54 protein-coding genes (1 of these 54 running past the window's edge) are annotated in these 56366 nt (G+C 65.9%); 34 read left to right on the top strand and 20 right to left on the bottom strand.

Annotated features, from left to right (window positions below):
• Positions 1–253: 253 nt before the first annotated feature.
• A complete protein-coding gene (locus ASD86_RS22060) occupies positions 254–910 on the bottom strand; it encodes an arylesterase (RefSeq protein WP_082578652.1) in 657 nt (218 codons plus the stop codon).
• Between the two features lie 395 nt (positions 911–1305).
• Between ASD86_RS22060 and ASD86_RS22065 the strand changes: the two genes are divergently transcribed.
• Both ASD86_RS22065 and ASD86_RS22070 read left to right on the top strand, forming a co-directional pair.
• On the top strand, positions 1306–1968 hold the full coding sequence (locus ASD86_RS22065; RefSeq protein WP_056116531.1) for an ABC transporter ATP-binding protein: 663 nt from the start codon (positions 1306–1308) through the stop codon (positions 1966–1968).
• 3 nt (positions 1969–1971) lie between these two features.
• Positions 1972–4476 (top strand): FtsX-like permease family protein, encoded by a 2505-nt coding sequence (locus ASD86_RS22070; RefSeq protein ID WP_056115901.1) that lies wholly within the window; start codon positions 1972–1974, stop codon positions 4474–4476.
• Between the two features lie 176 nt (positions 4477–4652).
• Here ASD86_RS22070 and ASD86_RS22075 read toward each other — a convergent pair whose 3' ends face one another.
• Positions 4653–4910 (bottom strand): hypothetical protein, encoded by a 258-nt coding sequence (locus ASD86_RS22075; protein WP_056115904.1) that lies wholly within the window; start codon positions 4908–4910, stop codon positions 4653–4655.
• Positions 4911–5052: 142 nt separating this feature from the next.
• A complete protein-coding gene (locus ASD86_RS22080; protein ID WP_056116533.1) occupies positions 5053–5829 on the bottom strand; it encodes a hypothetical protein in 777 nt (258 codons plus the stop codon).
• 87 nt (positions 5830–5916) lie between these two features.
• Between ASD86_RS22080 and ASD86_RS22085 the strand changes: the two genes are divergently transcribed.
• Genes ASD86_RS22085 through ASD86_RS22095 form a run of 3 tightly spaced genes read left to right on the top strand, consistent with a single transcriptional unit; the run spans position 5917 to position 8493 of the window.
• A complete protein-coding gene (locus ASD86_RS22085) occupies positions 5917–7074 on the top strand; it encodes a class I SAM-dependent methyltransferase (RefSeq protein WP_056115907.1) in 1158 nt (385 codons plus the stop codon).
• Positions 7071–7772 (top strand): pseudouridine synthase, encoded by a 702-nt coding sequence (locus ASD86_RS22090; RefSeq protein WP_056115910.1) that lies wholly within the window; start codon positions 7071–7073, stop codon positions 7770–7772. The genes ASD86_RS22085 and ASD86_RS22090 overlap by 4 nt, the downstream gene beginning before the upstream one ends.
• A 19-nt stretch (positions 7773–7791) precedes the next feature.
• Complete coding sequence (locus ASD86_RS22095; protein WP_255357313.1) at positions 7792–8493, top strand: HAD family phosphatase; 702 nt, start codon at positions 7792–7794, stop codon at positions 8491–8493.
• A gap of 207 nt (positions 8494–8700) precedes the next feature.
• Here the strand turns inward: ASD86_RS22095 and ASD86_RS22100 are convergent, their stop codons facing one another.
• A complete protein-coding gene (locus ASD86_RS22100; RefSeq protein WP_056115915.1) occupies positions 8701–9285 on the bottom strand; it encodes a DUF1415 domain-containing protein in 585 nt (194 codons plus the stop codon).
• Between the two features lie 63 nt (positions 9286–9348).
• Positions 9349–9831, bottom strand: coding sequence for a YajQ family cyclic di-GMP-binding protein (locus ASD86_RS22105; RefSeq protein WP_056115918.1), 483 nt, complete (start codon positions 9829–9831; stop codon positions 9349–9351).
• Between the two features lie 160 nt (positions 9832–9991).
• Here ASD86_RS22105 and ASD86_RS22110 point away from each other — a divergent pair, with 160 nt between their 5' ends.
• The 4 genes from ASD86_RS22110 to ASD86_RS22125 all read left to right on the top strand — a co-directional run bounded on the left by ASD86_RS22110 (position 9992) and on the right by ASD86_RS22125 (position 14308).
• The gene (locus ASD86_RS22110) at positions 9992–11047 is read left to right on the top strand and encodes an NAD(P)-dependent alcohol dehydrogenase (RefSeq protein WP_056115921.1); all 1056 of its coding nucleotides are present in this window, start codon (positions 9992–9994) and stop codon (positions 11045–11047) included.
• Between the two features lie 609 nt (positions 11048–11656).
• The gene (locus ASD86_RS22115) at positions 11657–12193 is read left to right on the top strand and encodes a hypothetical protein (RefSeq protein ID WP_056115925.1); all 537 of its coding nucleotides are present in this window, start codon (positions 11657–11659) and stop codon (positions 12191–12193) included.
• 144 nt (positions 12194–12337) lie between these two features.
• Entirely contained in the window at positions 12338–13222 is an 885-nt protein-coding gene (locus tag ASD86_RS22120) for a DMT family transporter (RefSeq protein ID WP_235567863.1), read from the top strand.
• Between the two features lie 300 nt (positions 13223–13522).
• Positions 13523–14308 (top strand): VOC family protein, encoded by a 786-nt coding sequence (locus tag ASD86_RS22125; RefSeq protein WP_056115932.1) that lies wholly within the window; start codon positions 13523–13525, stop codon positions 14306–14308.
• An 87-nt stretch (positions 14309–14395) separates the two neighbouring features.
• On the opposite strand, the gene ASD86_RS22130 is transcribed toward ASD86_RS22125, so the two are convergent.
• Entirely contained in the window at positions 14396–15025 is a 630-nt protein-coding gene (locus tag ASD86_RS22130; protein WP_056115936.1) for an OmpW family outer membrane protein, read from the bottom strand.
• A gap of 362 nt (positions 15026–15387) precedes the next feature.
• Here ASD86_RS22130 and ASD86_RS27030 point away from each other — a divergent pair, with 362 nt between their 5' ends.
• The 6 genes from ASD86_RS27030 (at position 15388) to ASD86_RS22155 (ending at position 21892) form a co-directional block, all read left to right on the top strand.
• Positions 15388–15711: a hypothetical protein gene (locus tag ASD86_RS27030; protein ID WP_157477011.1), complete on the top strand. Its 324-nt coding sequence runs from the start codon at positions 15388–15390 to the stop codon at positions 15709–15711.
• A complete protein-coding gene (locus ASD86_RS22135) occupies positions 15687–16469 on the top strand; it encodes a DUF2884 family protein (protein WP_056115939.1) in 783 nt (260 codons plus the stop codon). The genes ASD86_RS27030 and ASD86_RS22135 overlap by 25 nt, the downstream gene beginning before the upstream one ends.
• Positions 16470–16715: 246 nt before the next feature.
• Positions 16716–18137 carry a dihydrolipoyllysine-residue acetyltransferase gene (locus ASD86_RS22140; protein WP_056115943.1) on the top strand — a complete coding sequence of 474 codons (1422 nt, stop codon included), beginning with the start codon at positions 16716–16718 and terminating at the stop codon, positions 18135–18137.
• Positions 18138–18314: 177 nt separating this feature from the next.
• Entirely contained in the window at positions 18315–19013 is a 699-nt protein-coding gene (locus ASD86_RS22145; RefSeq protein ID WP_056115948.1) for a hypothetical protein, read from the top strand.
• A 160-nt stretch (positions 19014–19173) separates the two neighbouring features.
• Positions 19174–21039, top strand: a complete 1866-nt coding sequence (gene lpdA / locus ASD86_RS22150) for a dihydrolipoyl dehydrogenase (RefSeq protein ID WP_056115952.1) — start codon at positions 19174–19176, stop codon at positions 21037–21039.
• Positions 20996–21892, top strand: coding sequence for a hypothetical protein (locus tag ASD86_RS22155; protein ID WP_157477012.1), 897 nt, complete (start codon positions 20996–20998; stop codon positions 21890–21892). The genes lpdA and ASD86_RS22155 overlap by 44 nt, the downstream gene beginning before the upstream one ends.
• 112 nt (positions 21893–22004) lie before the next feature.
• On the opposite strand, the gene ASD86_RS22160 is transcribed toward ASD86_RS22155, so the two are convergent.
• Both ASD86_RS22160 and ASD86_RS22165 read right to left on the bottom strand, forming a co-directional pair.
• Positions 22005–22808 (bottom strand): hypothetical protein, encoded by an 804-nt coding sequence (locus tag ASD86_RS22160; protein WP_056116541.1) that lies wholly within the window; start codon positions 22806–22808, stop codon positions 22005–22007.
• 302 nt (positions 22809–23110) lie between these two features.
• Positions 23111–23323: a DUF2061 domain-containing protein gene (locus ASD86_RS22165; RefSeq protein ID WP_056115959.1), complete on the bottom strand. Its 213-nt coding sequence runs from the start codon at positions 23321–23323 to the stop codon at positions 23111–23113.
• Between the two features lie 322 nt (positions 23324–23645).
• Here ASD86_RS22165 and ASD86_RS22170 point away from each other — a divergent pair, with 322 nt between their 5' ends.
• The 9 genes from ASD86_RS22170 to ASD86_RS22210 all read left to right on the top strand — a co-directional run bounded on the left by ASD86_RS22170 (position 23646) and on the right by ASD86_RS22210 (position 31081).
• Entirely contained in the window at positions 23646–24017 is a 372-nt protein-coding gene (locus tag ASD86_RS22170; RefSeq protein ID WP_036109156.1) for a hypothetical protein, read from the top strand.
• Positions 24014–24865 (top strand): F0F1 ATP synthase subunit A, encoded by an 852-nt coding sequence (gene atpB / locus ASD86_RS22175; RefSeq protein ID WP_056115961.1) that lies wholly within the window; start codon positions 24014–24016, stop codon positions 24863–24865. The genes ASD86_RS22170 and atpB overlap by 4 nt, the downstream gene beginning before the upstream one ends.
• Before the next feature lie 84 nt (positions 24866–24949).
• On the top strand, positions 24950–25222 hold the full coding sequence (atpE, locus tag ASD86_RS22180; RefSeq protein ID WP_036108959.1) for a F0F1 ATP synthase subunit C: 273 nt from the start codon (positions 24950–24952) through the stop codon (positions 25220–25222).
• Positions 25223–25308: 86 nt separating this feature from the next.
• Positions 25309–25779: a F0F1 ATP synthase subunit B gene (locus ASD86_RS22185; RefSeq protein ID WP_056115963.1), complete on the top strand. Its 471-nt coding sequence runs from the start codon at positions 25309–25311 to the stop codon at positions 25777–25779.
• A 17-nt stretch (positions 25780–25796) separates the two neighbouring features.
• A complete protein-coding gene (locus ASD86_RS22190; RefSeq protein ID WP_056115965.1) occupies positions 25797–26324 on the top strand; it encodes a F0F1 ATP synthase subunit delta in 528 nt (175 codons plus the stop codon).
• A gap of 138 nt (positions 26325–26462) precedes the next feature.
• Positions 26463–28013, top strand: a complete 1551-nt coding sequence (gene atpA / locus ASD86_RS22195) for a F0F1 ATP synthase subunit alpha (protein WP_036108950.1) — start codon at positions 26463–26465, stop codon at positions 28011–28013.
• 110 nt (positions 28014–28123) lie between these two features.
• Entirely contained in the window at positions 28124–28987 is an 864-nt protein-coding gene (gene atpG, locus ASD86_RS22200) for a F0F1 ATP synthase subunit gamma (protein WP_056115969.1), read from the top strand.
• Between the two features lie 69 nt (positions 28988–29056).
• Entirely contained in the window at positions 29057–30484 is a 1428-nt protein-coding gene (gene atpD, locus ASD86_RS22205) for a F0F1 ATP synthase subunit beta (protein ID WP_036108946.1), read from the top strand.
• A gap of 171 nt (positions 30485–30655) precedes the next feature.
• Positions 30656–31081: a F0F1 ATP synthase subunit epsilon gene (locus ASD86_RS22210; RefSeq protein WP_056115972.1), complete on the top strand. Its 426-nt coding sequence runs from the start codon at positions 30656–30658 to the stop codon at positions 31079–31081.
• Between the two features lie 344 nt (positions 31082–31425).
• Here the strand turns inward: ASD86_RS22210 and ASD86_RS22215 are convergent, their stop codons facing one another.
• On the bottom strand, positions 31426–31809 hold the full coding sequence (locus ASD86_RS22215; protein ID WP_056115977.1) for a GtrA family protein: 384 nt from the start codon (positions 31807–31809) through the stop codon (positions 31426–31428).
• Positions 31810–31939: 130 nt separating this feature from the next.
• Between ASD86_RS22215 and ASD86_RS22220 the strand changes: the two genes are divergently transcribed.
• Entirely contained in the window at positions 31940–32863 is a 924-nt protein-coding gene (locus tag ASD86_RS22220) for a glycosyltransferase (RefSeq protein WP_082578621.1), read from the top strand.
• An 85-nt stretch (positions 32864–32948) separates the two neighbouring features.
• Here ASD86_RS22220 and ASD86_RS22225 read toward each other — a convergent pair whose 3' ends face one another.
• Positions 32949–34562, bottom strand: a complete 1614-nt coding sequence (locus ASD86_RS22225; protein ID WP_082578622.1) for a glycosyltransferase 87 family protein — start codon at positions 34560–34562, stop codon at positions 32949–32951.
• 101 nt (positions 34563–34663) lie between these two features.
• Between ASD86_RS22225 and glmU the strand changes: the two genes are divergently transcribed.
• Positions 34664–36037: a bifunctional UDP-N-acetylglucosamine diphosphorylase/glucosamine-1-phosphate N-acetyltransferase GlmU gene (gene glmU, locus ASD86_RS22230; protein ID WP_056115983.1), complete on the top strand. Its 1374-nt coding sequence runs from the start codon at positions 34664–34666 to the stop codon at positions 36035–36037.
• A 180-nt stretch (positions 36038–36217) separates the two neighbouring features.
• Here the strand turns inward: glmU and ASD86_RS22235 are convergent, their stop codons facing one another.
• Complete coding sequence (locus tag ASD86_RS22235) at positions 36218–37087, bottom strand: hypothetical protein (protein ID WP_157477014.1); 870 nt, start codon at positions 37085–37087, stop codon at positions 36218–36220.
• A gap of 533 nt (positions 37088–37620) precedes the next feature.
• On the opposite strand from ASD86_RS22235, the gene ASD86_RS22240 reads away from it, so the two are divergent.
• Positions 37621–38409 carry a hypothetical protein gene (locus tag ASD86_RS22240; RefSeq protein WP_056115989.1) on the top strand — a complete coding sequence of 263 codons (789 nt, stop codon included), beginning with the start codon at positions 37621–37623 and terminating at the stop codon, positions 38407–38409.
• Between the two features lie 121 nt (positions 38410–38530).
• On the opposite strand, the gene ASD86_RS22245 is transcribed toward ASD86_RS22240, so the two are convergent.
• Positions 38531–39280, bottom strand: a complete 750-nt coding sequence (locus ASD86_RS22245; protein WP_056115993.1) for a glucose 1-dehydrogenase — start codon at positions 39278–39280, stop codon at positions 38531–38533.
• Between the two features lie 102 nt (positions 39281–39382).
• On the opposite strand from ASD86_RS22245, the gene ASD86_RS22250 reads away from it, so the two are divergent.
• Positions 39383–39766 (top strand): helix-turn-helix domain-containing protein, encoded by a 384-nt coding sequence (locus tag ASD86_RS22250; protein ID WP_056115996.1) that lies wholly within the window; start codon positions 39383–39385, stop codon positions 39764–39766.
• Between the two features lie 156 nt (positions 39767–39922).
• On the opposite strand, the gene ASD86_RS22255 is transcribed toward ASD86_RS22250, so the two are convergent.
• From ASD86_RS22255 to ASD86_RS22290, 8 genes are all read right to left on the bottom strand, one after another.
• Complete coding sequence (locus tag ASD86_RS22255) at positions 39923–41227, bottom strand: ATP-binding protein (protein ID WP_157477016.1); 1305 nt, start codon at positions 41225–41227, stop codon at positions 39923–39925.
• Between the two features lie 10 nt (positions 41228–41237).
• Entirely contained in the window at positions 41238–42596 is a 1359-nt protein-coding gene (locus ASD86_RS22260) for a sigma-54 dependent transcriptional regulator (protein ID WP_056116001.1), read from the bottom strand.
• 183 nt (positions 42597–42779) lie between these two features.
• A complete protein-coding gene (locus tag ASD86_RS22265; RefSeq protein ID WP_082578623.1) occupies positions 42780–44666 on the bottom strand; it encodes a DUF885 family protein in 1887 nt (628 codons plus the stop codon).
• 202 nt (positions 44667–44868) lie between these two features.
• The gene (locus tag ASD86_RS22270; RefSeq protein WP_056116006.1) at positions 44869–46098 is read right to left on the bottom strand and encodes an FtsX-like permease family protein; all 1230 of its coding nucleotides are present in this window, start codon (positions 46096–46098) and stop codon (positions 44869–44871) included.
• An 8-nt stretch (positions 46099–46106) separates the two neighbouring features.
• On the bottom strand, positions 46107–47438 hold the full coding sequence (locus tag ASD86_RS22275) for an ABC transporter permease (protein WP_056116547.1): 1332 nt from the start codon (positions 47436–47438) through the stop codon (positions 46107–46109).
• A 10-nt stretch (positions 47439–47448) separates the two neighbouring features.
• Entirely contained in the window at positions 47449–48219 is a 771-nt protein-coding gene (locus ASD86_RS22280) for an ABC transporter ATP-binding protein (RefSeq protein WP_056116009.1), read from the bottom strand.
• 228 nt (positions 48220–48447) lie between these two features.
• Positions 48448–48690 carry a hypothetical protein gene (locus ASD86_RS22285; RefSeq protein WP_157477018.1) on the bottom strand — a complete coding sequence of 81 codons (243 nt, stop codon included), beginning with the start codon at positions 48688–48690 and terminating at the stop codon, positions 48448–48450.
• Between the two features lie 2 nt (positions 48691–48692).
• Complete coding sequence (locus ASD86_RS22290) at positions 48693–49976, bottom strand: efflux RND transporter periplasmic adaptor subunit (protein WP_056116013.1); 1284 nt, start codon at positions 49974–49976, stop codon at positions 48693–48695.
• Between the two features lie 188 nt (positions 49977–50164).
• On the opposite strand from ASD86_RS22290, the gene glmS reads away from it, so the two are divergent.
• From glmS to ASD86_RS22315, 6 genes are all read left to right on the top strand, one after another.
• Positions 50165–51997, top strand: a complete 1833-nt coding sequence (gene glmS / locus ASD86_RS22295) for a glutamine--fructose-6-phosphate transaminase (isomerizing) (protein ID WP_056116016.1) — start codon at positions 50165–50167, stop codon at positions 51995–51997.
• Positions 51998–52211: 214 nt separating this feature from the next.
• Positions 52212–52379 (top strand): hypothetical protein, encoded by a 168-nt coding sequence (locus ASD86_RS27035; RefSeq protein WP_157477020.1) that lies wholly within the window; start codon positions 52212–52214, stop codon positions 52377–52379.
• 128 nt (positions 52380–52507) lie between these two features.
• Complete coding sequence (locus ASD86_RS22300) at positions 52508–53683, top strand: radical SAM protein (RefSeq protein WP_082578624.1); 1176 nt, start codon at positions 52508–52510, stop codon at positions 53681–53683.
• A gap of 12 nt (positions 53684–53695) precedes the next feature.
• Positions 53696–54865 (top strand): HEXXH motif-containing putative peptide modification protein, encoded by a 1170-nt coding sequence (locus tag ASD86_RS22305; RefSeq protein ID WP_056116021.1) that lies wholly within the window; start codon positions 53696–53698, stop codon positions 54863–54865.
• Entirely contained in the window at positions 54862–55044 is a 183-nt protein-coding gene (locus ASD86_RS22310; RefSeq protein ID WP_056116023.1) for a hypothetical protein, read from the top strand. Before ASD86_RS22305 ends, ASD86_RS22310 begins: the two co-directional genes overlap by 4 nt.
• A gap of 27 nt (positions 55045–55071) precedes the next feature.
• Positions 55072–56366, top strand: the 5' portion of a protein-coding gene (locus tag ASD86_RS22315; protein WP_255357310.1) for a peptidase domain-containing ABC transporter. It continues 793 nt past the right edge of the window; the window shows 1295 of its 2088 coding nt (coding positions 1–1295); its start codon is at positions 55072–55074; the stop codon falls past the right edge of the window.

Consider the following 56366-nt stretch of genomic DNA (forward strand, 5'->3'; position numbering starts at 1 on the left):
CGGCGCGCAGCTCGCAGCGCCATCGCATTCGCCTTTGCTGTTCCCCCCTTTGTAAAAGGGGGGCAGGGGGGATTCGCTTTTGCTCTCAATGAAGCAACAGCAAAAGCAAATCCCCCACGTCCGCTTCGCGGCCGTTCGCCCCCTTTGTCAAAAGGGGCAACAGCAACGGCGGCAGCTCGTGCAGTTGCACCGTCCGCGCTGAGCGCGGCGCTCGCTCACCAACCCGCGACTCACCCCGGCAACCGATCCAGCCTCACTTCAACATCGGCCCAAGCTTCGTCCAGACGTGATCGCGCAACTTCGGCTGCGCACTCGCGATCGGATGCAGGTTGTCGGCCTGGAACGCGGCACGGTCCATCGCCACCGGTTCGAGCAGGAACGGCAGCAGTTCAGTCGCGTATTTCTGCGACAGCTCGCGGTAGTTGCGTTCGAAGCCCTGGGTGTACTCCTTGCCCAGGTTGGGCGGCATGCGCATGCCGACCAGCAGCACCTGCGCCTTCGCCGCCTGCGCGGCCTGGATCATGCGTTCCAGGTTGGCCCGGCTCTGCGCCAGCTGCAGACCGCGCAGGCCGTCGTTGGCGCCCAGTTCGATCACCACCACCGCGGGCCGGTTGCGCTGCAGTTCGCCGGCGATGCGCGTGGCGCCGCCGGCGGTGGTTTCGCCGCTGATGCTGGCATTGACCACGCGCCAGCCCGGCTTGGTCTTGGCGATGCGCTGCGCGGTCAGCGAGACCCAGCCCTCGGATGCGGCCAGGCCGTAACCGGCCGAAAGCGAATCGCCCATGAACAACACCGTGCGCGCGGCCTTGGTCGCCGGCGCGGCAGCGGGCTGGGCGACGGCCTTCGAAGCCGCGGCGGGCTGCGCCTGCAACGGTGCCCAGGCGCTCAATAGCAGGGCCGAAGCGAGCATCGCCACGCGCAAGCCAGGACCGATGGCCCATTGAACCGGGCCGCGCGATGCCGCATATCCTTGCTTCGTGGCCAAGATTTCGCGGCCGCGGGCATGAGCAGGCGAACCTGCGTGGAGCGCCAATGCGGATGCCTGGCCTGCGCCGGCGCGCTGCGCGGCGGCGCCATCGCGACGTTCGCTGCCGTGGCAGGCGGCGTCCGGATCCGCAGAATTCCAGCGCTTAAAATTCCAGTTCTTAAAATTCATTTAATAACGTCTCCCGACACTACGGCGAGGCAAGCAGAAGGACGATCATGGCAGCTTCCAACCTGGCTGATTCGATCATGGCCGACGGCATCGTGAAAGACCACGATGAACCGCAGGCTGAAGCGCTGCGCACGAAATCGCGCGCGGCGATGCTCGAAGTCGAGGGCCTGGGCAAGCACGTGCCCCTGCCATCGGGCGAACTCGTCATTCTCGATGGGGTCGGTTTCTCGATCGCCAAGGGCGACACCGTCGCCATCGTCGGCGCCTCGGGCTCGGGCAAAAGCACCCTGCTGTCGCTGATGGCGGGCCTGGATTCGCCGAGCACCGGCACGGTCAAGCTCGACGGCGACACCATCTCCGCGCTCGACGAAGACGGCCGCGCGCGCGTGCGCAGCGAGAAAGTCGGCTTCGTGTTCCAGAGCTTTCAACTGCTGCCTTCGCTGACCGCGCTGGAAAACGTGATGCTGCCGCTGGAACTGCGCGGCGACCGCGACGCGCAGGCGCCGGCGAAAGCGATCCTGGGCAAGGTCGGCCTGGGCCAACGATTGGATCACTACCCGCGTCAGCTGTCGGGCGGCGAACAACAACGCGTCGCGCTGGCGCGCGCGTTCGTGACCCGACCGTCGCTGCTGTTCGCCGACGAGCCCACCGGCAACCTCGACACCCACACCGGTCAGGCGATCATCGAATTGCTGTTCGAACTCAACGCCGACGCCGGCACGACGCTGGTGCTGGTGACCCACGACGAACACCTCGCCGAACGTTGCCACCGCCGCATCCGCCTCGACAGCGGCCGCCTGGTGCAGGGCTGAGGCATGGGCCGCACTCTCTCGATGGCATGGCGGCAATTGCGCCGCGATCTCAAGGCCGGCGACGTCCGCATCCTGCTCGCCGCGCTGATCCTGGCGGTGCTCGCGGTGACCGCGGTCGGTTTCGTCACCGATCGCGCCGAGCGCGCGCTGGCGATCGAAGCCAACCGTCTGCTCGGCGGCGATGCGGTGATCCGCGCCGATCAACCGATCCAGGGCAAGCTGCGCGCGGCCGCGTCGGTGCCGCAACTGCGCCACGCCGAAGCGACCGAACTGCAGACCATGATCCGGGTCGGCGAGCGTTTGCAGCTCGGCGATCTGCGCGCGCTTGGCGCGGGGTTTCCGCTGCGCGGCAGCTTCCGCATCATCGATCGCGCAGGCGCGACCGAGCGCGATGCGCCCGGCGTGCCCGCACCGGGCACGGTGTGGATGAGCCAGGCCGGCGCCGACACGCTCGGCGCGCAGGCCGGGCAGGAGATCGCGCTCGGCGATGCGCGCCTGCGCCTGGCCGCGCTGGTGACCCAGGAACCTGATGCGTCGCTGGATTACTTCAACATCGCGCCGAAGGTATTCCTCAATCTGTCGGATCTGCCGGCGACCGGTTTGATCCAGCCCGGTAGCCGTATTCGCTATCGCATGGTCGTCGCCGGCCCGGCCAACGCGGTCGAACGTTTCGTCGCCGACGCCAAGCCCGCGCTCGGCCGCGGTCAGCGCTTGGAAACCATCTCCGACGCGCGCCCGGAAGTGCGCTCGGCGCTCGATCGCGCCGGCCGTTTCCTCGGTCTGGCCGCGCTGGTGTCGGTGGTGCTCGCCGCGGTCGCGGTGGCGATGGCCGCGCGCCGTCACAGCGAGCGGCATCTATCCGGCACCGCGGTCATGCGTTGCCTCGGCGCGAGCCAGCGCACCCTGGTCGGCATCCATGTCGGTGAACTGGTATTGCTCGGACTGATCGCCAGCGCGATCGGCGTCGCGCTCGCGTTCGGCCTGCAATGGGCGATCGGCGGCTGGCTGGAACAATCTCTGAAGATGTCGATTCCGGCCGCGGGTTTCATGCCGGCGGTGCAGGGCTTCGGCGTCGGTCTGGTCGTGCTGCTCGCGTTCGGCGCGCCGCCGGTGCTCGCATTGCGACGGGTGCCGGCGCTGCGCGTATTGCGTCGCGACCTCGATCCGACCGAACCGAGCGCGTGGCTTGTCGCGGTGGCTGGATTGGTCGGCCTGGGCGCGTTGCTGTGGTGGAAGGCCGGCTCGGTCACGCTTGGCCTGACCATGCTGGCCGGCATCACTGCGACCTTGGCCGTGCTCGCATTGCTGGCCTTGCTGATGATCGTGCTGGTGCGGCGCCTGCGTTCGCGCCTGCGCGGCAGCCTGCGTTACGGCCTGGCCAACGTCAGCCGTCGCGCCGGCACCAGCATCGCCCAGGTCTCGGCACTGGGCCTGGGTTTGATGGCGTTGTTGCTGTTGACCTTCGTGCGCACCGATCTGCTCGATCGCTGGCAATTGGCGCTGGCCGCCGATGCGCCGAACCGTTTCATCATCAACGTGCAGCCCGACCAGCTCAAGGACGTGCGTGGTTTCATCGCCGAGCAGAAGCTGCCCGCGCCGACCTTGTTCCCGATGATCCGCGCGCGCCTGGTGTCGTACAACGGCAAGCCGGTGACCGGCGACAGCTATATCGAACGCGGCGATCGCGCCAAGCAACTGGCCGAGCGCGAGTTCAATCTGTCGGTGGCCGACACGCTGCGTTCGGACAACAAGCTGGTCGACGGAAAATTCTGGGCGTCGCGAAAACTTGCTCAGCCGGAAGTCTCGGTCGAGGAAGGATTCGCCGAGACGCTCGGCTGGAAGCTCGGCGACACCATCGGTTTCGATATCGCCGGACAAAGTTTCAAGGCCAGGATCACCAGCCTGCGCAAGGTCGATTGGGAAAGCTTCAAGCCCAATTTCTTCGTGATCGCTTCCCCCGGGTCGATGGACGGCTATCCGGCCAGTTACATCACCGCGATCAGCGTGCCGCCGCAGCAGACCCGCTTCACCTCACAACTGGTCGAGCGTTTCCCGAATCTGTCGGTGATCGATGTCGAAGCGGTGCTCAAGCAGGTGCGCAGCACCGCCGATCAGGTCTCGACCGTGGTCGAGGTGGTGTTCTATTTCTCGCTGGTGGCCGGCGTTCTGGTGTTGATGGCGGCGGTGAGCGCGAGCCAGGACGAACGGCTGCTCGAAGGCGGAGTGATGCGCGTGCTCGGCGGCAGCCGTCGACAGTTGCGTCTGGCACAGGCGTCGGAATTCGCCGCGATCGGTTTGTTGTCCGGACTCACCGCGGCGATCGCCGCGTCGGTGTTGGCCGGCGTGGTCGCGGTGCAGGTGTTCGACTTGCCGTGGGAGTTCGACTGGCGCATGGCCGCGGCCGGCGGTGGCGCGGGTGTGCTGGCGGCATTGGCGGCGGGCATGTTCGCCACGCGCAAGGTTTTGGATGCGCCGCCTTCGGTGACGTTGCGTGAGTTGCAGGGATGAGTGGGTTGCGGATGTTGCGCTGAAGTCCGCGGCCCTCATCCGGCCCTGCGGGCCACCTTCTCCCGCTCTGCGGGAGAAGGGAATAAGACGCCGATTACTTCGAAATTTCGCTACTTAAAGCCCCTCTCCCGCGTGCGGGAGAGGGGTTGGGGTGAGGGCCGCGCCCCGACTGACGATCAAACCCCCAACTGCGGCTCAGCCTGAAACCTGCGCGCATACCCGCGCTCCTCGGCCACCCGTTCGACCTCGCCGTCGGCCAGTTCCGGCGCGGCATACACCGCATACGCCGTAGCACCGTCGCGCAGACCGACATGATGCAGGCGATAACGCGGCTGACCGCTGCCGGTGTTGGGCGGGTAATGGCGCGGCGGCTCGCCGCCTTCGAGATCGAGTTCGCTGTTGTCGACGGTGCCGCCGATGAAAAGGGCTCGCATCGTGATTCGCTCCTTGGGCTGGACCAGACTCGATCGTCGCCGTTACGACGTTGCGTGGCGATGAAGTCGATGTTCGTGGAGCGGCAAGCGGCCTCGATCGTCTGCGTACGTATGGACATCGCGGATGAAACCGCGCATGCCATCACTCACCCGGCGACAGATGCCCGGAAAACACCCGATGACGCGGATGCAGCCGCAACCACAAGGTCTGCACCAGCACCAACGCGGCGATCGCTACAGCGCACCAGGCCGCGACCTGCGCGCCGTTCAAAGCCGATTCGGATTGCTTGAGATACACCCCGATCAATCCCCACAGCGCGGCCGCTGCATAACCCAGGTTGCCGCGCATGCGTCCGTTCAACAGCAACACCAGCAACGCCGCAGCGGCGAACAGCGCCAGGCTCCAGCCGAGCATGTCGTCGACCGGCAGCAATCGATACGCGACCACGACTTGCGCGGTGTTCAAGAACGCCGCCAACGACAGCCAGCCGGCATGCAGCGAAATCGCGAACTTGGCCCACAACGCTTGACCGGGGGCCGGGGTCGGATCGCGCGACAGCAGCACCGCGCTCCAGGCCATGCAGGCCAGGGCCAGCCAGATCACCGCCAGCGCCAGCCAGAACCATTGCTGGGAGAAGATCGGCATCCACAGCGCGGTCAGGGTGAAACCGGCCGCCGCGGCCGGCCGCAACCGCTGCAGAGTGTCGTCCTCGCGCAATCGCGCGCGCAGCTGCCACAGCGCGAACGCCAGATCGAGCAGGAAGATCACGCCCCAGATCGCGAACGCATAGCCGGCCGCGACCAGCAAGGTGGGATAACGATCGGAAATCGCGCCGTTGTCGGGGCCGAAGTAGCCCTGTTGGGAAAACCAGGCCACCACCGGCATCAACACGGCGGCGAACAGCACGGACAGGCGCACGATGAACACTCCCGGCATTGCGATGCCCACACCCTAACGCGCAGCCGCGTAAAATCGGCGCGATGATCTCCTTCGAGCCCTTCCGCCATGCCCTCTCCCATGCGCGTTGACGCCTCCGACGACGCGCTCGACACCCTGTTCCAACCCTTCGCCGACGGCGTGCTGTCGTGGCCCGACGAAGGCGGCGCGCTGTTCCTGCGCGCGCGCGACGGCGTCGGCCTGCGCCAGCGCCCGCGCCCGGGGCTGGTCTGCGAGCAGGACTACAAGCCGGCGATCGATGCGCTGCATCGCGGCGGCCTGGACACCGTCGATCTCGACTCGATGCCGGCCGACCGGCGCTATCCGCTGGTGCTGGTGCTGCCGCCGCGCCAGCGCGACGAAGCGCGCGCGCTGTACGCGCAGGCGCTGGCCCGCACCGCGCCGGGCGGGCGCGTGGTCGCCTGCCTGAGCAACGACGAAGGCGCGCGTTCGGGCGAGGACGACCTGGGCCGGATCGCCGGCAAGGTCGGCAGCCTGTCCAAGCGCAAATGCCGGGTGTTCTGGACCGCGCCGCTGGATGGCCCGGCCGACCCGGCCCTGGCCGCCGCCTGGGCCGGCGGCGACCGGCCGCGCGAGATTCTCGGCGGGCGTTTCCTGAGCCGGCCCGGCGTGTTCGCCTGGGACCGGGTCGATCCGGCCTCGGCGCTGCTGGCCGAGCATCTGCCGGCCGATCTGGCCGGCCGCGCCGCCGACCTCGGCGCGGGTTACGGCTATCTGTCGGCCGAACTGCTGGCGCGCTGCCCGCGCATCACCGCGCTGGACGTGTACGAAGCGCAGGCGCGCGCGCTGCAACTGGCGCGGACCAATCTGCAACGCGTGCCGACCTCGGTGCCGATGGAGTTTTTCTGGCACGACGTCACCGCCGGCCTGGACGATCGCGGCTACGACGTGATCGTCAGCAACCCGCCGTTCCACGCGCAAGGTCGCGAGGAACGCCCCGATATCGGCCGGCGTTTCATCGCCGTGGCCGCGCAGGCGCTCAATCCCGGCGGCCGCCTGTGGCTGGTCGCCAATCGCCACCTGCCGTACGAAGTGGTGCTCGACGAACGTTTCGGCGAAGTCCGCACCGTGGCCCAGCAGGGCGGCTTCAAGGTGGTCGAGGCGATCAAGGCCAAGGCCGCGGGTAAATCCGCCGGCGTGGCGACCGGCAAACCCGCCGGCAAGTTCACCGGCAAGCCGGGCGGCAAGGGCGGAGCGCGCGCATGAAGCTGGTCAAGCTGATCGGTAACCTGGGCTACGGCAGCCGCAAGGAAGTCAGCGCGATGTTCCGCGAAGGCCGCATCACCGATCCCGACGGCGAGGTGCTGTACGCCGACGACAAGGTCGAGCACGCCGCGATCCGCATCGACGGCGAGCCGCTCGATCCGCCGGCCGGCTTGGTGCTGATGCTGCACAAGCCGACCGGTTACACCTGCTCGACCAAGGACCCCGGTCGCATCGTCTACGACCTGCTGCCGCCGCGGTTCCGCCTGCGTTCGCCGCTTCTGTCGACGGTCGGGCGGCTGGATCGCGACACCAGCGGCCTGTTGCTGTTGACCGACGACGGCGGGCTGCTGCATCGGATCGTGTCGCCGAAGGCCAATCTGGCCAAGGTCTACGAGGCGCAGTTGGCCGAGGACCTGCGCGGCGACGAAGCGGCGATCTTCGCCAGCGGCGAGCTGGAACTGGAATCCGAGCAGACCCCGCTGGCGCCGGCGATCCTGGAATCGATCGCGCCGCGTCAGGCGCGGCTGATCCTGACCGAAGGTCGCTATCACCAAGTGCGGCGCATGTTCGCCGCGGTCGGCAATCATGTGCAGGCGTTGCATCGCAGCCGCATCGGCGGTTTATCGCTGCAGGATCTTCCGGCGGGGCAGTGGCGGACCTTGGATGCGGCCGATCTTGAGACCTTGTTCCGTGGTTGATCCGGTCGATTCGCGTGATCTGATTCCGATCGATTTCATTCCCGCCGCGGTGCTGTTCGACATGGACGGGCTGATGCTCGACAGCGAGCGGGCCATGCTCGGTGCCTGGCGCGCGGCGGCGCTGGCCGAATCGATCCAGGCCGACGACGCGCTGTGGCTGTCGATGGTCGGCGTCCACGACCGCGCCAGTTTCGCGATCCTGTCCGAGCGCCTGGGTGAAGATGCGGCGACCCGCCTGCGCGCCGCCGGCGATCGTCTGTACGACGCGCAGGTCGCGGCGGGCCTGCCGCACAAGAACGGCTTGATCGAATTGCTGGATCTGCTCGACGCGCACGGCATCGCCAAGGCAGTGGCGACCTCGACCCGGCGCAAGCGCGCGCTGGCCAAGCTTGAGGCGAGCGGCTTGATCGATCGCTTCGCGGTGATCGTGACCGGCAGCGATGTCGAGCATCCCAAGCCGGCGCCGGACATCTATCTGTTGGCGGCGCGGCAGCTCGGGGTCGATCCGCGCGATTGCCTGGTGCTGGAGGATTCCGAGCCGGGCGTGCGCGCCGCATTGGCGGCCGGGGCGACGCCGATCCAGGTGCCCGATCTGGTCGCGCCCAGCGTGGAGCTGCGCGGGTTCGGGCATCGGATCGCGGGGTCGTTGGTGCAGGTGCGGGGGATGTTGCAGGCGGTGTTGGTTGGGCGCGGCCGGGTTGGGGTTGCGTTCGGCGCTTGAAGTAAAAGCGAATCCCCCTGGCCCCCTTTTGCAAAGGGGGAAGCCCTTCGGGAGAGTGGTGCAGGGCTGGGCGATCTCCGCGTCGGTTACCGAGCTACGCATCCCACCTACCTGCTTCCCCCTTTGGAAAAGGGGGATTGAGGGGGATTCGCTTTTGCTCTGTTTCTGCCTTGCTCTGCCTCTACGCGCAACCTAAGCGGCACCCACTCACTTAGCCAACAACGCCCGCCACCCCTCGAACCCCAACTTCTGCAGCGTCTCCAGATTCCGCTCCACGATCACATCCGGATCCGGAAACGCCGCCACCGCGCGCTCGACGCTCGCTTCGCGCAACAGGTGCAAGGTCGGGTACGGCGAACGGTTGGTGCAGTTGCCGACTTCATCGAACCCGGTACCGGCGAACTGATAGTCGGGATGGAAACTGGCGACCTGGATCTCGCCCTCCAGGTCCAATGCCGCGACCGCGCCGTCGGCGAGGTCGAGGAAATCGTTGAAGTCGAAGAAGCCCTGCAGCACCTGCGGGTGGATCAGCAAGGTGGTGTCGATGCGCTCGGGGTCGCTCTGTTCCAGCAGCACCAATTCCGAGGCGAGTTCTTCCAGCAGCGCCTGAGGCGTCTGCGCATCGCTCAGCACGAAGCGCACCTGGCCCTTGGCCAGCACCGCCTTGGCGAACGGACACAGGTTCAGGCCGATTACCGCGCGTTCCAGCCAGCGGCGGGTCGCGGCGATGGGTTCGGCCTCGTCCGATGAGGGGTCGTGGGGCGAAGCATGGCTCGACAGGGTATCGCTCATGGTCGCTGGCTCGCTGCGCAACGGAGGGTCGCGCTGATCAATCGCGGAGTTCAATCGCTGAGTTCAATCGCGGAAATTGTCGAACTGCAAGGGACGCTCGAATTCCATGCCCTTGAGCAGGGCGATCGCGGTCTGCAGGTCGTCGCGCTTCTTGCCGTTGACGCGCAGTTTGTCGCCGTTGATCTGGGTGTCGACCTTGAGCTTGGCGTCCTTGATCGCCGCGGCGATCTTCTTGGCCAGCTTCTGTTCGATGCCCTGCTGCACGGTGATCTTCTGCCGCGCGCCGGCCAGGTTGGTGTCCACGTCGCCGAATTCCAGGCAGCGCGCGTCGATGCCGCGGGCGGCCAGGCGGGCGCGCAGGATCTGGGTCATCTGCTCGAGCTGGAATTCGCTCGGCGCGGACTGGCTGATCGCCTTGTCGTCGAGCTCAAACTTGGCCTCGACGTTCTTGAAATCGAAGCGGGTGGTCAACTCGCGGTTGGCCTGGTCGACCGCGTTGGTGAGTTCGTGGGTGTCGACTTCGGACACGACGTCGAAGGAAGGCATGGCGCACTCGCAGTGAAGGGGGAACGGCGCAAAGGGTAGCGCAAGCGCCGTGGCGATACGCAGCGTTGCAGCGACGCGGGCTCGAAAAGCCCGCCAATTGACGGCGGCGGAACGTCGCCTCGCTAGAATCGAGCGCTTCCACGCCACCTGGACCCGCCCCATGCTCAAGACCGCCGCCTACGCCGCCCAAGACGCGCGTTCGCCCCTGGCCCCGTTTTCGATCGAACGCCGCGAACCCGGCCCGGACGATGTGCTGATCGACATTCTCTACTGCGGGGTCTGCCATTCCGACATCCATCAGGCCCGCGACGAGTGGGGCGGCTCCCGCTTCCCGATGGTGCCGGGCCACGAGATCGTCGGCCGGGTCGCCCAGGTCGGCGCCAACGTGCTCGGGTTCCAGGTCGGTGACGCGGTCGGGGTCGGCTGCTTCGTCGATTCCTGCCGCGAATGCCCGCAATGCCATGCCGGCGAGGAGCAGTACTGCGACCAGGGCATGACCGGCACCTACAACTCGCGTGAACGCGGCACCGGCATCGCGACCCAGGGCGGCTATTCGACCCGGATCACCGTCGATCAGGCCTATGTGCTGCGCATCCCGGCGTCGATTCCGCTCGACCGCGCCGCGCCGCTGCTGTGCGCGGGCATCACCACGTATTCGCCGTTGAAGCATTACGGGGTCAAGGCCGGCGACGAAGTCGCGGTGGTCGGCCTCGGCGGCCTGGGCCACATGGCGGTCAAGTTGGCGGTGGCGATGGGCGCGCGGGTGACGGTGCTGAGCACTTCCGAATCCAAGCGCGACGCCGCGCTGGCGCTGGGCGCGCATGCGTTCGCGGCGACCCGCGACGAGACCACTTTCAAGACCCTGGCGCGTTCGTTCGATTTCATCATCGACTCGGTGTCAGGCGATCACGACTACAACGCTTACCTGGGCCTGTTGAAGTTCGACGGCACCATGGTCCTGCTCGGCATTCCGGAAACCCCGTCGACGGTCGCGGCCGGCGCGCTGATCATGCAGCGGCGCAAGCTTGGCGGCTCGTTGATCGGCGGCATCCGCGAAACCCAGGAAATGCTGGATTTCTGCGCCGAACACGGCGTGGCCTCGGATATCGAACTGATCAACATCGCGCAGATCAACGAGGCTTACGAGCGCATGATCAAGGGCGATGTGCGCTATCGCTTCGTGATCGATATCGCGAGTTTGAAAGAGGCGGCTTGATGCCTAGCGGCGTCTGGTCATCGTGATGCTCGGTGGGCCGCTGCGGGATTCGCGGCGGCCTGCGCGTCGTTGTGGCGGCTTGCCGTAACGCGCGTGTCGCGCATCTTATTTTCGCGTCGCTGGCTCAAGGTCGTCATTCCCGCGCAGGCGGGAATCCAGAGACTTCATAGTCATGTCGCGGTCAGGGCGTGGATCGCCGGCTTCGTGTGGATGACTGGTTTTGCGTCGTTGTTTCAGATCATCCTTCCCGCGAAGGCGGGCTCCGCTCCATTTTTTCGCGTCGCTGGCTCAAGGTCGTCATTCCCGCGCAGGCGGGAATCCAGAGACTTCAGAGTTCTATCGCGATCAAGGCGTGGATCTCCGGCTTCGTGTGGATGACTGGTTTTGCGTTGTTGTCTCAGATCGTCCTTCCCGCGAAGGCAGGCTCCGCCCATTTCGGCGGAGCCGAACATCCAAGGCTTCATCCAGGCATGACTCTGAAGTCTCTGGATCCCCGCCTTCGCGGGGATGACGGGCAAAAGCAGGAGCACACAGAGGCGTCGGCCTCGCAGTTCCCAGCAACCCGGCGCTCTTGCCACCACCATCGCACGCACTCGCTAAGCTGCGTCCATGCCCCTGCTACTCATCATCCCGCTTGCCCTGCTGGCCCTGGTCCTGCTGTGGGCCCTGTTGCTGCCGATCGGCCTGATCCAGCGCTATCGCTATGGCAAGGCGCGACGTCGCGCCGTGCCGTGGGTGGTGCATCTGGCCGCGGCGTTGTCGCTGCTGTCGCTGCTGATCTTCTTCTTCAGCGCCTGGCTGGTCGGCCACTGGATCGACGACGCGCCCCTGTACGCCGGCGGCGGTCTGCTCGCGGGCCTGTTGCTCGGCGCGCTCGGCCTGGCCCTGACCCGCTTCGAACACGAACCCAAGGACTTGTACTACACCCCCAACCGCTGGTTGATCCTCGGCCTGACCCTGATCGTCGCCGCGCGCATCGTCTACGGCCTGTGGCAAGGCGCGCAGGGCTGGAGCGGGCACGGCGCGTGGTTGCCGCGCCAAGGCAGCCTGTTCGCGGTCGGCGGCTTGTTGCTCGGTTACTACCAGCTCTACACCCTGGGCCTGCGCCGCCGCTTGCGCCGGGTCGCGCTCACCGCGAACGGATGACGCAGCGCAGATGACGCGCCCGGCGCGGCGCGGCATGATGAACGGTCCAGTCCGCAGCGCCGCCATGACATTTCCGCGCCACTCCCGCCCAATCATCTTGCGTAACCACGCCGCCGGCGCGATTCGCATCGCCGCGCGCGCGCCATGACCGCGGCCCACCCGCACCGCGGCCGCGCCATCGTCACCATGCTGGTCGCGGTGCTGATGTTCTCGTTGATGGACGCGGTGCTGAAGCTGTTGTCGGATCACTATCCGCCGTTCCAGGTCGCGACCCTGCGCGGCCTGTCGTCGTTGCCGTTCGTGCTGACCTGGGCGCTGGCCAGCGCCGGTTGGCGGCCGCTGCTGCGGGTGCGCTGGCCGTTGCATCTGCTGCGCGGGGTGCTCGGCATCGGCATGATGGCCAGCTTCGTCTACGGCGTGAATCGCCTGCCGTTGTCGACGACGTATTCGATCTTCTTCATCGCGCCGCTGCTGATCACCGCGCTGTCGGTGCCGATTCTTGGCGAGCGGGTCGGGCCGCGGCGCTGGATCGCGATCGGTATCGGTATGCTCGGCGTGCTGGTGCTGCTGCGCCCGAGCGGCCAGGGCATGCTCAGCATGGCGGCCTTGGCCGTGCTCGCCGCGGCGTTCGGCTACGCGGTCAGCGCGATCACCGTGCGCCTGCTCGCGCGCACCGACAGCACCCAGGCGATGATGGTGTGGCTGATGGTGATGATCACCGTCGGCGCCGGCGCGCTGGCCTGGTCGGGCTGGGTGCCGCTGCGCAGCGAGGACCTGTGGCTGATCCTCGGCCTGGGCATCGCCGGCACCATCGGTCAGTACGCGGTCACCGAAGCCTTTCGTCTGGGCGAAGCCTCGCTGATCGCGCCGCTGGAATACACCGCGCTGATCTGGGGCGTGATGCTCGACCTGAGCCTGTGGGGCGTGCTGCCCGACTCGGTGACCTGGATCGGCGCGGCGATCATCGTCGCCAGCGGCCTGTATCTGATGCGCCGCGAAAGCGTTCACGCCGAAGCTGAACATCCATAGCGGAAGCAGGTGCTGGCGACAGTAACCCCCTGCCACGACGGATACTGGCGAGTGCAGACCCTGGCGAAAGCAGGCCTCAGCCAGCGTGCCCATCGACGCGACAAACTCGGCACACCTCTCCCGCGCGCGGGAGAGGTCGGCGCGCGCAGCGCGCCGGGTGAGGGCGCGCCGGCGTCATGGACACGACTCCCGGCGCCACCGCATTCATTGGATTCAAGCTTTCGCCGCAGCGCGCCATGACGATCGGGTTGCCTGCGCGTAGTGTCGAGGCGTAGTCCGCAGTTCAGGGGGAAACGCCACATGACCGCACTCGTCCATGCGCCCGGCGCGCCGTGCTGGTTCGAGCTGGCGACCGACGATCAGCCCGCGGCCGACGCTTTCTACAGCGCCTTGTTCGGTTGGACCATCGAACGCACGCCGATGCCGGCTGGCAGCGCCTACACCACCTTCAAGCTGGCCGGCCGCGATGTCGCCGGCAGCTACCCGCTGGTGCCCGGCGCCGCGCCCGGTCCCGACGGCAACAGCACCTCGCACTGGGGCGTGTACTTCCGCGTCGCCGACTGCAACGCGATGACCGCGCGCGCGGTCGCGCTGGGCGGGCGCATGCTCGCCGCGCCGTTCGAACTGATGGAACACGTGCGCATGGCGGTATGCGCCGATCCCGAAGGCGTGGTGTTCTCGCTCGCCCAGCAACGCGCGCATCCCGGCGTGGACGCGATCGGGGTCGACAACGCGGTGTGCTGGGCGGAACTGGCCACTCGCGATATCGGCCGTGCCGAAGCCTATTACCAGCGCTTGTTCGGCTGGCGCATGCAGGCGCATCCGGCGGCGCCAGCCGGGTACCGCGTATTCGTCGATCAGCAGCGCATGCTCGGCGGTCTGTTGCAGATGACGCCGGACTGGGGCGAGATCGCGCCGCATTGGTCGATCTACCTGCAGGTCGCCGATGTCGACGCCTGCGCCGCGCGCGCGCTCAGGCTGGGAGGCAGCATCGCGTTTCCGCCGTTCGATGCGCCGGGCGTGGGACGGATCGCGCGGGTCTGCGATCCCGGCGGCGCGGCGTTTTATCTGATCAAGTTCCTCTGATCGGATCGTTGCCGGTCGCGTAAAAAAACGGGCCCCGCGAGGGGCCCGTCGGTGTTGCATGGATCGTACCGCGTGACAGCGTGCGACTTAGAAGCGCGCGCCCAGACCGATACCGATGGTCACCGGGTTCAGCTCGGCTTCGCCGACCTTGACGCCGTCGAGCTTCACATCCGGCTTGCCCTGCATGTAGCGCACGTCAGCGCGGGCGAACCAGGTCGGGTTGATGTTGAGATCGACGCCGGCGGTGGCCATCGCGCCCTTGGCGTTCTCGATGCCCAAGCGGTTGCCGCTGCTCAGCGTTTCGTTGCTGTAGTTGGCTTCGTAGTAGCCCAGGCCCACGAACGGACGCACGATCGTGTCGGCGCCGCGGAAGTGGTACTGGCCGCTCAGCGCGACCGGCTGCGAATCGACGCTGCCGATCTTGCCGCCGCCGGTGTTGACGCGCTGACCGAGCTTGTCGGCCGCGCCCCACGCTTCGATGGCGATGTTGTCGTTGATGTACCAGCTGGCGCTGAGGGTCGGGGCACCGCCGCCGTCCACGTTGGTGCGCACGCCGCCGATCTGCGGATTCTTGGTCGGTTCGCTGAGCGAGTAACCGCCGACGACGGCGAAGCGCTTACCGCTGGCGCTGTCGGTGGAAGCATCCTGAGCGAAGGCGGCCGGGGCGAAGGCCATGGTGCCCAGCAGGGCGAGGGTCAAATGAGAAATGCGGATCATGGAGTGGACTCCTGTTGTTGTGGTGTTGCACGACGCCTTGGGGGAGGCGGAGCGCAAGGTAACAACGCATGCATGAACCGAACTTGCCGCGCGAATGTGTGTGAAGGAACTTTTCACGGACGACACGTGCTAGACCCGTGTTTTCAAGGGGAAAATGAACGAAATGAACAAATATTGAAACGAGCGAATTGAACGAAATTCGTTCACGCGGCGATGGTTTATGAACGAGATAAAGGCGCTGGTTTTAAGCAGGAATAGCGAAAAAACTCGGTAAAACAAGCACTATCGGACCATCGCGAAAAATTCGACCGGAACGCGCGCCGAGTCGATCGAGGTATGCGAATCATCGAATCATCCGCGCGATGCGCGAAGTAGATTCGCTTGAAGCCAATCGAAATCGCGAGAAAAACCCCGTTTGCATCGATTGCGTCATCGATGTGTTCCACTGCGGAAACGTCGTTCATCGCGCTTACGGCGCGTTCGAGTCACCGTTGCGCGAACAAAGCGGGCATCGCGAATCGATCGCGACGGTCGATCGCCCGCCAGCCGCCCGATTGCGCACGGTCAACCGCCATGACAAAGGTCACGCCACCCATCGGCACACGAAATCTGGACGCCGCGACCGCACTGTGGTCGCCATTGAACCGTCCAGGAACCGACGATGCGCCTGTCCCGCTCCGTACTGATCGCCGCCATGGCCACCACCACGCTGGCCAGTGGCCCGGTCTTCGCCGCCAACGTCCATGTCGACGCGAGCTGCGAGATCGACAGCGCCTTCGACCTGACCCTCAACGAGCGCAGCCTGATCCTGACCCGCGAGGACGGCGTGCCCAAGGCGATCGTGATGCGCCAGGGCCGGCTGTTCGTCGACGACCGCTGGGTCGAACTGAGCCGCGACGACGCGCGCCGCATCGCCGAGTTCGAGAAAGGCGCGCGCGCGGCGATGCCCGAGGCCCAGTACATCGGCCGCGAGGCCGCCGACATCGCCTTCACCGCGCTGGGCGAGGTGGCCGCGGTGCTGGGCAACCATCCCGACCGTACCCGCGGCCGCATTGATCAGATGCGCAAGGATCTCGATAAGCGCCTGAGCAACGTGGTCACCCCGACCCACTTCAGCGGCAAGGTGCTCGGCGACGGCATCGCCGACGCGCTTGGCGAGAACGTGCCGATCCTGGTCGGCGAACTGGTCGGCGGCGCGGTCACCGCCGCGCTCAGCGGCGACGCCGAGCGGCTCAAGCGCCTGGACAGCCTCGACGCCAAGATCGAAGCCGCGGTGCAGCCGCGCGCCGACGCCCTGGGCCGCCGCGCCGACAAGCTGTGCCGGCAGATGGTCGAACTGGACGCGATCGACAATGCGCTGAGCTACCGCTACGACGGCCGACCGCTGGAGTTGCTGCGGGTCCAGATCAAGGACAACAAGTCGAGCGGCGCCGACAAGCATTGAGTCGCCGCGCCTGGAGCAACACGCGTCGGGGCGAATCCGCTGGCCGCGCGCTGATCGGCGGCCCGCGCCCGCGTCCCGCCGGCGTGGGCCGCGACGTCCATCCCAATACCTGGGCGTACGTAGAGCCCCGTCAGGCCGCCGGCATTGCCGCTTAGGTCTTTAGTACTGCATGGGCCGCTGTGCGGTTGGCGTGACCGGCCGCAACCGCCACAATAGGGTTTTCGCGCATTGCGGAGCCCCACGAACATGGCTGATCTGAAGGAAGCACGCGTCCCCGACATCGGCGACTACGACGGCGTACCCGTCATCGAACTGCTGGTCGCGGTCGGCGACACGGTGACCCAGGACCAGGGCCTGGTCACGCTGGAATCCGACAAGGCCACCATGGAAGTGCCCGCGCCGTTCGCGGGCGTGATTCGCGAACTCAAGGTCAAGATCGGCGATCAGCTGGCCGAAGGCAGCGTGGTGGCGTTGATCGAACCCCTCGAAGGGGAAGAAAAAGCAACGCCCGCGAAAGCCGAAGAGCCCGCCAAACCCGCCGCGCCCGCCGCTGCGACCAAGGCCGAAGCCCCCGCGCCCGCGAAGCAGGAAGCTGCCAAGCCCGAAGCGCCGGCCAAGTCCGAAGCCGCTCCGGCGCCCGCCCCGATCGCCGCCGCCAACGCCGGCACCGACCCCGAAGCGCTGCCGCCGCGCACCCCGCCGGTCGCCTTCACCGCCGAAGAGCTGATGCCCGACAAGGTGCCGTACGCCAGCCCAGCGGTGCGCCTGTTCGCGCGCGAGCTCGGCGTCGACCTGAGCCGCGTCACCGGCAGCGAGCGCGGTGGCCGCATCAGCAAGGAAAACGTGCAGGCCTTCGTCAAGGGCGTCATGCAGGGCGGCGGCGGCGGTGGCGCGGCCAGCGCCGGCGCGGCGCCGAGCCTGGGCGGCGGCCTCAACCTGCTGCCGTGGCCGAAGGTCGACTTCAGCAAGTTCGGCGAGACCGAGGTCAAGCCGCTCACCCGCATCCAGAAGCTGTCCGGCGCCAACCTCGCGCGCAACTGGGCGATGATCCCGCACGTCACCCAGCACGACGATGCCGACATCACCGACCTGGAAGCGCTGCGCGTGGCGCTCAACAAGGAAAACGAAAAGGCCGGCCTCAAGCTGACCATGCTCGCGTTCCTGATGAAGGCCTCGGTGTCGGCGCTGCAGAAATTCCCGAACTTCAACGCCTCGCTCGACGCCAGCGGCGAAAATCTGACGCTGAAGAAGTACTTCCACATCGGCTTCGCCGCCGACACCCCGAACGGCCTGGTCGTGCCGGTGGTGCGCGACTGCGACAAGAAGGGCGTGCTGCAGATCGCCAAGGAAACCGGCGAACTCGCGGCCAAGGCGCGCGACGGCAAGCTCGGCCCGGCCGACATGAGCGGCGGTTGTTTCTCGATCAGCTCGCTCGGCGGCATCGGCGGCACCGCGTTCACCCCGATCGTCAACGCGCCGGAAGTGGCGATCCTCGGCGTGTCCAAGTCGGCGACCAAGCCGGTCTGGGACGGCAAGCAGTTCGCGCCGCGCCTGATCCTGCCGCTGTCGCTGTCCTACGATCACCGCGTCATCGACGGCGCCGCCGCCGCGCGTTTCACCGCGCATCTGGCGCAGTTGCTGGCCGACATGCGGCGGGTGTTGCTGTAAGCGCGGTTCGCGGTCGTCGCGTGGCCGGTTCGCCGCCGCGATGACCCGCGCATTGCCGCCCGTGTCGGCGGTGATGCGCGCAACGCCACGATCGCCACGCCTCGCCATTGCCTTGCCAGTACGTTCCTCGCCAGTACGCCCCCGACGCCAGCCGCCCACACAGGATCGCCCGTTGCAATGAGCCGCATGCCCTTCGCACGTTCTGGTTCCGCTTCGCGCCGATGCGCATGGTTCGGTCTGGCCTTGATCCTGGCCGCGCCGCTCGCGCAGGCCGCCGACGGCTGCACGTTCGCGCTCGGTCGCGGCTGGCCGCCGGCCACCGAAAACCACGGTTCGGCGGTGGAACAGTTGCTCGCGGCCAAGGCCGCGCCACGGCTGAGCCTGACCTATCTGCCGCAGCGCGGCGTGGAAAGCGGCCTGATGCTGATCGCCGGCGAAGGCGAGGCCGACTGGACGGTGCGTCACGCCGTGCCCAACGAGCGCGTGCAGAGCTGGAGTTCCTCGCGCAGCGGCGGCGCCCTGCAACTGCGCGTGGAGCAGGAAGTCGACAAGGAAGAAGCGCCGATCCCGCAGGCACTGGCCGCACGTGTGGTCAGCGCCTGGAAGCGCGCGCTGACCACGATGGCGCCGGACGACAAGCCGGCCGAGTTCCACGACAAGGATCAGCTGCTGTTCCTGGTCGATGGCATCCGCGTCAGCGGATTGCGTCCTGACTGCGGCGTCGGCGAAACCTTGATGGAGCAGGCCGGGCTGATGACCGAGGCCGCCAACGAAAGCATTTCCAAGCGCGAGCGCCGCTGGCGCGCGCTGGGCGAATCGCTGGACCAGCTCGACGCCCAGCTGGCCCAGGCCGGCAGCGCCGCGGCCGGCGAATGATCGTCCCGGCCGCCGCGCGCCTGCCCGCACGCGACGGCTTCGCATCGAGCGCGCGCGCTGTCACGGCGCACGCGCACCGCGCGGCTCCGCCGCGCGACCCCACGACGGATGCGCGCGGCGCGTTCGCCAGAAACAGATCAGAACCGGAGGACACGGCGTCATGGCCAACAGCATCGAAGTAAAGGTTCCCGATATCGGCGATTACGACGGCGTCCCCGTCATCGAGCTGCTGGTCGCGGTCGGCGATACGGTCAAGAAGGACCAGGGCCTGGTCACGCTGGAATCGGACAAGGCGACGATGGAAGTCCCGTCCTCGGCCGACGGCGTGGTCAAGTCGATCAGCGTCAAGATCGGCGACAAGGTGGCCGAGGGCGCGGTGATCGCGATCCTGGAAGCCGCGGGCGATGCCGCCGCCAGCGAAACCAAAGCACCTCTCCCGCCTGCGGGAGAGGTCGCCGCGCCCAGCGCGGCGGGTGAGGGCAAGCCGGTCGCCGCGCCTCCATCCCAGCCTTCCCCCGCGAGCGGTGGAAAGAACGAAGCGCCTGCGAGCGCGCCGACGAATGCTCCGAGCACGCCTGCGCCCATCGCGGCCGCCGCAAGCGGCCGCAAGGCCGACGTCGAATGCCGCATGCTCGTGCTCGGCTCCGGCCCCGGCGGCTACACCGCCGCGTTCCGCGCCGCCGACCTCGGCCTGGACACGGTGCTGGTCGAACGTTACGCCAGCCTCGGCGGCGTCTGCCTCAACGTCGGCTGCATTCCGTCCAAGGCGCTGCTGCACGCGGCCGCGGTCATCGACGAAGCCCAACACGCCAGCGACTACGGCGTCAGCTTCGGCAAGCCGACGATCGATCTGGACGTGCTGCGCAAGTACAAGGAAAAAGTCGTCGGCCAGCTGACCAAGGGCCTGGCCGGCATGGCCAAGCAGCGCAAGGTGCGCGTGGTCGCCGGCACCGGCACCTTCATTTCGCCGAACGAACTGGAAGTGACCGGCGAGGGCGGCACCCAGCTGATCCGCTTCGAGCAATGCATCATCGCCGCGGGTTCCCAGGCGGTGAAGCTGCCGAACTTCCCGTGGGACGACAAGCGGGTGATGGACTCGACCGACGCGCTGGAACTGGCCGACATCCCGAAGAAATTGCTGGTCGTCGGCGGCGGCATCATCGGCCTGGAAATGGCCACCGTGTACCGCGCGCTGGGCAGCGAAGTCACCGTGGTCGAGTTCCTCGACCAGCTGATGCCGGGCGCCGATCCGGATCTGGTCAAGCCGCTCGCCGATCGCCTGAAGAAGCAGGGCGTCGCGGTGCATCTCAAGACCAAGGCCGCCGGCACCGAAGTGGTCAAGGACGGGATCAAGGTGTCGTTCGAAGGCGACAAGGCGCCCGAGGCGCAGGTCTTTGATCGCGTGCTGGTCGCGGTGGGTCGTTCGCCCAACGGCGGCAAGATCGGCGCCGACAAGGCCGGCGTCGGCGTGACTGATCGCGGCTTCATTCCGGTCGATCGGCAGATGCGCACCAACGTGCCGCACATCTTCGCCATCGGCGATCTGGTCGGTAACCCGATGCTCGCGCACAAGGCCACCCACGAGGGCAAGCTCGCCGCCGAAGTGGCCGCGGGCGAGAAGAAGGAATGGGTCGCGCGGGTGATCCCGTCGGTGGCCTACACCGATCCGGAAATCGCCTGGGTCGGCGTCACCGAGACCGAAGCCAAGGCCAAGGGCCTGAAGGTCGGCGTCGGCAAGTTCCCGTGGGCCGCCAGCGGCCGCGCGATCGGCATCGGCCGCACCGAGGGCTTCACCAAACTGATCTTCGACGAAGCCACCCACCGCATCGTCGGCGGCGGCATCGTCGGCGTGCATGCGGGCGATCTGATCTCCGAAGTCGGCCTGGCGATCGAAATGGGTTGCGAAGTCGCCGACATCGGCCACACCATCCATCCACACCCGACTCTGAGCGAGTCGGTCGGCATGGCGGCGGAGGTGTTCGATGGAACGATCACGGATTTGTATATTCCCAAGAAGAAGGGCTGAGTTCGGCGCGCTGGCGCTGGCCTTGATCGTCGGCTGTTATGCGACGCAGGCGCTGGCCCTGTCGGTGAGGCCGCCGGTGCTGCCCAAAGACGAGGACTACCGCGCCTGCCCTCGGGGGCAGGCCTGGAAGGACAGCGGCGGCGCGCGCATGCAGCGAGCGCGCCTGCGCCAGCCGACGGCGCCGCCGCGCGATCCGGCCTTGCGCGACAACGTGCGGCGCCTGAGGTTGATCGCGTTGCACGGCGGCTACGACTACCAACCCCGCAGCGCCGCGGTCGCGGCTCCTAAAGTCGCTGCTGAAGCGGCAGCAGATGCGGCCGCAACTGCTGCCGATGCCGCCGCCGATGCGGCCGATGTCGCCGCCGGCGCAAAGCCGGCCCGGCAGCAGGCTTCGCGCCCGCCCGAGCCGCGGGTGACGCCGGCGCAGGCGCGCGCGGCCGTGCAGCACCTGCGCGAGATTCTGCAGCGTCGACCGATGCCCGGCGTCGATGAGATTGGCGTGGATGGCGTGGAAGCTTTGTGGCTCGCGATCTACCGCGACCGCGACGATCGCGCGCAGCAACTACGGTGGGCCGAGTCGTTCCTGGAGACGCAACGACGCGTGCCCGGCGCCGACGGGCATCTGATTCGCGATGCGATGGAGAAGGTCGACGATCTGCTGCTGATTGAAGGCCGGCCACAGCGCTATGGCACGCAGTTCGATCTCGTCGACGGCAAGATCGCGTTGAAGCCCATCGACAGCATGCAGGCCGCCGAGGCCTATCGCAGCGAATTCGAGCGAATGCCGCTGGCGTTGGAAATTTGCTTGCGTGAGCGCTTGAGCACGTTGCGCGCACACGTGCCGGATCTGTAACCGGCAGCGGACGGCATCATCGGGAGACGGTCTTGGGGTCGTACGCGTGGCTCCGATCGGACGCTATCGTCCGATCGGAGCACGGGGCATCGGAGCCGAAGGCTCCGCGACCTTAGAACGAGAACGTCACGCCCGCCATCGGGCCCTTGAAGCGCTGATCCAACCCGACCGACGCATCGCCGCCGTTGCGCTTGGCGTCGATCTTGAACCAGTCGTAGCCGACGAACGCGCCGACCGCCGGAGTGAAGCGGTATTCGACCAAGGCATTGGCGCGGCTGATATCGCCTTCGTAGTCGCCGAAGTCGCCCCAGTCCGCGTCCAGGTACTGGCCCTGCACGATGAAGCGCCACTTCTCGCCCGGCGAGAACTGCAGGCGCGTGCCGACCACCGGCGCGAAGCCGTCTTCGCTCTGCTTGTCGCTGTAGTTCGCGGTGCCGGCCTGGGCGCGCAGCTTGCCTTCGATCTTGGCGTACTCCACGCCGATCTGCAGGCCCCAGCTGACCGTGTCGGTCTCGACCACGGCGTAGTCGTACATCACGCTGGCCAGTTCGAACTTGGCCTTGGCGCGGGCGAAGCTGCCGGCCGGAATCGTGGTGTCGTCGAACGAGATGTCCTCGCTCAGCGTGGCGGTCTTGCTCTTGTCGTAGCCGAAATAGTTGAACAGCAGGCGATGGCGTTCGCCGAAGTGGAACTGGCCTTCGATGCGCGGCACGGTTTCCTTGCTGCCGAAATCGAAGTCCTGGCTGAACTCGTAGGGGCGGCCCTGGAAGGTGGTGCCGGCGGTCAGTTCGCCGCTGGTGTCGACGGACATCGCGCCCAGTCGTACCGTGAATCGATCGTCTTCTGCGTGCGCGGGCAGGGCATAGGCGGCGCTCGCGGCGGCCAGCGCTAGCGTCAAGGGAAGCAGTCTGGAAATCACAGGTGTACTCCGTAAAGGAAAGGCGGGGGAATGCAGCACATTCGTGTACTGGTGCGTACATGAATGCCGTCTTCGCGGTGGAGTATTTGTGAAAAAATTGGGAGCGACCGATTCGGCAAAGTGCCAAGCCGGAAATCGGTGATGCGCGTCACGAAAAGGCGAAGCCCCGGCGGGTCATGCCGGGGCTTCGGGGTGCCCACCGCAGCTTTGCCATTGACGAGGAGAGAGTGGCGGCGGGCGTTCCCAGATACTGACCGGTGCTTTCGCGAAAGGTTCCGCCGTGCGTCAAAGATTTTCGATCAGGTCGTCAAAGCCGCGCCGGCGGCGGCCTGGGCGGCGCGACGGGTCTCGATGCGCTTCCAGAATTTCTCGTGCAGGTGGAAGGCCACGGTGTTGCAGGCCGGCTCGACCAGGGCCAGCGCCCCGCCGACCCAGACGCTGCCGGTCATCAGGTAACCGACCAGGAAGGCGACCGAGAAATGCACGCAGGCGAAACTGAGGGTCTTGCTCATGGCGGTGACCTGGATGAGAATTATTCTCAACAATACGCTTCGCTGATGCGGAATCAAATCGAATGATCCGACGGTTCCGATAGCTCACAGCTATCGACGGCCGTATCGATGCGGCGTCCGTTACGTGCCAGGTAATTCAGCGCAAGCGCGCCGCGCCGCATAGTTGCGGCCATGAAGTCGCCTGTCGCCGCCCCGGTTGCCCGCTTCCGATCGCCCCATGGCAGGTCCGTGACTGCCGCCGGTTGCCGCAAAGTCGCCCGCACTCTATACTTTTGCGGCTCTACCGGGCGCTTTGCGCCAACCCCAGACCGACGAGACCCGCGTGCACGATCCATTGTCCGCAGGCCGCCGGCTGGCGTCGCGCGCGATTGCCTGGCAAGCCGGCGCGACGGCGCTGGTCGCGCTGGCCTTCTACTCCAAGGGCGCGTCCTTCGCGCTCGCGGCTGCGGTCGGCGGCGGCGCGGCGGTAGCTGGCAGCCTCGTGGCGGCCAGGATGGCACTCGGGGGGGGCGTGCAACCGGCCGGGATGGCTGTAGGACGGTTGCTGGCCGGCGTCATATTCAAGTGGGTGGCGGTATTGACGGTATTCGGGCTGGGACTGGCCTGGTGGCGTCTGCCTCCACTCCCCATGCTGGTGGGATTGCTCGCGGCGACGCTGGCTTTCGTACTGGCTAATCTTTTGAAACAACGATGAAGGTGTCTTTCGTGAGTGAACAGACCGGTTCGGGCGGCCTGAACGAATACATCAAGCACCATTTGACCCACAACACCAGTGAGGTCTTTGGCAGCGACGCGTTGTCGAAGTTCAACTTCGACTCGTGGATCGTCGCCCTGGTGCTCGGTTTGCTGTTCATCCTGTGGTTCGGCCTGGCCGCGCGTAAAGCGACGGCGGGCGTTCCCAGCAAGGGCCAGGCGTTCGTCGAGATCATCCTCGAGTTCATCGACGGCCAGGTCAAGGACACCTTCCACGGCGATCGCCGCACGGTGACCCCGCTGGCGTTGACCATCTTCATGTGGGTCGTGTTCATGAACACGATGGACCTGCTGCCGCTCGACCTGTTCGGTTGGCTGGTGCACGTCACCGCCGGTCCGGAAGCGGCGCACCACACGTATTTCCGCGCGGTTCCGACCGCCGATCTCAACACCACCTTCGCGATCTCGGCCTCGGTGTTCTTCATCCTGATCGGTCACGCGATCTCGGCCAAGGGCGCCGGCGGTTTCGGCAAGGAACTGGTCACCGCGCCGTTCCACGCGCATGGCGTGATGAAGATCGTGCTGGTGCCGGTCAACCTGGTCATGAACATCATCGAGTGGCTGGTCAAGCCGGTTTCGCTCGCGATGCGACTGTTCGGCAACATGTACGGCGGCGAGCTGGTGTTCATGCTCATCGCCGGTCTGATGGGAAGCATCTACACCTTCGTGCCTGGCGTTCTCGCCAACGCCGCCTGGGCGATCTTCCACATCCTGATCATCCTGTTGCAGGCCTTCATCTTCATGATCCTCACGGTCGTCTACATCGCAGGCGCCCGCGAAAGCCATTGATTCAAGCCGCGTCACCCGCTGCATCCAGATTTCTAATTCGTTTTCCCTTCACCGCTTAGCACTACCTCTACCAGGAGAAGCACCATGGAGTACATCGCCAACGTTCAGGGTCTGACCGCGATCGCGATCGGCATCATCATCGGTCTCGGCGCGCTGGGCGCTTGCCTGGGCATCGCGCTCATGGGCTCGAAGTTCCTCGAATCCGCCGCGCGTCAGCCGGAGCTGGTGCCGATGCTGCAGGGCCGTATGTTCCTGCTCGCCGGCCTGATCGACGCCGCGTTCATCATCGGCCTCGCCGTTGCTCTGTTCTTCGCGTTCGCCAACCCGCTGATCAGCGTCCTGCAGACCGCTGGCTGATCCGCGTCGGCCCGCGCCTCAGGCGCGGGCCAGGCAATCCGGGCCGGTTCCGGCCGGCCCAACGTAAGTAACGTCGAGGACCCGTCATGAATCCCAACATGACTTTCTTCGGTCAGATGCTCTCCTTCGCGATCCTTGTATGGTTCACGATGAAGTTCATTTGGCCGCCGCTGAACGCAGCGATCGAAGCGCGCCAGAAGAAGATCGCCGAAGGTCTGGCGAACGCCGAAGGCGCCGAAGTTCTCATCCAGCAGGCGCAAGCGCAGGCGGACGAGGTCGTGCGCGAAGCTCGTACCAAGGCCAATGAGGTCATCGACCAGGCCCATCAGCGCGCCAACCAGATCGTCGATCAGGCCAAGACCGATGCAATGGTCGAAGGCACGCGCCTGAAGGCGCTGGCCGATGCCGAGATCGCCGCCGCCGCCGATCGCGCTCGCGAGGAACTGCGCAAGCAGGTGTCCGCGCTGGCCGTGAGCGGCGCCGAAAAACTGCTCAAGCGCGAAATCGACGCCAACGCCCACAAGGCGCTGCTCGACGAGCTTGCCGCAGAAATCTGATCGGATAGCCCAACGCGATGAGCCAGAACCTCACCCTCGCCCGACCGTATGCACGCGCCGCGTTTTCGCTGGCGCGCGATGCCGGCCGTTCCGCGCAATGGTCCGACGCGCTTGCCTTCTCGGCGCGCGTCGCCGCCGATCCGCGGGTGTCCGCGTTGCTCGGTCACCCGCAGCTGAGCGCCGCCGATGCGATCGCATTGATCGCGATCGACGGCGCGGACGAGTCGGTGCAGCGCTTCCTCGCGCTGCTGGCCGACAACCGCCGCCTCGCGCTGCTGCCGGAAATCTCCGGGCTGTTCGAACAGCTGCGGGCCGAGGCCGACCGCGTGGTCAAGGCCAAGGTCACCTCGGCCAACGATCTGCCGGCGGCCGAACTCGATGCGATCAAGGCCGCGCTGACCAAGCGCTTCGGCCGTCAGGTCGACATCGAAACGGCGGTCGACGCATCGCTGATCGGCGGCGCGGTGATCGACGCGGGCGACGTGGTGATCGACGGCTCGCTCAAGGGCAAGCTCGCGCGCCTGCAGACGGCACTGGCCGGCTGAAGCCGGGAATAGGGAATCGAGAATAGGGAATCGTCGAAGGCCCGCTCTTCCGATTCCCGACTCCCGATTCCCGACTCCCGAACCAAAAGAAAGCACCCGCGCGTCGCCCCATCGCGATGCAGGACCAAGGAAACGACAATGGCAAGCACCCAGCTCAACCCGTCCGAAATCAGTGAACTGATCAAGACCCGCATCGAGAAGGTCAAGCTGGCCGCCGAAGCGCGCAACGAAGGCACCGTCACCTCGGTGTCCGACGGTATCGTGCGCATCCACGGCCTGGCTGACGTGATGCAGGGCGAAATGATCGAACTGCCGAACAACACCTTCGCGCTCGCGCTGAACCTGGAGCGCGACTCGGTCGGCGCCGTGGTTCTGGGCGATTACGAGCACCTGCGCGAAGGCGACATCGCCAAGACCACCGCACGCATCCTGGAAGTGCCGGTCGGTCGCGAACTGCTCGGCCGCGTGGTCAACGCGCTTGGCGAGCCGATCGACGGCAAGGGTCCGATCGGCGCGGCGATGACCGCTCCGGTGGAGCGCGTCGCCCCGGGCGTGATCTGGCGCAAGTCGGTCGACCAGCCGGTGCAGACCGGTTACAAGACCGTCGACGCGATGATCCCGATCGGCCGTGGCCAGCGCGAGCTGATCATCGGCGACCGTCAGACCGGCAAGACCGCGCTGGCGATCGACGCGATCATCAACCAGAAGGGCACCGGCATTAAGTGCGTGTACGTCGCGATCGGCCAGAAGGCCAGCTCGGTCGCCAACGTCGTGCGCAAGCTGGAAGAAAACGGCGCGCTCGCCCACACCATCGTGGTCGCCGCGACCGCGTCGGAATCGGCCGCGATGCAGTACATCAGCGCCTACTCGGGCTGCACCATGGGCGAGTACTTCCTCGACCGCGGCGAAGACGCGCTGATCGTGTACGACGATCTGTCCAAGCAGGCCGTGGCCTACCGCCAGATCTCGCTGCTGCTCAAGCGCCCGCCGGGTCGCGAAGCCTACCCGGGCGACGTCTTCTATCTGCACAGCCGCCTGCTCGAGCGCGCCGCGCGCGTGTCGACCGAGTACGTCGAGAAGTTCACCAACGGCGAAGTGAAGGGCAAGACCGGTTCGCTGACCGCGCTGCCGATCATCGAAACCCAGGCCGGCGACGTCTCGGCGTTCGTGCCGACCAACGTGATCTCGATCACCGACGGCCAGATCTTCCTGGAAACCGACCTGTTCAACGCCGGCATCCGCCCGGCCGTGAACGCCGGTATCTCGGTGTCGCGCGTCGGTGGCGCGGCCCAGACCAAGATCGTCAAGAAGCTGTCCGGCGGCATCCGTATCGCCCTGGCCCAGTACCGCGAGCTGGCTGCGTTCGCGCAGTTCGCCTCCGACCTCGACGAAGCCACCCGCAAGCAGCTCGAGCGCGGTCAGCGCGTCACTGAGCTTATGAAGCAGAAGCAGTACGCGCCGATGTCGATCGCCCTGCAGTCGCTGTCGATCTACGCGGTCGACAAGGGCTTCATGGACGACGTGCCGGTGAACAAGATCGGTGCGTTCGAAGAAGCGCTGCACGCGCACTTCACCAATACCGCCGGCGAGCTGGTCGACCAGATCAACGCCACCGGCAATTGGAACGACGACATCGAAGGCGCCTTCAAGAAGGGCATCGAAGAGTTCAAGCAGACCGGGACCTGGTGATCAAGGCCGGGATTCGCGATTAGGAATTCGGGATTCGGCCAAGCCGATCCCGATCCCCGCGTCAGCGAATCCCGAATCCCGAATCCCCAATCCCACGAGCGGAGCGAGCAATGGCCGGCGGCAGAGAAATCAAAACCAAGATCAAGAGCGTGCAGAACACCCGCAAGGTGACGCGCGCGCTCGAAATGGTCTCGGCTTCCAAGATCCGCAAGGCGCAGGATCGGATGAAGACCTCGCGCCCGTACGCGCGGGTCATCAAGCAGGTGATCGGTCATCTGGCCCAGGCCAATTCCGATTACCAGCATCCGTACATGGTCGAGCGCAAGGATCCCAAGCGCGTCGGTTATGTGATCGTGTCGTCCGACCGCGGTCTGGCCGGCGGCCTCAACAACAACCTGTTCCGCAAGCTGCTGGGCGAAATGCGCAAGTGGCAGGAGCAGGGCGTCGAGGTCGACGTGGTCACCATCGGCCAGAAGGCCTCGGTGTACTTCCGCCGGGTCAAGGTCAACATGCTGGCCTCGGTCACCCACCTGGGCGACAAGCCGCACCTGGAGCAACTGGTCGGCGTGATCAAGGTGATGCTCGACGCGTACAGCGGCGGCAACATCGATCGCGTGTTCCTTTGCTACAACGACTTCGTCAACACCATGACTCAGCGCGCGGCGTTCGATCAGCTGCTGCCGCTGCCGGAGCCGGAAACCCAGGTCGCCAAGCACGATTGGGACTACATCTACGAACCCGATGCGGAGACCGTGCTCAACCACGTGTTGACCCGTTACATCGAGTCGCTGGTGTACCAGGCGGTGCTGGAGAACGTGGCCTCCGAGCATGCCGCGCGCATGGTCGCGATGAAGTCGGCGAGCGACAACGCCAGCAAGCTGATCGGCACTCTGAACCTGGTCTACAACAAGGCCCGTCAGGCCGCGATCACCCAGGAAATCTCCGAAATCGTCGGCGGCGCCGCGGCGGTCTAATCCATCCGGTGGGCGCGGCCTTCGGCCTGCGACCACCAGCAGCATTTGAAAGTTACTGAGGAATCAAAGATGAGCAGCCAGGGCAAGATCGTTCAGATCATCGGTGCGGTCGTCGACGTCGAGTTCGCACGCGAGTCGGTTCCGCGCGTGTACGACGCGTTGAAGGTCGAGAACACCGCCATCACCCTCGAAGTGCAGCAGCAGCTGGGCGACGGCATCGTGCGCGCGATCGCGCTCGGTTCCACCGACGGCCTCAAGCGCAACCTGGTGGCGATCAACACCGGCAAGGGCGTGTCGGTGCCGGTCGGCGCGGGTACCCTGGGCCGCATCATGAACGTGCTCGGCGAGCCGATCGACGAAGCCGGTCCGGTCGAAGCCACCGAGCATTGGGAAATCCACCGCGCGGCGCCCGATTACGCCGACCAGTCCTCGGGCAACGAGCTGCTGGAAACCGGCATCAAGGTCATCGACCTGATGTGCCCGTTCGCCAAGGGCGGCAAGGTCGGCCTGTTCGGCGGCGCCGGCGTGGGCAAGACGGTCAACATGCTCGAGCTGATCAACAACATCGCCACCGAGCACGCCGGTCTGTCGGTGTTCGCCGGCGTCGGCGAGCGCACCCGCGAAGGCAACGACTTCTACCACGAGATGGCCGAAGCCGGCGTCATCCAGCTCGAGAGCCTGAAGGACTCGAAGGTCGCGATGGTGTACGGCCAGATGAACGAGCCGCCGGGCAACCGTCTGCGCGTCGCGCTGACCGGCCTGACCATGGCCGAGTACTTCCGCGACGAAAAGGACGCCGACGGCAAGGGCCGCGACGTGCTGTTCTTCGTCGACAACATCTACCGCTACACCCTGGCCGGCACCGAAGTGTCGGCGCTGCTCGGCCGCATGCCGTCGGCGGTGGGTTACCAGCCGACCCTGGCCGAGGAAATGGGCGTTCTGCAGGAACGCATCACCTCGACCAAGACCGGCTCGATCACCTCGATCCAGGCCGTGTACGTGCCCGCCGACGACTTGACCGACCCGTCGCCCGCGACCACCTTCGCCCACCTCGACGCCACCGTCGTGTTGAGCCGTAACATCGCATCCTTGGGTATCTACCCGGCGGTCGATCCGCTCGACTCCACCTCGCGTCAGCTCGACCCGAACGTGATCGGCGCCGAGCACTACGACACCGCGCGCCGCGTCCAGGCCACCTTGCAGAAGTACAAGGAGCTCAAGGACATCATCGCGATCCTCGGCATGGACGAGCTGTCGGAAGAAGACAAGCAGGCCGTGTCGCGCGCGCGCAAGATCGAGCGTTTCTTCTCGCAGCCGTTCCACGTCGCCGAAGTGTTCACCGGCGCCCCGGGCAAGTACGTGTCGCTGAAGGACACGATCCGCGGCTTCAAGGGCATCTGCGACGGCGAATACGACCACCTGCCGGAGCAGGCGTTCTACATGGTCGGCGGCATCGAGGAAGCGGTCGAGAAGGCCAAGAAGATGGGCGTGGGCTAAACCCCACGGTTCCCTCTCCCGCATCGCGGGAGAGGGTTAGGGTTAGGGTGAGGGCGCTTGAGTTGTTGTTCGTTTGATTGCAACGACGTTCGCGCTTCAACCCCGTGTGCCCTCACCCCTGCCCTCTCCCGCGACGCGGGAGAGGGGGACAATGAATAGAGGCGTTTTTTTATGGCCACCACGTTCCGTTGCGACATCGTCAGCGCCGAGGAAGAAATCTTCCACGGCGAGGCGACGCTGCTCGTCGCCACCGGCGAGATCGGCGAACTCGGCATCGCGCCGCGCCATGCACCGCTGATCACGCGCCTGAAGCCGGGCAAGGTCGTGGTGACCCTGCCCAACGGCGAGCATCTGGATTTCGCCGTGTCCGGCGGCATTCTCGAGGTGCAGCCGCAGGTCGTCACCGTGCTGGCCGACACCGCGATCCGCGCTCAGGACATCGACGAGGCCGCCGTGCGCGCCGCCAAGGAAGAAGCCGAGCGGGCGTTGGCCAACCGCGGTCCGCAGATGGACATCGCCGAAGCCCAGAGCAAGCTGGCCGAAGCGATGGCGCAGCTGCAGGCGCTGGAGCGTCTGCGCAAGAACATGAAGCACTAAGCCGGCGGTTGCATGCCGCTTACGAAAACGCCGGCCTTGCGCCGGCGTTTTTCGTTTTGGGATTTGCGTTAATGCGACAGGTGGCGGTACGCCCATGCTGTTCCCCCCTTTGAAAAGGGGGGGCAGGGGGGATTTGCTTTTGCCGCCAATCGCGACGATTCATCACAAGCAAAAGCAAATCCCCCGGCGCATTCGTGATCAACCACGCAAGCGACAACCCAGGCGCCAGCCCCCTTTTTTAAAGTGGGCGAATTCTCTGCGTTTCCATGAAGATTCGAATTCGCGCTCGGCCCCGCACGCGAACCTTTGTGCGACCAAGCCGGCGCAAAAACCCAGCCGAGCTCTCAGCGCCGATACACCCAATACCGCGACATCACGAACCCGACTCCGCCGAGTATCACCTCGATCACCGGCTTGGCCGCCCAGGTCCATTGCAGGCCGGCATAGGAATCGACCGTGCTGATCGCCCAGGTGCTGAGAATCGTCGTGCCGATCCACATGGTCACGAAGCGCGCGAACTGCCGGCGCCCGACCCGGGTGTCGTCGCCGGCGAAGGTGAAGCGGCCGTTGAGCCAGAACCCGAGCAGCGCGCCGCAGACGCGGCCGGTCAGGTTGGCCGCTTCCACCGGCATGCCCAGGTGGCTGAGGCCGACCATCACGCCCCAGTCCAGGAAATACTGCAGCGCGCCGAACAACAGATAGTTGCGGCCTTGCCGGCCCAGGCTCACGCGCGGGTTCCCAGGCGAACGAAGCGGAAGCGATGCGGCCGGACAGGGGGGAGTGCGGTCATCCGCGCATTCTAGCCAAGCCAGGCTGTACCATCGCGGCCATCACTCACCGGCACGACGGAGCGGCGGTTTGCGCAGCGCGGTTCTGATCCCCTGTTACAACGAAGCCCGGACGGTGGCCAAGGTGGTCGCCGACTTCCGCCGCGTCCTGCCCGACGCCCAGATCTGGGTGTTCGACAACGCCAGCACCGACGACACCGCCGCGATCGCGCGCGCCGCCGGCGCGCGGGTGCATCGGGTGCCGGCCAAGGGCAAGGGCAACGTGGTGCGGACGATGTTCCGCGAGGTCGACGCCGACGTGTACCTGATGGTCGACGGCGACGACACCTACCCGGCCGAGCACGCGCCGCAGTTGCTCGAGGACATCGTCAACGGCCACGCCGACATGGTCGTCGGCACGCGCCTGGAATCGCACGATTCGGGTTCGTTCCGACGCTTTCACGGCTTCGGCAACCGCCTGGTGCGCTGGAGCATCGGCAGCCTGTTCGGCCAGCCGGTGCGCGACGTGCTGTCGGGCTATCGCGCGTTCTCGCGCCGCTTCGTCAAATCGATGCCGGTGCTGTCGCGCGGCTTCGAGATCGAAACCGAGATGACCGTGTTCGCGATGGCCAACGCCTTCGTGCTGAGCGAACGCACCGTGCCTTACGGCGTGCGTCCGGAAGGCAGCGTGTCCAAGCTCAACACCTTCCGCGACGGCTTCCGCGTGTTGCGCACGATCGGGTTCCTGTTCAAGGATCTGCGCCCGTTGCGCTTCTTCGGCGTCGCCGCGTTGATCGCTGCATTGGCCAGCCTCGGCTTCGGCGCGTTCGTGGTCCACGAATTCAGCCTGACCGGCGCAGTGACCCATCCGTCGACCGCGGTGCTGGCCGCCGCGCTCGCGCTGACCTCCTTCATCCTGCTCGCGACCGGCCTGATCCTCGACACGGTGAACCGGCGCAGCAACGAAATCCTGCGGCTGATCACCGACCACGTGGTGCGGCACACGCCGGAGTGAGCGATGCGTCCGGCCGGGCGCATGGCTGCGGCCATCGCGTGATCGATCCGGAGTTTGGTGCGACCCATCAGGGTCGCGTCCACGTTCATGGCGCCGCCTTCACGCAGATCGGCGCGAACGGCGCGCGCGTCAGCGGACACAGTTCGAGCTTCGCCAGCGTGTTGCGCAGCGGCCGGCAAGCGCCGCTGACCGTCAGTCCGTACAACGCCATGCGTTCGGCGGCCGGCGGGTCCACGCGCACTGGGCGCAGCAGCCACAGCGGACCGGAATTGGTGGCGACGGTGCGTTCGACGCGCTCCTGCAGCCGCGTGCAGCGCTGCGGGTCCATGAAGTTGTTGTGGATCGCCATCGCCGGCACGTCGCTCGGCAGGAACGCGAGTGCGTGCCCGATCGGGTGATTGGTGCTGGTCAGGACCACGCTGTGCTTCGGCAGCGCCGGGTAGCTCACTTCGATCATCGGCGAACGGAACGGGTCGCGGCCCCAGCTCGGATGCTTGGTCGGCGCGACCACCAGTACCATCGCGACGAGCATGGCGGTGCGGGTCCGGCGCTTGGCGAACAGGACAGAGACCACGCCGACGATCAACATCGAGAACAACAGTTCCAGCGGCAGCAGATAGCGGTAGATGCTGTACATCGCCAGCCAGCCGACATAGCTGACCAGCACGAACGCCAGCAACGGCCAGCGCAGCGCGAGGCGGATCGAAGCCTCGTCGTTCGCATCGTTCGTATCGCCCGCGATGGGCGCGGATGGCGGCGCGATCGCATCGCCGCGCACCCGGCCCCGCCACACCCAGATCGCGAGCGCGATCATGCCCAGCAGGACCCGTGGATCGGCAAGCACCACTTCGGAGAAATCGCGGCTGCGGCGCAGCATGCGCAACGGCGCGTTCAAGTACTGCAGTGCGCCGTCGGGCAGGTAGCGCAGGTCGCGCATGGATTCGGGCAGGGCATCGGGCGATTGGAACCACTGGTTGAAATAAGGGAACAACGGGTTGCCGTGGTGCTGCCACAGGTACCAGCCCCACGGCCCCCAGCACAGCAGCGCGGCGACGCCGCCGCCGAGCGCCAGCGCGCCGATGCGCGCGGGCAGCTGCCGCGCGGGGCCGGCGACCAGCGCCGCGGCGATGAAGCCCAGGCAGTAGGTCGCGGCGGTGAGCTTGAAGCCGGCCGCCGCGCCGGCCAGCAGGCCGATCGGCAGCCAGGTCGCGAACGGTCCGCGCCGCTGTGGCGAGGTCGCCAGCCAGTACAGCGCGGCCAGCATCAGCGCACCGACGATGTGGTCGTTGAAGATCGCCGCGGTGCTCGGGTACACCGCCGCGCCGGTGATGGCCACGAACCCGGCGATCCAGGTGCGGGCGCGGCTGCGCTGCGCCGGCAGCAGCGTGTCGAGCAGGCGCAAGGCGAAGAACAGCGCCAGCACGCTCGGAATGGCCAGCCAGGCGGTGATCGGCACCCCGCCGACCCCGGCGCGAACCATCAGCGCGAAAGGCAGGTCGACGATCGGGTTGTGCCAGGTCTGCAGCTGCGCCACCGCGATATCGCTGTCCAGCCGCCCCTCCATCCAGGCCAGCGGCGTATACAGGTGGTAGTTGCGCAGGTCCCAGTTCGCGTCCTGACGCAGTCCCACGATCGCGATCGTGGTAAAGAACAGGGCCACCAGTGCGGCGGTTCGCCGAGCAGCGCGGTCGATGGGCATACAGGGTCCTTCAACGGTGAATTGCTAAGATTCGTCCTCGACGGGGGGCCCACGTCAAGCAACCGAATGTAAGGAAGATTTCATACATGGCTCATGAGTCGATGAACCAGCTGCACATCGTGATTCTCGCCGCCGGCGAGGGCAAGCGCATGAAGTCGGCGACGGCCAAGGTACTGCAGAAGATCGCCGGCCGGCCGATGCTGGCGCACGCGATCGAAACCGCGCGGGCGTTGAGCCCGGCCGGCATCCATGTGGTCTACGGCCACGGCGGCGAGCAGGTCCGCGCCGCGTTCGACGGCCAGGGCGATCTGCACTGGGCCGAGCAGGAACAGCGCCTGGGCACCGGCCACGCCGTGCAACAGGCGATGCCGGGTGTGCCACAGGACGCACGCGTGCTGGTGTTGTACGGCGATGTGCCGTTGATCACGGCGGACACGTTGCGGCGGCTGCTGGCCGCGCCGGGCCGATTGGCGGTGCTGGTGGCCGACATGGACGACCCGACCGGTTACGGCCGCATCGTCCGCGATCCCGAGGGCCGGGTCGGCCGCATTGTCGAGCACAAGGACGCCGACGAAGAACAGCGCGAGATCCGCACCGTCAACACCGGCATCCTGGTCGCCGACGGCGAACCGCTGCGCCGCTGGCTCGATCGCCTCGGCAACGACAACGCGCAGGGCGAGTATTACCTGACCGACGTGTTCGCCGCGGCCGCGGCCGAGTACAGCCCGGCCGAGATGGTGCATGTCGCCGATCCGGTCGAAGTCGAAGGCGCCAACGACCCGTGGCAACTGGCCCAGCTCGAACGCGCATATCAATTGCGCGCCGCGCGTGCCGTCTGCGTGCAGGGCGCGCGCCTGGCCGATCCTTCGCGCTTCGATCTGCGTGGCACGGTCAGTGTCGGCCAGGACGTGGAGATCGATGTCGACGTGGTGCTCGAAGGCCGGGTCGAACTCGGCGACGGCGTGCAGATCGGTCCGTTCTGCCGGCTGCGCGACGTCAAGCTGGCCGCCGGCACGGTGGTGCGCGCGCATTGCGATCTCGACGGCGTGGTGGTCGAGGGCGCGGCGGTGATCGGTCCGTACTCGCGCCTGCGTCCGGGCACGGTGCTCGCCGACGGCGCGCATGTGGGCAATTTCGTCGAGACCAAGAACGCGCGCATCGGCGTGGGCAGCAAGGCCAATCATCTGACCTACCTGGGCGATGCGGTGATCGGCAGCGGCGTCAACGTCGGCGCGGGCACCATCACCTGCAACTACGACGGCGTGAACAAGTCGACCACCACGATCGAGGACGGCGCGTTCATCGGTTCGAACTCCTCGCTGGTCGCGCCGGTCACGATCGGCAAGGACGCGACCATCGCCGCCGGTTCGGTGATTACCCGGCCGGCGCCGGCCGGCGAGCTGAGCATCGGTCGCGCGCGTCAGTCGACGGTGGAAGGCTGGAAGCGGCCGGTGAAGAGAAAGCCGCAAGAGTGATCGGCGGCGCGGTGCGTCGTTGCGTTGGGCGCCGCTCGCCGCGGAGAGTTTGGGAAGCCGGTTGGCTTCCCAAACTCGGGTAAAACCCCGCCGACTCACGGCGGGCAAGGCATCGGATTGCTGCGAACCGGGGCGGTTACGTCTACGCGTACACCGTGCGCGTTCGCTGCCACGATCGCATCACGGAACGTATTCCACCGATGCGGTACTGCCGGCCTGCGCCTTGATGATCTGGGTGTAGTAACTGGCCGCAGCGCTGTTGCTGAGGAAGGCGTTGGGCGCCCAGATCATCACGCCCTGATAGCCGCCGCTGGCGACGTTCGCCGCGATCGTCCGCGCCTGCGTGGCCGAACTGAATTCCGGCGAGATGCCGAGGAACAGGTTGCTCTTGAGCATGCCGTAACCGACATACGGGGTGAGATAGCTGACGCTGCCGCCATAGGTCATCTCATAGCCTTCGGTCAGCTTGGTCGCGGCGTTGTAGGGCGCGGAAAAATACTGCGAGTCCGACCACAGCGCCTTGCTCAGGGTCTTGCCGGAAAAACCCGAATTGCTCCTGATCGCGCTGAGCACGGAATAGAACGCGCTCGCGTTACCCGAGCAGGTGGAGTACTCGTCGTCGACGTTGATGCCGTTGAGGCCGTACCTCACCACCTCCGCCACCATCGCATTGCCGAGCTGGGCCGCGGCGCTGGCACTCATGTTGCACGACCAACCCGCGTTCTGATGATTGCCCAGGTATGAGATCTGCACCTTGATACCCTTCTGCTGCAACTGCCTGACGATGGCGATGTTGTTGTTCAGGATCGTGCTCATCTGCGAGTTGTAGAACAGTACCGGCGTATTCGGGGTGCTGCCGTTGATGTTGGCGGCGAACAGCACGAGATCGGAAAAGAACGGCTTGCCGGTGCCTTTGACGATGAAGCGTCCGACATCGCTTACGTTTTGCGGCGAGGGATTATTCAGGAATACGACGTTGCGCGCGTCAGCGGCGGAACTCGCAAGAAATGCCATTAAACCGGCGGAAAAAAGCGTAGATTTGCTAAGCATTGGCGAATCTCCTCTTCCATTGTTTGGAAAACACATTCGATTTGACGGACGCGCGCGCGCCGTGCCGATTGAGGTTCGCGGTCGTCGTTTCTAGAAACGAATGCGAGGGCCACTCCCCTACCGTCGCTAAGCATCGTCGTCACGCTTGCGTCTAGATGTGATCGTGCGAGCAACTTCGACGAGACATCGACAACGCCGCGATTGGCGCAGGCAGCAAGGTCCATCACCGGGTTGGTGTCGTCGATGTGGTGATCGGTGTCGATGCCGGCGAGGTCGCATCGTCTGAAACGCGACGGCGTTGACGTTCGCTCGCCACGGTATCGCGCGGTGCTTGATCGGTTGCGACATCTCGCGGTCGGCGCCGATGACGATTGGCGAGGGACGCAAACATCGCGGCCGGCCGCTGATCGCCAGGGAGACACCGCCGAGCGAGCGATTGGACGCGCGCGGCAATCGACGGTAGAAAGCGGGAAGCGATCGGCTCAGAAAAAGTCGTTCGCGTTTTTGGTCGCGGCATGAAGGAGCCGGCACGCATGAATCTCAGCATCGACGAAGCGCGGGTGGACCTCGGCTTCACCAATCCGCTCATCGAGCATCGGCCTTCGGTCCTGATAGGCCGTATGGCCTTGAGCGTCGAGGACATGCGTCGGCTCGGCGGCGAAGCGGCGCGGGAATTGTTCGTATTCGGAGCCAAGGTGCCGATGCCGCCGGACCCGCGGTTCGGCGAGAGTTGGCGCAACGAGTTCTCGGTGATCGAAGCGCTGCCCGGCGAGGCCGCGCGCGAGCATCGGCTCGCGCAGCGCGGCACGATCATGTTCCTGGCGCAAGGCGAGGCCGACCGCTACGAGATGGTCGACATGCTCGCGCCGGGCGACATCCGTTTTCTCCATCGCAGGCCGGGTTGGAAAGCCTCCGAAGCCAGCATTCCGCTCGGCGAAAACGGCCTGTATCACTTCGTCCGCCAGTTCTACGTCGGCGAAACCGCCAGCGCGATCGAATACTTCGGCGCCGGCAGTTCGATCTACGTATTTTTGGAGGCGCGGCCGGACGACCGGCTATCGGTGCAGCTGTTCGTCCAGGACATGTCCGAACAGACCGCCGAGGACCACTACCGGCTCGAAGCGATGATGGCGCAGTTCGATCGCCATCGCGGCGACAGCGAAAAGGTGCACAAGCTGATTCGCGAAGGCGACCGGCATTTCCATGCCTATGTGATGGACGCCGCGAATGTCCAACGCGAAACGCTGGAATACCTGCTCAAGCACGTTCGCAGCAAGCGCGAGCAGGGGCAGGTGCTCAAGCTGCTGAAAGCGCGGGCCTGACGGCCACGGCAAAGATGGAGCTGACACATCCGTGATCGCGCTCGTGCGCCACGCCGCGGCCGAAACCGCGGCGTGGCGCACGATGGCGCGAACGCCCGCGATCGCAGGCGTGAACCCAAACTCAGCGCGTACCGCCGCCGGCCAGCAACTGTTCGCCGGTCAGCCAGTACGAATCGTCCGAGGCCAGGAACACGGCGATCGAGGCGATGTCGTCGGGCTGACCGATGCGGCCCAGCGGCGTCTGCGAGACCGCCCAGTTCTGGAAGTCCGAACCGATGAAGCCGGCCGAATGGGTGCCTTCGGTTTCGATCATGCCCGGGTTGAGCGAATTGACCCGGATCTTGCGCGGGCCGAGTTCGCGCGACAGCACGCCGGTGATCGCGTCGACCGCGCCCTTGGTGCCGGTGTAGACCGCGCTGTCGGGCGGGGTGATGCGGCTGACCACTGAGCCGATGTTGATGATGCTGGCGCCTTCGCCCAGGTGCTTGGACGCGGCCTGGGTGGTCAGCAGCAGCCCGAGCACGTTGACGTTGAACTGTTGGTGGAAGTGTTCTTCGGTGATCTCGGCCAGCGGCCCGAACGCGTACACGCCGGAGTTGTTGACCAGCACGTCGAGGCGGCCGAACTGCTTGACCGTGGCGTCGACGATGGCCTGGGCGTCGGCGGTCTTGGACACGTCGCCCTGCACCGCGATGGCCTTGCCGCCGGCCGCTTCGATGGCCGCGACCACGGCGTCGGCGCCGGCCTTGCTGCTGGCGTAGTTCACCGCGACCGACGCGCCCTGCGCGGCGAGCGCCTTGGCGATGCCCGCGCCGATGCCCTTGGATGCGCCGGTGACCAGCGCGACTTTGCCTGCGAGTTTGTTGCTCATGATCGATGTAGTCCTGTTTGGGGGATGAAGCGGGGGTTAATTCCAATAGTTCAGAACATATGAACTATGGAACTTGAAGTCAAGGGCCTTTAAGATGGGCGCATGAAACCCCTGGTGCATCCCGCGATCGAGGACATCACCGTGGAGGGCATCCTCCACGCCCTGTCGGACCCCGTGCGCGCGGCGATCTACGCGCAGATGGCCGGCGCGGCCTGCGCGATGAACTGTTCCAATTTCCTCCAGGTCAGCGACCGCAGCATTCCCAAGTCGACCCTGTCGCTGCATTTCCGCGCGCTGCGCGAAGCCGGGCTGATCCGCAGCGAGCGGCGCGGGGTGGAAATGCACAACACCACGCGCTGCGCGGATGTCGAGCAGCGCTTCCCGGGTTTGATCGGCGCGATCCTGGCAGCGCATGGCGCGCAGGCGGTCGAGCGCGCGAAGGTTGCCAAGCGCAAAGCCGCCGCGGCCAGATCCAAAGCGGTTTAGGGTTGGCTGCCCGCGGCGTCGCGCTTGAACGCGGCGCGCTTTTAAAAGCGCTTGAGTTGTTCCCGATGAGTGCCTGAGCGCGATGATCCGCGCCATCCATGGCAGCGTCTATCCGGATCGTGCGCGTGATCGGTCACACGGCGCGGGCAGCCCGGCTCAGTCCGGCAACACCATCGACACGCACAGACCGCCGCCTTCGCGATTCAACAACGCGATGCGGCCGCCGTGCGCCTCGGCGATCTCGCGCGCGAGCGCCAGGCCCAGGCCGGTGCCGTTGCGCTTGGTCGAATAGAACGGCAGTAGCGCGTTGGACAGCACCGAGTCGTTCATGCCGGTGCCGCGGTCGAGGATGTCGATGCGCCATGCGTCCTGCACCCGGCGCAACTGCAGGCGCACTTCCTCGGGCGCCGAGCCGGATTCGTGCGCGTTCTTGAGCAGGTTGATCAGGCATTGCTCGAGCTGAGCCACGTCCACGCGCGCGATCGCGTCGCCCTGAATGCCGTCGAAGGCGAAGTCGACCTGGCTGCGCAGTTGCTCGACGAAGCGCGACCATTCGATCGGCTCCAGCCGCGGCGCCGGCAGTTTGGCGAAACGTGCGTAATCGCGGATGAACCCTTCCAGATGGCGCGCGCGGTCTTCGATCGTGGCCAGCGCGGTCGGCAGGCGATCGTACTGGCCGCGGCGCAACAGCTCGGCGCCCGAATGCGCGAGTGAGGCGATCGGCGCCAGCGAGTTGTTGAGTTCGTGGCTGATGACCCGGATCACTTTCTTCCAGGTCTGCACTTCCTGGCGGCGCAGTTCGGCGGTGAGCTGGCGCAGCAGCACCAGTTCGTGGGCGCGGCCGTTGAGGCGGAACACGCGGCGCGAGAGGTGGTAGATCTCTTCGTTCTCGATATCGCCGACGGTGAACATGCCGTCGCCGCCGCGATCGAAGGCTTCCTGCATCGGCACCGGCGCGCGCGCGAGCAATTCGGAGAAATCCTGGCCTTCCAGGCGCCTGCCTTCGCCCAGGGCTTTGCGCGCGGCGAGGTTGCCGTGAATGATCCGGCGCGAGGGATCGACCAAGAGCATCGCCACCGGCGTGTTCTGGACCATGGTGTCGAGCAGCAGTTCGCGCTGGACCAGGCTCAGACGCTGTTCGCGCAAGGTGTCGCCCAAGCGGTTGTGGCTGGCGACCAGTTCGCCCAGATCGCCCTTGCCATCCCAGTGGAAGCTGATCGAGTAATCGCCGTCGCGATAACTGGCGACCGAGCCGGCCAGGGCGCGGAACAGCGAATTCATCGGCGCGAACGCGCGTCGTACGTGATAGACCAGCAACGGCGCCAGCACCGCGAGCACGATTGCCAGCACCAGCCAGCGGTTGCCGATCCATTGCGACAGCCATAGCGTGGCCGCGGCGCCGACCGCGAGGTAGGCCATCGCGATCGCACTGAATACCAGACTCAATGGGGGGCGGCGCATGCTCATGTCCTCAGTCGCGCTTGATGCCGAGTCTTTCAAGACGTCGGTACAGCGCCTGACGTGACAGGCCCAGTTCGCTCGCGGCCTGGGCCAGGACGCCGCCGGCGCGCTCCAGCGCGGCTTCGATGGTGGCGCGGTCGAGTTCGTCGCCGCCGATCGCGATCGCCGGCTGCGCGGCGGCCGCGGGCAGGCCGAGGTCGGCCACGCCGATGCTGTCGCCGCGCGCCAGCAGGGCCGCGCGCTGCAGGGTGTTGCGCAGTTCGCGCACGTTGCCGGGCCAGGCGTGATGCAACAGCGCGCGCTCGGCGTCCTCGCTCAGGCGCTTGCCGGCGGCGAGCGGATTGTCCTGGAGGAAATGCCGAGCCAGCGGCAGCACGTCGTCGCGGCGTTCGGCCAGCGGCGGAATGTCGATCTGGATGGTGTTGAGCCGGTAGTACAAATCCTCGCGGAAACGGCCATCACGGATCATCGCGGGCAGATCGGCGTTGGTCGCGCTGATCACCCGCACCTTGACCTGGCGTTCGCGGTTGGAGCCCAGGCGTTCGAAGCGCCCGGTTTCCAGCACCCGCAGCAGCTTCATCTGCCCGGTCGGCGGCAGGTTGCCGATTTCGTCGAGAAACAAGGTGCCGCCGTCGGCGGCTTCGAACTTGCCTTCGCGCATCTTGTTGGCGCCGGTGTAGGCGCCGGCATCGGCGCCGAACAACTCGGCCTCGATCAGCTCGGTCGGCAGCGCGCCGCAGTTCAAGGTCACGAACGGGCCGGACTTGACCGAGGAATTGGCCTGCACGATCTCGGCGATCTTTTCCTTGCCGGCGCCGTTGGGGCCGGTGATCAGCACCGGCACGTCGGCGCGGGCGACGTGTCCGGCCAGCTCGACCACGCGCGCGAGTTGTTCGGAACCGAACACCAGCCCGCGCAGGTCGTAACGCGCTTCCAGGTCGCGATGCAGCTTGCGGCGTTGCTCGTGCAGACGCGAGATTTCGCGCGTGCTCGCGCCGAGTTCCAGCAGGTTCTCGACGCTGGCGAGCAGTTTCTGATCGTCCCAGGGCTTGGCCAGGTAATCGGCGGCGCCGGCCTTGGCCAGGTCGACGGCGATGTCCAGATGGGTCCACGCGGTCAGCAGGATGATCGGCAGGTCCGGGTGGCGCGCGCGGATCGCGCGGAACAGCGCCACGCCTTCTTCGCCGGAGGTGGTGTCGGCGGTGAAGTTCATATCCTGCAGGACCAGGCCGATGTCTTCGCGCGCCAGCGTCTCCAGCCCTTCTTCGGGCGACTGCACGGCGATCACCTGGATCTCGCGCAAGCCGAACAGCAGGTCCAGCGCGGTGCCGACCGCCGGGTTGTCGTCGATGACCAGGACCGTGCGCATCTGGGTTCCGTGTGGAGTGGGCCGCGGTGACGGCGGCCGAGTGCGGTGAGTATGCCAGTGGGGGCATGGGGCGGCGACCACGCGTGGATCGTGTGCTGCGTGGTGTGTGGCGCGTTCGATGGGCGGCGCGGCCCTCACCCCGGCCCTCTCCCGCGTGGCGGGAGAGGGAGAGGAGCGCCGCGATTATTTTCTGCTGTCGGCCTGCGCCGGCACCGAGGCGATCCAGCGATCGATGCGCAGTTCCAGTTCCTTCAAGGGCAATGCGCCGCCGCCGAGGATCTGGTCGTGGAACGCGCGGATGTCGAACTGTTTGCCGAGTCTGGCTTCGGCGCGCGCGCGCAGTTCGCGGATCTTCAACTGTCCCATCTTGTAGGCCAGCGCCTGTCCGGGCCAGGCGATGTAGCGATCGGCTTCGGACTGGATGGTGGGTTCCTCCATGTCGGAGTGATCGCGCATCCACTGCACCATCTGCTCGCGGGTCCAGCGCTTGTGATGCACGCCGGTGTCGAGCACCAGGCGGTTGGCGCGGATCAGCTCCTCGGACAGACGGCCGAAATCGCTGTACGGATCCTGGTAGAAACCGATCTCCTTGCCGAGTTCTTCCGAGTACAGGCCCCAGCCCTCCATGAACGCGGTTTGCCCGGTCAAGGTGCGGAATTTCGGCAGCGCCGGCAGATCGCGCGCGATCGACAGTTGCAGATGATGGCCGGGCACGCCCTCGTGATAAGCGACCGCTTCGATCCGGGTCAGCAGGCGCTTTTCCGGTTCGCCGGTGTTGACCGTGATCAGGCCCGGGCGCTTGCCGTCCGGCGTGCCGGGCATGTACTGCGCGGCCGAGGCTTCCTTCTCGCGCCAGGCCTCGACCGACTGCACCTGCACCTTGGTGGTCGGCAGCTTGCCGAACAGCTCGGGCAGACGCTTGTCCATCCGCGCCAGATAGTCGCGATACAACTGCAGGATCTGCTCGCGCGAGCTGGCGTGGCGCTTGGGATCGGCGGCTACCGCGTTGCGCATGCTCTTGAGGTCGGCGTAACCCAGGCGCTTGGCGATTTCGGTCTGGGCCTTTTCGATCCGGGCCACTTCGCTCAGGCCGAGCTGGTGGATCTGCTCGGGCGCCACGTCCAGCGAGGTGAACTGTTCGATCGAAAAACGGTACAGCGCCTCGCCGTTGGGCACCGACCACACGCCGTATTCCTTGCGACCCTTCGGCGCGTATTCCTTGCTGACGAACTCGGCCAGTTGGCGATAGGCCGGGCGCACTTCGTCGTTGACCGCGGCGAGGATCTGCTTGCGCAAGCGTTCGCGCTCGGCCGCCGGCACGCTGTCGGGGAATTTCTTCAGCGAGGCGGCGAACACATTGTCCTCGCCGGCGCTGTCGGCGATGCCGTTGCACTGCGCGGCGACCTTTTCCAGCAGGTACGACGGCTGCATCAGCCCGTCCTTGGCGCCCTGGCGGGCCACTTCGGTGACTTGCTGCAGGATGCGCGGGATCTCGTGCAGGCGCTTGAGGTAGTCGTCGTACTGCTGAGTGTCGTTGAACGGAAACGACTTGACCATGATGGTCAGGAACAGATGGGTGCCGTTGAACTGGTCCAGCGGCATTTCATGGAACTTGAGCGCATAGCCGCGCAGGTCGTCCTCGAGCCACAGCAGCATCAGCCGGTGATTGAGTAGATCGCTTTCGGCGAAACCGGTGGTGTCGACGGCCTTGAAGCGGGCGAGCAATTCCTTCGTATCGCGATTGTGCTTGGCCGCGCCGGCCAGCGAGAAATCGCCCCAGGCGGCGTTGTAGCGGTAGTCGCCGAAGAAGCTGGCCTGTTCGGGCTGCTCGCGCATCAGGCTTTCCCACTGCTCGTCGATGAGCGCGTTGAAGGCCTGCAGGCGCGCGGCGACATCGCTGGCCTGCGCGGCGTCGGCGATGGCGGCGTCCGCGTCGGCGGTCGCGGCGGTTGGCGCGGCCTGCGCGACCGGCAGCAGCATGGCGCCGAACAGCGCGGCCGACAGGACGGTCGACAGCGCGGTACGCGACAGCGAGCGACGCGGAATGCGATGTGAGGACGAAGGGCTCATGTGGGGACTCCGTGTGGTGTTGGGGCGAAACGCGGGCGCATCGTCCCGATCCCGTCCGGCGCGAGGCCGGACGGAGCGTGAGGTCATGCGGCGTGACGTCATGGGGCGAGCGCGGCATCGGTGCCGCAGCTTGCCTGAGTCACCCCTCGCGGGCAGCTGACATTTGCGAGCGGCGAGGGGTGACGTTCGTAACGCGCGGCGGTCAGGCCGATCGCGTCGCCAGCGCCGGCGGCACCATCGCCGCGCGCTTGGCCGGGCCGTATACCGCCACTTGGCCCAGCGCCCACAGGCACAGCGCGCCCAGCGGCAGGTACAGCGCGGGCAGGCGCGGCAACTCGTAGTACTTCATCAAGGCCAGGTTGATCGCGAACGCCATCGCCATGCCGAGCACGATGCCGATGCTGGTCAGCAGGAAGTTCTCGGTCTGGAAATAACGCAGGATCTGGCCGCGGGTCGCGCCCAATGCGCGGCGCACGCCGATCTGGCGGGTGCGCTGCTGCACCCAGAAACTGGCCAGGCCGATGATGCCGAGCGCGGTGACGATCAACAGGGCGATGCACACCGCGCTGAGAAGCCAGATCATCGAGGTGTCGGTTTGATAGAACTTCTTGCTCATGGCTTCGAGCGTGTCGTTGCTCTCGCTCAATATCCGAGCCGGTCCATTCTTGGTCAACGCCTCGCCGGCGGCCTTGATGACTTCATCGCGCCGCTCCGGAGCGGTGCGAATGACGTAGACGCCGAAGTTGTAGTCCACCTCCAGCGGAACGATGACCGAGTAGTCGGAAGCGCCCGCTCCGAAGAGCAAGTCGTTAGGACGCAACAGGTGCTCGACCACTCCCACGACGCGGGTCGGTTTATCCCCCCACATATAAAAGGTCTTTCCGACCGCCTGTTGTCCCGGAAACAATTTTTCGCCAAGCGCGCGGGTGATGATCGCCGAGGGCAGGCTCGCTTCGTAGCCAGGCGCGTTCACCACGGCCCACGAAAGTATTTCGTCATCGGTGAATTCGCGGCCCGCGACCAGTTTCAATCCCAGTGATTTCATGAATTGGGAGGTCGCGTAGTAGTTGCTGGTGCTCGCGGTGGGAATTCTCTGGTCGGGATCGAGCCGCACCGAGGAGTTCCAGGCCGAGTCGCCATAGGGAATCTGATTGGTGATGGTGGCCGATATCACGCCCGGAATCGCCCGCAAGGTGGCCAGGTCCGATCGGGTCAGCGCCTGCGCGTCGCCGCTCTTGTTGATGCTGCGGATGGCGATGCGGACGATTTCCTGCTCCGCCAGTCCGCTGGGACGCTGCAGGCGGTCGATGCGGTTGCTGATCAGGAACACGGCGTTGCAGATGATCGCGCAGGTCAGCGCGACTTCGAACACGATCAGGGCGGCGGCGGTCTTGTGCCGGCGCAACGTGGTGAGGATGGGGCGGATGTCCATGCGTGGCCTCACTGGCTCTTGAGCTGGATGGCGGGCGTGACCTGACAGGCACGCCAGGCGGGCAACAGCCCGGCCAGTACGCTGGCGACGACGGCCAGGGCGAAGGTGGTGAACAGCATGGTCGGGTCCAGATGGGCCAGCGCGGCGTAACTCACCGGTTGCTGGCGTACCGCCCACAGGCCGAGTTGGGCAAGCACCAGGCCTAGCAGACCGCCGGCCAGACCGATCGTGCCGGCCTCGACCAGGCACTGGGCGAAGATCGCGCGGCGGGTCGCGCCGAGCGCGCGGCGCACGCCGATTTCGCCCGAGCGCCTCAGGAACTTGGCCAACAGCAGGCCGACCGTGTTGAGCAGGCACACCAGCAGGAAGCCGAACGCCAGCCACACTTGCAGGCGTACGTCGCCGGGCACCGCGCGCTTGAAGTCCAGCCACTGCATCACGTTGTCGAGCTTGGGCGCGGTCGGGCGTTCGAAGCGGCCGGCGGCGCGCTGTTGGGCGCTGTAGTTCTCCAGATATTGCTTGTACGCGGCGACTTTTTCCGGCGTGCCCAGTTCGACCCAGTACTGCAGCCAGGCGCACTTGGCGTTGACGCTGCGGTTGCCTTCGTCGTCGACGTTGTTATCGCCCCAGCAGTCGATGCTGCCCTGCGGATTCATGCGGACATCGCGCGAGGTGGTGAACGGAACGAATAATTCCTCCGGTCCGCCGAAGCCGCGGTCGCCGCTGCTGAGGTCGTAGAAATTCGGCTGCGGGTGCCAGTCCTCGATCACGCCGACGACGCGGAACTCGGCCTGATCCAGCCAGATCGATTTACCCACGCTGTTGCCGCCGCCGAACAAGCGATCGTTGAGCTTGGTGCCGATCACCGCCACCCGCGCGCGGCGCGCGTCGTCCTCGCGGCTCCAGGCCGAGCCGTGCTTGAACGGCACCTGGAACATCGGGAAGAAGTCGGCCGAGGTCAGGCGCGAGTCCTGACGGAACGCCGGCAGATTATCGCGGCGCGGTTCGATCGCGATATTGCCCGACGACATCATCGCCTGGCGGTCGCCGCGCGCTTCGCGCAACAGCGTTTCGGCATCGAGGCGGCTCATGTCGTCCTGCGGTTCGTCGCCGGGGGAGTAACCGTTCATCGCGCGCGGATCCAGGCGCGGATGGAACACCTGGTGGCTCTTGCCCGGCAGCGGATCGCCGGAGAGCACGTAGAACACGGTGAGGGTGGTCATCGCCGCGCCGATGCCGAGCGCGATGGCGAGCACCATCAGCGCGGTCAGCACGATGTTGCGCTTGAAGCTGCGCAAGGCGAGCTGAAAGTAATAAGCAAACTGGCTGTTGCCGGACATGGCCGCGACCTCAGGCGTGGGTGGTGTCGACGGCGCCTGCGGGCGCCGCATCGTCGGTCGCGTGGTCCATCGTGCTGCTCATCGGCGTGGGCGCGCGGACCAGGCTGGGCTCGGCGGTCAGGTCGGTGGCCATGCCGTCGACGATATGCACGTTGCGCTGCGCGCGCGCGGCCAGTTCCGGGTCGTGGGTGACCATGATGATGGTGGTGCCGGCGGCGTTGATCTCCTCCAGCAGTTCCATCACCCCGCGCGCCATCTGCGAGTCGAGGTTGCCGGTCGGTTCGTCGGCGAGCAGCAGGCGCGGGGTGCCCGCCAGAGCGCGCGCGATCGCCGCGCGCTGCTGCTGGCCGCCGGACAGTTCGGCCGGGTAGTGCTTCATGCGCGAGCCCAGGCCGACCTGGGTCAGCGCCTGCTCGATGCGCTGCTTGCGCTCGGCCGCCGGCATGCGCCGGTAGCGCAGCGGAACGTCGCAGTTGTCGAACAGGTTGAGGTCGGGGATCAGATTGAAGCTTTGGAAGATGAAGCCGATCTTCTGGTTGCGCAGGCGCGAGCGCGCATCGTCGGACAGGCCGCGCACGTCCTCGCCGTCGAGCTTGTACTCGCCGCCGGTGAAGGTTTCCAGCAGGCCGGCGATATTGAGGAAGGTGGTCTTGCCCGAACCCGAAGGCCCGGTCACCGCGACGAATTCGCCGTCGCGCACATGCAGGTCGAGCGAGCGCAGCGCGTGGGTTTCGACGAGTTCGGTGCGGTAGACCTTGGTGACCTGGCGCATGTCGAGCATGAGGGTGGGTTCCTTGAACTTGTAGTGATGCGGGTAGTTGATGTTTCGGATTCGTTCGCGCGCTTTGCTTTTCGCTCGTCATTCCCGCGAAAGCGGGAATCCAGTGAATTTCGTGCGGGATTCGTAAAAGTCTCTGGATGTTCGGCTACGCCGAAGTAAAGCGGAGCCCGCCTTCGCGGGAATGACGAGCTAAAGCAGAAGCGGAGAGCGCATGCTGCGGGTCACCCCTCAACGCACCACGAACATCGGCAGCGCACACGCCGCCAGATAACGTTGGATCCGCGGCGCGCGGCGCGCGACGGTTTCGGCATTGGCGCTGCGCGCATCGCCGGCGTCGCGGACCTGATCGAAATCGATCAGCTGGTGCAGGCGCAGCGGCACCGCGTCGGCCAGTTCCTGCGAGCTCCACTGCGGGTTGAAAGCGTCGTTGCGGTCGGTGCGGGTGTCGGTGCTGTGGTTGGCTGCGTTCATGATCATTCTCCAGAGATACGGACGGTTTCGGCGTTGGCGAACTGGTCGCTGCCGGAGACGACGATGCGGTCTCCCGGCTGCAGACCCTCGAGGATTTCCACGTTGCTCAGGCTGCTCACCCCGGTGCGGATCGCGCGCCGGGTGGCGATGCCGTTGACGACGACATAGGCGCTGGTGCCGCCGGACTGTTCCAGGAACGGGCCGCGCTCGACCATCAGCGCGTTGCGGCGGGTGTCGAGCACGATGCGCGCGCTCAGACGCTGGCTCTGGCGCAGGCCCGGCGGCTGCTTGTCCTTGAAGCGCAGGCGGCTGACCACTTCACCGTTGACCACTTCCGGCGACACCGCAGAAATCTGCGCCGCGAACGGCTGGCCATTGCCGCTGGTGATCTGCGCCGGGATGCCGATGGCCAGATCGCGGGCGAAACTTTCGGGCACCTTGATCTCGACTTCGAACACGCCCAGGTCGACCACGCTGAGCACCGGATCGTTGATCGCCACGTTGGCGCGCTGGGCGACCTGGACCTGGCCGACCTGGCCGTCGAACGGCGCGCGCAAGGTCAGCGCTTCGACCTGACGCTGCGCTTCGGTCGCGATCGCGCGCTGGCGATCGGCGAGCAGGCGCTTGTTGCGGGTGTCCAGGTTGGCGCTGCGATCCTGACGATCGATGTCGCCGCGCGCCTGGTTCAGGCCGATGTCGGCCTTCTTCAATTCGTCCTGCGCCTTGGCCACATCGACCTGGGCCATCGCGCCGCCCTCGAATGCGCGCTGATAGCGTTCCAGGTCGCGCTGCGCGGCGACGCGTTCGATCTGCGCCTGGTCGAGCTCCTTGCGCGCGGTGGAGCGCGCCAGTTCGCCGTCGAGTTCGGCGCGGCTGGCCTCGGCTTCCAGGCTGGCCAGGGTGGCCTGTTCCTGGGCGAGCTTGCTGCGCAGCTCGGGGCTGTCGATCTCGGCCAGCACCTGGCCCTTCTTGACCACGTCGCCGGCGACGACCTTCAGATCCACCGAACCGCCGGCGATGGCGTACAGGATCGGGCTGTTGGCGGCGATGACGCGGCCGTCGGCGGCGATGTCGCGGACCAGATCGCCGCGGGTGACCGCGGCGATGCGCAGACGGTCGGCGCCGATCGACTGGCTGCCGGCGCTCCAGCCCGACAGCAGCCACGCGCCCGCGCCCAAGGCGATCACGCCGGCGCCGGCGCCGAGCACCCAGCGCCGCCGATTACGGCCCTGCACGGTGGCGTCGGCGACGCGGTGGTCTTGGGCGGCGGTGTCGCGGATGCTCATGGCGGGTCGGCTCGGCGGTAGGTGCTTGCCTATACCCAAGCACAACCCGTGCCAACTTTAACTTATTGATTTATATGGACGGACACCGCCGTCCGGGTGTCCGTCCGGACGGACAGAGTGTCCGCCGGACGTGCCGGTAACCGTGCCCGGATAGAATTGGGGTTCCCCCCTGTAGGAGCAGCCCCAGCATGTGCGGAATCGTCGGAGCGATCGCGGATCGCGATGTGGTACCGGTCCTGATCGATGGCCTCAAGCGCCTGGAATATCGCGGCTACGACTCGGCCGGCATTGCCGTGTTCGACGGCGCGCAACTGCGCCGCGTGCGCCGCACCGGACGGGTCAGCGAAATGGAGGGCGCCGCGCAGGCCGAAGGCTTCCGCGCACAGGTGGGCATCGGTCACACCCGCTGGGCCACCCACGGCGGCGTCACCGAGGCCAATGCGCATCCGCACATCAGCTTCGGCGAACTGGCGGTGGTCCATAACGGCATCATCGAAAATCACGAAGAGCAGCGCGAACGCCTGCTCGCGGCCGGCTACGCGTTCGAATCGCAGACCGATACCGAAGTCATCGCCCACCTGATCCATCACCATCAAAAGCAGGGCCTGGATCTGCTGGCCGCGGTGCAGGCCGCGGTGCATGAACTGGTCGGCGCGTATGCGATCGCCGTGGTCAGCCGCAACGAACCCAATCGCCTGATCGCCGCGCGCATGGGCTGTCCGCTGTTGGTCGGCCTGGGCGAGGGCGAGAACTTCGTCGCCAGCGACGTGTCGGCGATCCTGCAGGCCACCCGCCGGGTGATCTTCCTGGAAGAAGGCGACACCGCCGAGGTCACCCGCGAGCAAGTGCGCGTGTTCGATCAGCACGGCAAGCCGATCAGCCGCGAGGTCCACGTCTCGGACGTGTCGCTGGCGTCGCTGGAGCTCGGCCCGTACCGCCACTTCATGCAGAAGGAAATCCACGAACAGCCGCGCGCGATCGCCGACACCATCGAAGCGGTGATGGACAACGGCGCGTTCTCGGCGTCGCTGTTCGGCGATCAGGCCGAATCGGTGTTCGCCGGGATCGAGGGCGTGCAGATCCTGGCCTGCGGCACCAGCTATTACGCCGGCCTGACCGCGCGTTACTGGATCGAAGCCATCGCCGGCCTGCCGTGCCAGGTCGAGATCGCCAGCGAATACCGCTACCGCGCCGCGGTCGCGAACCCGAAGCAGTTGATCGTGACGATTTCGCAGTCCGGCGAAACCCTCGACACGATGGAGGCGCTGAAGTACGCCAAGTCGCTCGGCCACGACAAGACCCTGTCGATCTGCAACGTGCCCGAGAGCGCGATCCCGCGCGCGAGCCAATTGGTTTACTACACCCGCGCCGGCGCCGAGATCGGCGTGGCCTCGACCAAGGCTTTCACCACCCAGCTGGTGGCGCTGTTCACTCTGACCGCGACCCTGGCCAAGCTGCACGGCAAGCTGTCGCCGGAAAAGGAAGCCGAGTTCATCGACGCGCTGCGCCACCTGCCCGGCAGCGTGCAGCACGCCCTGAACCTGGAACCGCAGATCATCGGCTGGGCCGATCGCTTCGCGCCCAAGCAGCACGCGCTGTTCCTCGGTCGCGGCGTGCACTACCCGATCGCGCTGGAAGGCGCGCTCAAGCTCAAGGAAATTTCCTACATCCACGCCGAGGCCTATCCGGCCGGTGAGCTCAAGCACGGCCCGCTGGCGCTGGTTGACGCGGCCATGCCGGTGGTGGTGATCGCGCCGAAGGACAGCCTGTTGGAGAAGGTGAAGTCGAACATTCAGGAAGTGCGCGCGCGCGGCGGCGAGATGTTCGTGTTCGCCGACCTCGACAGCCACTTCGGCGAATCCGAAGCGGTGCACGTGATCCGCACCCCGCGCCACGTCGGCGTCCTGTCGCCGGTGGTGCATGCGATCCCGGTGCAGTTGCTGGCGTATCACGCCGCGTTGGCGCGCGGCACCGATGTCGACAAGCCGCGCAATCTGGCCAAGGCGGTGACGGTGGAATGAGCCGGTTCCGCCCCGATGTGGAATCGATGTGCGGATTCAAGCAGGCACTTCGTCGTGCATGTGCTTGATTGGCGCGGATCAAGGAAGTTCAGGGACTGGGCGCTTGAATCCGCGTCGCAATGATGCTAACAAAATATCGCGGCGTGCCTTTGCTGGGCCGCCGCGCCTGAAGCCGCGATGGCTCGGGTTGCATAAAACATAAGGAGAGTGATTTATGTCAAAAGTGGAATCCCTCATCAGGGAAAAGCTGGAAGGCAATGACTTGGATCTCGAAGGCGCGCAGGATCTGATCGACGCAAATCTCGATTTGATCTCCGGAGGCGGGCACTCGCAGCATATTTCCACCAGTCAGTGCTTCCCCGGCGGAGACTGTCCCGTTTGATTGCAGTCGACGAACGCACTGCGGCATCCGCCGCGGTGCGTTTTTCGGTTTGAGCAATCCACGTGCACATGTGCTCGCCTCGGTGAAAGCCCGATGGCGGCGGCGACTGTCATTCTTCGGTGCCAGCTATGTCTACAACAGGTGCGGCCGTTGCGCGCAGATTGAATGTGGTCTTCAAGATCACCGAGCGGTGCAATTTGAAGTGCAGCTACTGCTATTTTTTCTTCAGTGGAGACGATAGCTGGAAACGTCATCCGCCCCTCGTCGGCCTGGACGTGGTCAGGCACTTGGCGAGATTCTGCAAGGTCGCGGCGAGGGATTACGGAATCGAGCGCATCGCGCTGATTTTCCACGGCGGCGAACCGCTGCTTATGAAGCGTGCCCGCTTTGCCGAGATATGCGATCTGCTGCGAGCCGAGGAGGATGGTTTCGCATTCGATTTCGGCATGCAGACCAACGGCGCGCTGCTGAATGAGGAATGGGTCGGGTTGTTCGAGCGGTATCGAGTTTCAGTCGGCGTTTCGTTGGACGGGACGCGCGACATCAACGATCTGCATCGACTCGATATGAAGGGCCGCAGCACGTACGAGCAAACGGTATCCGGGCTGCGGCTGTTGCAGGCGGCGGCCCGCGCGGGGCGGATCGCGCCGCCCGGAATTTTATCGGTCATCAATCCCGAAGCGGACGGCGCCGCGACATATCGGCATTTCGTGGACGACCTGTCGGTCAAGAACATCAATTTTCTATCGCCCGATCATCGCTACGATTCCGGCGCATCCGCCGATATCGTGGGCGGCGTGGAAAGGTTCATGCTTTCGGCCTTGCGCGAATGGCTGAAGGACAAGGATCCGAGCGTGCGGGTGCGGATGTACTCGGAAATACTGGCCGGTCTGTCGGACACGCGGGCCGCGCACCAGTTGCACGAATTCATTCACGACTACAGGAATATCGTCGCGGTCTCGTCGAATGGCGACCTGGGCCCGGAGGATACGCTGCATGGGCTGGATCCGCGTTTCGTCGACATGGGAATGAATGTCGCCACGCATGAGCTCAGCGATCTGTTCCAGTCCGGAATATGGTCCGAACAGCAGGTAGCGGCCATGGCCAGGCCGGCCGCCTGCCGGGATTGCGATTGGTGGCGTATATGCAGAGGCGGCAAGCCGGCCAATCGTTACGCGTCGATCAACGGTTTCGACAATCCGTCGCTGTATTGCAACGGGTTGCAGCAGATGTATGCCGAGGTCGGGGCCTTTCTGGTCCGCAACGGAATGCCGATAAAAGACATCGTGGCCAGACTTGCCTGATCGGGTGAAAGCATGGAGCGTTTTGCGAAGGCCTTTTCAAGCCCCTATGGCGGCAGCGCCGCCGCGGTTGTCGAGACGATCGGAAAAGCCAGATTGACGACGACCAGAAAGCGGATCGTCGACGCCTATGCAACCGAATCGATCCCGGCGGGGCTCGCGCGACTTGAGAAGGGCGCTTTTCGTTCCTGGATACCCGAGGTCGGCATCGCGCATGGATTTCTGCGCGATGGCAAGACCGATCTGGCCGCGGCCCAGATAGCGGCCGCTTTTCTGCATACCGGCGGCATCGGCCAGGTGAGGGTGAACATCAATGGACCGGAATGGCTGTATTTCGCCGGCACCTTGGTCGCGGTGGCCGGCGATTGTGAAATAGGCGCCGCTGACGCCGCTGTTTCCATCCGATCGGACATGGGCGATTACCGGTTCGAGCGGTTCGATGAAGCCTGGCGGGTTCAAGACGCCTCGCTCAGTCCCTGGTTGAGCGGGTGCACCGGCTTGGTGGCGCCGGCTTACGTGGTGTGGACAGGCATGTTGAACAATCGGGACGAGGATGTTTTTTGCTGGGTGACCGGCGCTCCCACCGGAAGCTCGTTTACGCATGAGCAAGATCGCGTCGATGGCGCGACCCGAATGCTTGCGGATGCCTTCGAAGTTATTTCCAGCCGGGCCCCGCGTTTTGTCGACTGGGTCGCGAGCGGGCTTTCCGGCGTCATCTTGGTCGATTCGCCGGATCCGACGATTTCCACATCCGGCAGCAGCAGCGACCATCCCGGCCTGATCGCTCTTCAGTCGGCCAATCCCGCGGTGAAGGTCGGCGAGGACCTCGTGCACGAATGCGCGCATCAACATCTTTACGCCTATTCGCTGCTGAACCCCTTGGTCGAGCCCGGGACGGAGGACTATTTCTATTCGCCGGTGAAAAGAGAACCACGGTCCGTGGATCGCGTGCTGCAAGCGGCTCACGCAATAGGAAACATGATTCTTTACTACGAGGATCTGCAGGACGAGGGCGGGTTGAGCGAATTCAGCCGGGAACGGTTGGAGCTGTTGAATTTTTGGTTCTACTCGGACTATTGCGCCGGCCTGGACGGCGCGGCGTCGCTCACGCCGGCGGGGCGCGCGGTCTGGAATGCGTTGAAAGCTTCGGTAAGCGAGCGTCAGGGACGGCGGGGCGAGCCATGACCGACGACGATGGCTCGGCCGAACGCCCGTTGTTCAGGCGCGAAGCTCTGCGCGCGCACGCGATCCGTGAAGCCGGCGCGCCATCGCGGTTGGTCGCTCCGCAGACAGGGGGAGTGCTCGTGGCGTTGACGCTGGTCGTGTTGCTGGCCGCCTGTTTTCTCTACCTCGCGGTCGGCTGATCCTACAATTTCTTGCGGAGGCGTGAGTTGCGATTCAACTGGCGGCGACATGGGCGTCGGAGCCCGATCATATTTCAAGGGGAATCCAACGAGTGCGGATTGGCCTGCCTTGCAATGATCGCCGCCGCGTGGGGGCAGAAGACCGATCTGGCGGTATTGCGAAAACGCCTTTCCCCCACGCCTCGCGGCGTCAATCTGCGGACATTGATTTCGATGGCGAGGAGACTCGGCTTGTCGGCCCGGCCGGTGCGCGTCGGCCTGCATCGATTGAGCGAACTGCGGCTGCCGGCGATCCTGCATTGGAATCTGGATCATTTCGTCGTGCTGGAGCGGTTCGAACGAGGGCTCGCGCATATCGCCGATCCGGCCAAGGGGCGTTCCCGGATCAGCCTTGAGGACATGTCGCCCCATTTCACGGGCGTAGCGGTCGAACTGACGCCTACCGAAATGTTCGACCGGGGCGACGCCAGATTGCCCCGCCGTTTTTGGAAGGCATGGCTTGCCGATTCGAACCTGCGAGCCACCGCCTGGACCGCGCTGTGGCTGACGGTCCTGTTTCAGTTTTCCATTTTGTCGTTGCCGTTCGCATATCGTTCCATCCTCGACGGCGGCCAGGCGAATCGCGGCTGGAGCGATGGCTGGCTCATCGCCGCCGGCATAGCGATGATGTTGCTCGTTCAGCTCAGTTCTGCATGGATAAGGGCGCGGACGATAAGTCAGTTCGGCGCGGCGTTGGTGCATCGAATATCGCTGCAGGTCGTCCACCGTCTGTTTGCCTTGCCGCTGTCGTACTACCGGCAGCGAACGACCGCGGGAATACTCTCGCGGGTTCAGGCGGTGCAAGCGGTACAGCGGTTCATAACCGAACAAGCCTTTCCCTTGGCGATCGATGTTCTGGTCATGATCGTGGCGACCGCGCTGATGGCCTGGTTCAGCCCCGTCCTGTTTGCCGTCGTTCTGCTCGGAGTCGCGCTGGAGGTGGCGATCCGCGTCAGGTTCTGGCGAAAGGAAAGGGAGATGCTGCTGGGCCTGGCCGAGGCGCAGAGCCGCGAGGTCGCGGTTTTGCTCGAATCGATCAGAGGCATGCAGACCATAAAGCTGGCGGGCCGCGAAGCGCAGCGTCTGGCATTGTGGGAAAACAGGTTGATGGACTCGCTGAACGCGGGAGTGGGCCTGAGCATCATGCATGGCCGCATAGCCGCGGCATCGGGCGCGATAAACACGCTGGAATGGGCCGTGCTGCTGATTGCGGCAACCGACGTCTTCGGATTGGGCGTGTCCTACGGCGTGTTGTTCGGCTTCCTGGCCTACCGGGGCATCTT

It is taken from the genome of Lysobacter sp. Root690 (assembly GCF_001427785.1).
Lineage (GTDB): Bacteria > Pseudomonadota > Gammaproteobacteria > Xanthomonadales > Xanthomonadaceae > Lysobacter.

Coding starts and splice junctions, on each gene's coding strand:
- ASD86_RS22255 (WP_157477016.1), bottom strand. CDS start 41,227: ATGCGCCGCCCCCCATTGAGTCTGGTATTCAGTGCGATCGCGATGGCC.
- ASD86_RS22290 (WP_056116013.1), bottom strand. CDS start 49,976: ATGAGCATCCGCGACACCGCCGCCCAAGACCACCGCGTCGCCGACGCC.
- ASD86_RS22275 (WP_056116547.1), bottom strand. CDS start 47,438: ATGTCCGGCAACAGCCAGTTTGCTTATTACTTTCAGCTCGCCTTGCGC.
- ASD86_RS22065 (WP_056116531.1), top strand. CDS start 1,306: ATGCTCGAAGTCGAGGGCCTGGGCAAGCACGTGCCCCTGCCATCGGGC.
- ASD86_RS22060 (WP_082578652.1), bottom strand. CDS start 910: ATGCTCGCTTCGGCCCTGCTATTGAGCGCCTGGGCACCGTTGCAGGCG.
- ASD86_RS22145 (WP_056115948.1), top strand. CDS start 18,315: ATGAGCCGCATGCCCTTCGCACGTTCTGGTTCCGCTTCGCGCCGATGC.
- ASD86_RS22185 (WP_056115963.1), top strand. CDS start 25,309: ATGAATCCCAACATGACTTTCTTCGGTCAGATGCTCTCCTTCGCGATC.
- ASD86_RS22135 (WP_056115939.1), top strand. CDS start 15,687: ATGCGCCTGTCCCGCTCCGTACTGATCGCCGCCATGGCCACCACCACG.
- ASD86_RS22210 (WP_056115972.1), top strand. CDS start 30,656: ATGGCCACCACGTTCCGTTGCGACATCGTCAGCGCCGAGGAAGAAATC.
- ASD86_RS22300 (WP_082578624.1), top strand. CDS start 52,508: ATGTCTACAACAGGTGCGGCCGTTGCGCGCAGATTGAATGTGGTCTTC.
- ASD86_RS22105 (WP_056115918.1), bottom strand. CDS start 9,831: ATGCCTTCCTTCGACGTCGTGTCCGAAGTCGACACCCACGAACTCACC.
- ASD86_RS22280 (WP_056116009.1), bottom strand. CDS start 48,219: ATGCTCGACATGCGCCAGGTCACCAAGGTCTACCGCACCGAACTCGTC.
- ASD86_RS27035 (WP_157477020.1), top strand. CDS start 52,212: ATGTCAAAAGTGGAATCCCTCATCAGGGAAAAGCTGGAAGGCAATGAC.
- ASD86_RS22285 (WP_157477018.1), bottom strand. CDS start 48,690: ATGAACGCAGCCAACCACAGCACCGACACCCGCACCGACCGCAACGAC.
- ASD86_RS22260 (WP_056116001.1), bottom strand. CDS start 42,596: ATGCGCACGGTCCTGGTCATCGACGACAACCCGGCGGTCGGCACCGCG.
- ASD86_RS22190 (WP_056115965.1), top strand. CDS start 25,797: ATGAGCCAGAACCTCACCCTCGCCCGACCGTATGCACGCGCCGCGTTT.
- ASD86_RS22125 (WP_056115932.1), top strand. CDS start 13,523: ATGACCGCACTCGTCCATGCGCCCGGCGCGCCGTGCTGGTTCGAGCTG.
- ASD86_RS22075 (WP_056115904.1), bottom strand. CDS start 4,910: ATGCGAGCCCTTTTCATCGGCGGCACCGTCGACAACAGCGAACTCGAT.
- ASD86_RS22225 (WP_082578622.1), bottom strand. CDS start 34,562: ATGCCCATCGACCGCGCTGCTCGGCGAACCGCCGCACTGGTGGCCCTG.
- ASD86_RS22245 (WP_056115993.1), bottom strand. CDS start 39,280: ATGAGCAACAAACTCGCAGGCAAAGTCGCGCTGGTCACCGGCGCATCC.
- lpdA (WP_056115952.1), top strand. CDS start 19,174: ATGGCCAACAGCATCGAAGTAAAGGTTCCCGATATCGGCGATTACGAC.
- ASD86_RS22110 (WP_056115921.1), top strand. CDS start 9,992: ATGCTCAAGACCGCCGCCTACGCCGCCCAAGACGCGCGTTCGCCCCTG.
- ASD86_RS22270 (WP_056116006.1), bottom strand. CDS start 46,098: ATGGACATCCGCCCCATCCTCACCACGTTGCGCCGGCACAAGACCGCC.
- ASD86_RS22165 (WP_056115959.1), bottom strand. CDS start 23,323: ATGAGCAAGACCCTCAGTTTCGCCTGCGTGCATTTCTCGGTCGCCTTC.
- ASD86_RS22240 (WP_056115989.1), top strand. CDS start 37,621: ATGAATCTCAGCATCGACGAAGCGCGGGTGGACCTCGGCTTCACCAAT.
- ASD86_RS22265 (WP_082578623.1), bottom strand. CDS start 44,666: ATGAGCCCTTCGTCCTCACATCGCATTCCGCGTCGCTCGCTGTCGCGT.
- ASD86_RS22100 (WP_056115915.1), bottom strand. CDS start 9,285: ATGAGCGATACCCTGTCGAGCCATGCTTCGCCCCACGACCCCTCATCG.
- ASD86_RS22085 (WP_056115907.1), top strand. CDS start 5,917: ATGCCCTCTCCCATGCGCGTTGACGCCTCCGACGACGCGCTCGACACC.
- ASD86_RS22090 (WP_056115910.1), top strand. CDS start 7,071: ATGAAGCTGGTCAAGCTGATCGGTAACCTGGGCTACGGCAGCCGCAAG.
- ASD86_RS22305 (WP_056116021.1), top strand. CDS start 53,696: ATGGAGCGTTTTGCGAAGGCCTTTTCAAGCCCCTATGGCGGCAGCGCC.
- glmU (WP_056115983.1), top strand. CDS start 34,664: ATGAACCAGCTGCACATCGTGATTCTCGCCGCCGGCGAGGGCAAGCGC.
- ASD86_RS27030 (WP_157477011.1), top strand. CDS start 15,388: ATGCGCGAAGTAGATTCGCTTGAAGCCAATCGAAATCGCGAGAAAAAC.
- ASD86_RS22130 (WP_056115936.1), bottom strand. CDS start 15,025: ATGATCCGCATTTCTCATTTGACCCTCGCCCTGCTGGGCACCATGGCC.
- ASD86_RS22120 (WP_235567863.1), top strand. CDS start 12,338: ATGACCGCGGCCCACCCGCACCGCGGCCGCGCCATCGTCACCATGCTG.
- ASD86_RS22250 (WP_056115996.1), top strand. CDS start 39,383: ATGAAACCCCTGGTGCATCCCGCGATCGAGGACATCACCGTGGAGGGC.
- atpA (WP_036108950.1), top strand. CDS start 26,463: ATGGCAAGCACCCAGCTCAACCCGTCCGAAATCAGTGAACTGATCAAG.
- ASD86_RS22155 (WP_157477012.1), top strand. CDS start 20,996: ATGGAACGATCACGGATTTGTATATTCCCAAGAAGAAGGGCTGAGTTC.
- ASD86_RS22235 (WP_157477014.1), bottom strand. CDS start 37,087: ATGCTTAGCAAATCTACGCTTTTTTCCGCCGGTTTAATGGCATTTCTT.
- atpG (WP_056115969.1), top strand. CDS start 28,124: ATGGCCGGCGGCAGAGAAATCAAAACCAAGATCAAGAGCGTGCAGAAC.
- glmS (WP_056116016.1), top strand. CDS start 50,165: ATGTGCGGAATCGTCGGAGCGATCGCGGATCGCGATGTGGTACCGGTC.
- ASD86_RS22140 (WP_056115943.1), top strand. CDS start 16,716: ATGGCTGATCTGAAGGAAGCACGCGTCCCCGACATCGGCGACTACGAC.
- atpD (WP_036108946.1), top strand. CDS start 29,057: ATGAGCAGCCAGGGCAAGATCGTTCAGATCATCGGTGCGGTCGTCGAC.
- atpB (WP_056115961.1), top strand. CDS start 24,014: ATGAAGGTGTCTTTCGTGAGTGAACAGACCGGTTCGGGCGGCCTGAAC.
- ASD86_RS22070 (WP_056115901.1), top strand. CDS start 1,972: ATGGGCCGCACTCTCTCGATGGCATGGCGGCAATTGCGCCGCGATCTC.
- atpE (WP_036108959.1), top strand. CDS start 24,950: ATGGAGTACATCGCCAACGTTCAGGGTCTGACCGCGATCGCGATCGGC.
- ASD86_RS22115 (WP_056115925.1), top strand. CDS start 11,657: ATGCCCCTGCTACTCATCATCCCGCTTGCCCTGCTGGCCCTGGTCCTG.
- ASD86_RS22310 (WP_056116023.1), top strand. CDS start 54,862: ATGACCGACGACGATGGCTCGGCCGAACGCCCGTTGTTCAGGCGCGAA.